Origin of the sequence: Pseudomonas sp. FEN, from assembly GCF_904067045.1 — a bacterium.
Lineage (GTDB): Bacteria > Pseudomonadota > Gammaproteobacteria > Pseudomonadales > Pseudomonadaceae > Aquipseudomonas.
The window spans coordinates 1-57,433 of sequence record NZ_CAJFDC010000013.1; the positions used below are offsets into that span (position 1 = coordinate 1).

At 62.4% G+C, this 57,433-nt stretch carries 50 protein-coding genes (1 of these 50 cut by a window edge); 32 read left to right on the forward strand and 18 right to left on the reverse strand.

Annotated elements, in window-relative coordinates; translation table 11 throughout:
* The 5 genes from PFEN_RS14420 to PFEN_RS14440 all read left to right on the forward strand — a co-directional run.
* Nucleotides 1-849 (forward strand): UbiA family prenyltransferase (locus tag PFEN_RS14420; RefSeq protein ID WP_191487499.1); only part of this gene is annotated, 849 nt, incomplete at its 5' end.
* 268 nt (nt 850-1,117) lie between these two features.
* Nucleotides 1,118-2,053, forward strand: a complete 936-nt coding sequence (locus PFEN_RS14425; protein ID WP_191487500.1) for a hypothetical protein — start codon at nt 1,118-1,120, stop codon at nt 2,051-2,053.
* Nucleotides 2,054-2,066: 13 nt separating this feature from the next.
* The gene (locus tag PFEN_RS14430; RefSeq protein WP_191487501.1) at nt 2,067-3,353 is read left to right on the forward strand and encodes a hypothetical protein; all 1,287 of its coding nucleotides are present in this window, start codon (nt 2,067-2,069) and stop codon (nt 3,351-3,353) included.
* Nucleotides 3,354-3,356: 3 nt separating this feature from the next.
* A complete protein-coding gene (locus tag PFEN_RS14435) occupies nt 3,357-5,183 on the forward strand; it encodes a hypothetical protein (RefSeq protein ID WP_191487502.1) in 1,827 nt (608 codons plus the stop codon).
* A 256-nt stretch (nt 5,184-5,439) separates the two neighbouring features.
* Nucleotides 5,440-6,885, forward strand: coding sequence for a DHA2 family efflux MFS transporter permease subunit (locus PFEN_RS14440; protein ID WP_191487503.1), 1,446 nt, complete (start codon nt 5,440-5,442; stop codon nt 6,883-6,885).
* Here the strand turns inward: PFEN_RS14440 and PFEN_RS14445 are convergent.
* Nucleotides 6,882-8,963: a putative bifunctional diguanylate cyclase/phosphodiesterase gene (locus tag PFEN_RS14445; RefSeq protein WP_191487504.1), complete on the reverse strand. Its 2,082-nt coding sequence runs from the start codon at nt 8,961-8,963 to the stop codon at nt 6,882-6,884. The two genes, PFEN_RS14440 and PFEN_RS14445, sit on opposite strands and share 4 nt — an antisense overlap.
* Before the next feature lie 292 nt (nt 8,964-9,255).
* Nucleotides 9,256-9,681, reverse strand: coding sequence for a MerR family transcriptional regulator (locus PFEN_RS14450; RefSeq protein WP_191487505.1), 426 nt, complete (start codon nt 9,679-9,681; stop codon nt 9,256-9,258).
* Between the two features lie 78 nt (nt 9,682-9,759).
* On the opposite strand from PFEN_RS14450, the gene PFEN_RS14455 reads away from it, so the two are divergent.
* Complete coding sequence (locus PFEN_RS14455; RefSeq protein WP_191487506.1) at nt 9,760-10,992, forward strand: NADH:flavin oxidoreductase/NADH oxidase family protein; 1,233 nt, start codon at nt 9,760-9,762, stop codon at nt 10,990-10,992.
* A gap of 183 nt (nt 10,993-11,175) precedes the next feature.
* Here the strand turns inward: PFEN_RS14455 and PFEN_RS14460 are convergent, their stop codons facing one another.
* The gene (locus PFEN_RS14460; protein ID WP_191487507.1) at nt 11,176-12,822 is read right to left on the reverse strand and encodes a phospholipase D-like domain-containing protein; all 1,647 of its coding nucleotides are present in this window, start codon (nt 12,820-12,822) and stop codon (nt 11,176-11,178) included.
* A gap of 200 nt (nt 12,823-13,022) precedes the next feature.
* On the opposite strand from PFEN_RS14460, the gene PFEN_RS14465 reads away from it, so the two are divergent.
* From PFEN_RS14465 to PFEN_RS14475, 3 genes are read left to right on the forward strand one after another with little or no spacing between them, the layout of a single operon-like run.
* Nucleotides 13,023-14,780: a flavin monoamine oxidase family protein gene (locus PFEN_RS14465; protein WP_191487508.1), complete on the forward strand. Its 1,758-nt coding sequence runs from the start codon at nt 13,023-13,025 to the stop codon at nt 14,778-14,780.
* Nucleotides 14,767-16,446, forward strand: coding sequence for an alpha-keto acid decarboxylase family protein (locus PFEN_RS14470; RefSeq protein ID WP_191487509.1), 1,680 nt, complete (start codon nt 14,767-14,769; stop codon nt 16,444-16,446). Before PFEN_RS14465 ends, PFEN_RS14470 begins: the two co-directional genes overlap by 14 nt.
* A gap of 16 nt (nt 16,447-16,462) precedes the next feature.
* A complete protein-coding gene (locus tag PFEN_RS14475) occupies nt 16,463-18,475 on the forward strand; it encodes a hypothetical protein (protein ID WP_191487510.1) in 2,013 nt (670 codons plus the stop codon).
* A 220-nt stretch (nt 18,476-18,695) separates the two neighbouring features.
* Here PFEN_RS14475 and PFEN_RS14480 read toward each other — a convergent pair whose 3' ends face one another.
* Both PFEN_RS14480 and PFEN_RS14485 read right to left on the reverse strand, forming a co-directional pair.
* Nucleotides 18,696-19,106, reverse strand: a complete 411-nt coding sequence (locus PFEN_RS14480) for a hypothetical protein (protein ID WP_191487511.1) — start codon at nt 19,104-19,106, stop codon at nt 18,696-18,698.
* Nucleotides 19,107-19,136: 30 nt separating this feature from the next.
* Nucleotides 19,137-19,541: a hypothetical protein gene (locus PFEN_RS14485; protein WP_191487512.1), complete on the reverse strand. Its 405-nt coding sequence runs from the start codon at nt 19,539-19,541 to the stop codon at nt 19,137-19,139.
* A gap of 219 nt (nt 19,542-19,760) precedes the next feature.
* Here PFEN_RS14485 and PFEN_RS14490 point away from each other — a divergent pair, with 219 nt between their 5' ends.
* From PFEN_RS14490 to PFEN_RS14525, 8 genes are all read left to right on the forward strand, one after another.
* On the forward strand, nt 19,761-22,979 hold the full coding sequence (locus PFEN_RS14490) for an efflux RND transporter permease subunit (protein ID WP_191487513.1): 3,219 nt from the start codon (nt 19,761-19,763) through the stop codon (nt 22,977-22,979).
* A complete protein-coding gene (locus PFEN_RS14495) occupies nt 22,972-24,135 on the forward strand; it encodes an efflux RND transporter periplasmic adaptor subunit (protein WP_191487514.1) in 1,164 nt (387 codons plus the stop codon). Before PFEN_RS14490 ends, PFEN_RS14495 begins: the two co-directional genes overlap by 8 nt.
* A complete protein-coding gene (locus PFEN_RS14500) occupies nt 24,119-25,537 on the forward strand; it encodes an efflux transporter outer membrane subunit (protein WP_191487515.1) in 1,419 nt (472 codons plus the stop codon). The genes PFEN_RS14495 and PFEN_RS14500 overlap by 17 nt, the downstream gene beginning before the upstream one ends.
* Nucleotides 25,538-25,968: 431 nt before the next feature.
* Nucleotides 25,969-26,484, forward strand: coding sequence for an Hcp family type VI secretion system effector (locus PFEN_RS14505; RefSeq protein WP_191487516.1), 516 nt, complete (start codon nt 25,969-25,971; stop codon nt 26,482-26,484).
* Between the two features lie 143 nt (nt 26,485-26,627).
* Entirely contained in the window at nt 26,628-28,658 is a 2,031-nt protein-coding gene (tssI, locus tag PFEN_RS14510) for a type VI secretion system tip protein TssI/VgrG (RefSeq protein ID WP_191487517.1), read from the forward strand.
* A complete protein-coding gene (locus tag PFEN_RS14515) occupies nt 28,648-29,418 on the forward strand; it encodes a DUF4123 domain-containing protein (protein ID WP_191487518.1) in 771 nt (256 codons plus the stop codon). The genes tssI and PFEN_RS14515 overlap by 11 nt, the downstream gene beginning before the upstream one ends.
* Entirely contained in the window at nt 29,415-34,010 is a 4,596-nt protein-coding gene (locus PFEN_RS14520) for an RHS repeat-associated core domain-containing protein (RefSeq protein WP_191487519.1), read from the forward strand. The genes PFEN_RS14515 and PFEN_RS14520 overlap by 4 nt, the downstream gene beginning before the upstream one ends.
* On the forward strand, nt 34,007-34,441 hold the full coding sequence (locus PFEN_RS14525) for a hypothetical protein (RefSeq protein ID WP_191487520.1): 435 nt from the start codon (nt 34,007-34,009) through the stop codon (nt 34,439-34,441). Before PFEN_RS14520 ends, PFEN_RS14525 begins: the two co-directional genes overlap by 4 nt.
* A 166-nt stretch (nt 34,442-34,607) precedes the next feature.
* Here the strand turns inward: PFEN_RS14525 and PFEN_RS14530 are convergent, their stop codons facing one another.
* The gene (locus PFEN_RS14530; RefSeq protein WP_191487521.1) at nt 34,608-35,207 is read right to left on the reverse strand and encodes a flavin reductase family protein; all 600 of its coding nucleotides are present in this window, start codon (nt 35,205-35,207) and stop codon (nt 34,608-34,610) included.
* A gap of 196 nt (nt 35,208-35,403) precedes the next feature.
* Here PFEN_RS14530 and PFEN_RS14535 point away from each other — a divergent pair, with 196 nt between their 5' ends.
* Nucleotides 35,404-36,105, forward strand: coding sequence for a 2OG-Fe(II) oxygenase (locus PFEN_RS14535; protein WP_191487522.1), 702 nt, complete (start codon nt 35,404-35,406; stop codon nt 36,103-36,105).
* A gap of 105 nt (nt 36,106-36,210) precedes the next feature.
* Entirely contained in the window at nt 36,211-37,275 is a 1,065-nt protein-coding gene (gene ada / locus PFEN_RS14540) for a bifunctional DNA-binding transcriptional regulator/O6-methylguanine-DNA methyltransferase Ada (protein WP_191487523.1), read from the forward strand.
* A gap of 9 nt (nt 37,276-37,284) precedes the next feature.
* On the opposite strand, the gene PFEN_RS14545 is transcribed toward ada, so the two are convergent.
* Nucleotides 37,285-37,854 (reverse strand): TetR/AcrR family transcriptional regulator, encoded by a 570-nt coding sequence (locus PFEN_RS14545; RefSeq protein ID WP_191487524.1) that lies wholly within the window; start codon nt 37,852-37,854, stop codon nt 37,285-37,287.
* A gap of 102 nt (nt 37,855-37,956) precedes the next feature.
* On the opposite strand from PFEN_RS14545, the gene PFEN_RS14550 reads away from it, so the two are divergent.
* On the forward strand, nt 37,957-38,745 hold the full coding sequence (locus tag PFEN_RS14550) for an SDR family NAD(P)-dependent oxidoreductase (RefSeq protein WP_191487525.1): 789 nt from the start codon (nt 37,957-37,959) through the stop codon (nt 38,743-38,745).
* Nucleotides 38,746-38,899: 154 nt separating this feature from the next.
* On the opposite strand, the gene PFEN_RS14555 is transcribed toward PFEN_RS14550, so the two are convergent.
* Entirely contained in the window at nt 38,900-39,793 is an 894-nt protein-coding gene (locus tag PFEN_RS14555) for a DMT family transporter (protein ID WP_191487526.1), read from the reverse strand.
* A 145-nt stretch (nt 39,794-39,938) separates the two neighbouring features.
* On the opposite strand from PFEN_RS14555, the gene PFEN_RS14560 reads away from it, so the two are divergent.
* Nucleotides 39,939-40,376, forward strand: coding sequence for an Lrp/AsnC family transcriptional regulator (locus PFEN_RS14560; RefSeq protein ID WP_191487527.1), 438 nt, complete (start codon nt 39,939-39,941; stop codon nt 40,374-40,376).
* Nucleotides 40,377-40,610: 234 nt separating this feature from the next.
* Nucleotides 40,611-41,666, forward strand: a complete 1,056-nt coding sequence (locus PFEN_RS14565; RefSeq protein WP_191487528.1) for a permease — start codon at nt 40,611-40,613, stop codon at nt 41,664-41,666.
* A gap of 155 nt (nt 41,667-41,821) precedes the next feature.
* Here the strand turns inward: PFEN_RS14565 and mnmH are convergent, their stop codons facing one another.
* Nucleotides 41,822-42,922, reverse strand: a complete 1,101-nt coding sequence (gene mnmH, locus PFEN_RS14570; protein ID WP_191487529.1) for a tRNA 2-selenouridine(34) synthase MnmH — start codon at nt 42,920-42,922, stop codon at nt 41,822-41,824.
* Entirely contained in the window at nt 42,922-43,956 is a 1,035-nt protein-coding gene (gene selD, locus PFEN_RS14575; protein ID WP_191487530.1) for a selenide, water dikinase SelD, read from the reverse strand. The genes mnmH and selD overlap by 1 nt, the downstream gene beginning before the upstream one ends.
* A 201-nt stretch (nt 43,957-44,157) precedes the next feature.
* Between selD and PFEN_RS14580 the strand changes: the two genes are divergently transcribed.
* On the forward strand, nt 44,158-44,535 hold the full coding sequence (locus tag PFEN_RS14580) for a cupin domain-containing protein (RefSeq protein WP_191487531.1): 378 nt from the start codon (nt 44,158-44,160) through the stop codon (nt 44,533-44,535).
* Nucleotides 44,536-44,602: 67 nt separating this feature from the next.
* Here the strand turns inward: PFEN_RS14580 and PFEN_RS14585 are convergent, their stop codons facing one another.
* Nucleotides 44,603-45,880: a serine/threonine transporter gene (locus PFEN_RS14585; protein ID WP_191487532.1), complete on the reverse strand. Its 1,278-nt coding sequence runs from the start codon at nt 45,878-45,880 to the stop codon at nt 44,603-44,605.
* Nucleotides 45,881-46,108: 228 nt separating this feature from the next.
* On the opposite strand from PFEN_RS14585, the gene PFEN_RS14590 reads away from it, so the two are divergent.
* A complete protein-coding gene (locus PFEN_RS14590) occupies nt 46,109-46,654 on the forward strand; it encodes a DUF4946 domain-containing protein (RefSeq protein ID WP_191487533.1) in 546 nt (181 codons plus the stop codon).
* 66 nt (nt 46,655-46,720) lie between these two features.
* On the opposite strand, the gene PFEN_RS14595 is transcribed toward PFEN_RS14590, so the two are convergent.
* The 6 genes from PFEN_RS14595 to galU form a co-directional block, all read right to left on the reverse strand.
* Nucleotides 46,721-47,179 (reverse strand): DUF2214 family protein, encoded by a 459-nt coding sequence (locus PFEN_RS14595; protein ID WP_191487534.1) that lies wholly within the window; start codon nt 47,177-47,179, stop codon nt 46,721-46,723.
* A gap of 220 nt (nt 47,180-47,399) precedes the next feature.
* Nucleotides 47,400-48,359, reverse strand: coding sequence for a quinone oxidoreductase family protein (locus PFEN_RS14600; RefSeq protein ID WP_191487535.1), 960 nt, complete (start codon nt 48,357-48,359; stop codon nt 47,400-47,402).
* A 36-nt stretch (nt 48,360-48,395) separates the two neighbouring features.
* The gene (locus PFEN_RS14605; protein ID WP_084615061.1) at nt 48,396-48,569 is read right to left on the reverse strand and encodes a DUF1427 family protein; all 174 of its coding nucleotides are present in this window, start codon (nt 48,567-48,569) and stop codon (nt 48,396-48,398) included.
* 152 nt (nt 48,570-48,721) lie between these two features.
* A complete protein-coding gene (locus PFEN_RS14610) occupies nt 48,722-49,489 on the reverse strand; it encodes an AraC family transcriptional regulator (RefSeq protein WP_191487536.1) in 768 nt (255 codons plus the stop codon).
* A 3-nt stretch (nt 49,490-49,492) separates the two neighbouring features.
* The gene (gene gorA / locus PFEN_RS14615) at nt 49,493-50,851 is read right to left on the reverse strand and encodes a glutathione-disulfide reductase (protein ID WP_191487537.1); all 1,359 of its coding nucleotides are present in this window, start codon (nt 50,849-50,851) and stop codon (nt 49,493-49,495) included.
* Nucleotides 50,852-51,204: 353 nt separating this feature from the next.
* Entirely contained in the window at nt 51,205-52,044 is an 840-nt protein-coding gene (galU, locus tag PFEN_RS14620; RefSeq protein ID WP_100943795.1) for a UTP--glucose-1-phosphate uridylyltransferase GalU, read from the reverse strand.
* 273 nt (nt 52,045-52,317) lie between these two features.
* Between galU and PFEN_RS14625 the strand changes: the two genes are divergently transcribed.
* On the forward strand, nt 52,318-52,506 hold the full coding sequence (locus tag PFEN_RS14625; RefSeq protein ID WP_191487538.1) for a hypothetical protein: 189 nt from the start codon (nt 52,318-52,320) through the stop codon (nt 52,504-52,506).
* An 8-nt stretch (nt 52,507-52,514) separates the two neighbouring features.
* The gene (locus PFEN_RS14630) at nt 52,515-52,796 is read left to right on the forward strand and encodes a hypothetical protein (RefSeq protein ID WP_191487539.1); all 282 of its coding nucleotides are present in this window, start codon (nt 52,515-52,517) and stop codon (nt 52,794-52,796) included.
* Between the two features lie 17 nt (nt 52,797-52,813).
* Here the strand turns inward: PFEN_RS14630 and PFEN_RS14635 are convergent, their stop codons facing one another.
* On the reverse strand, nt 52,814-53,170 hold the full coding sequence (locus PFEN_RS14635) for a hypothetical protein (RefSeq protein ID WP_191487540.1): 357 nt from the start codon (nt 53,168-53,170) through the stop codon (nt 52,814-52,816).
* A gap of 210 nt (nt 53,171-53,380) precedes the next feature.
* Here PFEN_RS14635 and PFEN_RS14640 point away from each other — a divergent pair, with 210 nt between their 5' ends.
* From PFEN_RS14640 to modB, 6 genes are all read left to right on the forward strand, one after another.
* Nucleotides 53,381-53,686 carry a DUF1883 domain-containing protein gene (locus PFEN_RS14640; RefSeq protein WP_100943791.1) on the forward strand — a complete coding sequence of 102 codons (306 nt, stop codon included), beginning with the start codon at nt 53,381-53,383 and terminating at the stop codon, nt 53,684-53,686.
* A gap of 39 nt (nt 53,687-53,725) precedes the next feature.
* Nucleotides 53,726-53,905: a hypothetical protein gene (locus PFEN_RS14645; RefSeq protein WP_191487541.1), complete on the forward strand. Its 180-nt coding sequence runs from the start codon at nt 53,726-53,728 to the stop codon at nt 53,903-53,905.
* Between the two features lie 23 nt (nt 53,906-53,928).
* Nucleotides 53,929-54,585 carry a DNA oxidative demethylase AlkB gene (gene alkB / locus PFEN_RS14650; RefSeq protein WP_191487542.1) on the forward strand — a complete coding sequence of 219 codons (657 nt, stop codon included), beginning with the start codon at nt 53,929-53,931 and terminating at the stop codon, nt 54,583-54,585.
* 147 nt (nt 54,586-54,732) lie between these two features.
* Complete coding sequence (locus PFEN_RS14655; protein ID WP_191487543.1) at nt 54,733-55,797, forward strand: NAD(P)H-dependent flavin oxidoreductase; 1,065 nt, start codon at nt 54,733-54,735, stop codon at nt 55,795-55,797.
* Nucleotides 55,798-56,049: 252 nt separating this feature from the next.
* On the forward strand, nt 56,050-56,817 hold the full coding sequence (gene modA / locus PFEN_RS14660; protein ID WP_191487544.1) for a molybdate ABC transporter substrate-binding protein: 768 nt from the start codon (nt 56,050-56,052) through the stop codon (nt 56,815-56,817).
* On the forward strand, nt 56,818-57,433 hold the 5' portion of the coding sequence (modB, locus tag PFEN_RS14665) for a molybdate ABC transporter permease subunit (RefSeq protein ID WP_191487545.1). 65 nt of this gene lie beyond the right edge of the window; the window shows 616 of its 681 coding nt (coding positions 1-616); it begins with the start codon at nt 56,818-56,820; its stop codon lies beyond the right edge, outside the window.

Sequence of the window (57,433 nt, forward strand, 5' to 3'; positions counted from 1 at the left end):
GGACGGGTGTCCAACCTGCCCACCGTGTGGACCAACGCCCTGGCCGCCGCCCTGCTGGCCAGCAGCGCCACCACCCTGGCGCCGCCCTCGCCGCTGGTCTGGACCCTGCTGCTGGTGGCGCTCTCGGCACTGTACCTGGCGGGCATGCTGCTCAATGACCTGCTGGATGCCGACTGGGACCAGCAGCATCACAACCCGCGGCCGATCGTCCTCGGACTGGTCAGCCGCACCCAGGTCAGCCTGGCCACCGCCGCCCTGCTGCTGCTGGCGGCACTGGCGATCCTCGGCCTGAGCCGGTTGATCGCCCAGCCCCACTGGCTGCTGGCCAGTGCCGGATTGTTGCTGCTGTTTATCCTTGGCTACAACCTTTTGCATAAGAAGTACCCACACAGCGTCTGGCTGATGGGCGGCTGCCGCTCAGCCCTGTACCTGACCGCCGCCGCCTGCCTGGCCATGCCCCCCGAACCGTTGTGGCTGTGCGCCGCGCTGCTGGGCATCTACATCGCCGGGCTGACCTACCTGGCCCGGCTGGAGCATCGCAACCAGTTGCTCAGCCGCCTGCCGCTGCTGCTCATGCTCAGCCCCCTACTCCTGGCCGCCTACGCCGACAGCAGCGTGTTCTGGCTGGTCCTGCTGCTGTGGCTGGGCTGGCTGGGCTGGCATTACCAGCGACATCTGGCCAACCCGCGGCAACGGCAGATCCGTGCCTTTATTGGTGCCGGGCTAGCCGCCCTGCCGCTGTTCGATGCCCTGGTGCTGGCCGTGGCCAACCAGCCCCTTGGCAGCCTGCTGTGTGTGCTGGTGTTCTTTCTGCTTCCCCACCTTCAACGCTGGATCAAGCCGACATGAGCATCCACGCCCTCTCTTGCGCGCAGCCTGCGCTCGCCATTCGTCATGCAGCCTTGACCGCGCCAGGCACTGCTGGACCGGCAACTGGACGACGAAAGCCGCCGCTGGTGGCAAGAAGCCCGGGAGCAACTGACCCGGGTGCCCTGGTGAAAATGAGCTATCCACCGAAGCCGCTGGATCCGGCCGACTACCCGCAGGCCTGATCCCTGACGGCCGCACAAAGGAGCACCGAGTGACCCCGTCACCCGGTTTCTAAAAGGAGTGCCAAATGAACAACCCAATCCTCAATCGACTGTTACTGGCCGTTGCCCTGTTGTTCGGCAGTCAGGCGCTATTGGCCCAGCAGGATGATGTCTATTTCACCATGGGCGTGCACAACACCCAAGGCTGCAATGCCGCCAACAACAACTGCATCGCCAAGCGCAAGGTCGGGGAACCGAGCGATCCGTACTTTCCTGCCATCTGGGTCAGCGACTGGACCATGTATCGGGTCACAAGCAACTACCAGACGAACCCGCCGCCCTACAGCAGCCCGCCCAGCACCCTGAAACCTGCGGACTACAGCGTGTCCCAGGGTACCAGCTACTACGACACCGGCTATATCCCGGCCGACGGCGACGGTTTCGGCGCGATGATGGAGCACTACGAGAAGTACTGCCTACCGATCTTCCCGATCAAGAACAACAACTACACCTGCTCGTTCGTGTCGCTGGGCAACAAGGCCTACTTCCTCACCTACCCCGAGGACCGGCCCAAGGACATGCCGGCCTGTTGCATGTTCTCGCCAATGAACCATCCGCCGCGCCAGGACTTTATCCAGCACCTGCCTTACAGCGCCGTGCGCAGTCAGAATCTGGACGGCCGCGTCCAGGCCTATGCCCTGGAGATTGCGGTCAAGCCGAGCCCGATCCTGTTTGGTTACGCCTTCAACAAGCAGGCCACCAGCGACGGACCGGGGCAACCGAGTTATCGACACCCGCAGTCGTTCTATTTCTCCGGTGATGCCAGCGTCGCCAACGCGCCCATCGTCAGCCAGAACTACCGCAACTGGCGTATCGAGAAACCGGATCCGGCGAAGACCTGGGACCAGGTGGCGAAAATGTGCCCGAGCAACCCACCGCCCTGCCAACTGTTCAATCCGCCACCCTCGCTGAGCAACGGCAAGCGCGCTCAGTGGAACCAACTCATGCCCGCAGCACAGTGACAGGAGTCACCTCATGAACAACTGGAGTCGTTTCACCGCCCTGATGCTGCTGGGGTTGGCCAGCCTACCGGCCAGCGCCCTGCAACCCGCCGCCTCCGACGCACAGACCACCTGCCCACCCAGCGCCGTGGTGCCTGCGGCCGGGGCATCGCAGGCGGCCTTCGATCAATACAGCTGGCAGCTGTTCATCAACCTGAACTGGCCGGCCAAGCCCGACCAGCGCGGAGTGGCCGATTGCAGCAAGCCCCTGGGCAGCAGCGGCAGTACGGTCTGGCAGACCTACAAGAGCGTCAACGAGACCTTTCTTCCCGGAGCCAAGGATCCCGGTCCATGGAACTCGAGACAGCAGCGCAAGAACCTCGACCTGATCAACATCGCCGCAATCAAGAACACCCAGGTGGTGCAGTCCGACAACCAGGCCGTGGGCGGCTGGCTGATCGATCAGCGCGGCAACCCGACCTACTATGACATCGCCGCCAACGAGGTGTCCTACAACTACATCGTCGCCAACACTTTCTATAACGCCGCGATCGTCGATGCCGCGAAGAACATCGACTTTCCCAAAAACGCCAGCGAGATCAAGGCCAGCTGGCGCATCCTCACCAGCGCCGACGACAGCCGCCGCTACCTGACGATGAAAGCCCTGGTCACCCGGTTCGACGCCCAGGGGCGGCCCAACGGCACCCAAGAAGCCAACCTGGGGTTGGTGGGGCTGCACATCATCAGCAAGGTCGAGGGCTTCCCGCAGTGGATCTGGTCGACCTTCGAGCAGATCGACAACGTGCCACCCAAGGCCAAGCTGGGGGGCAAGTGGGTGGATCAACCGGTCTCGGGGATTTTCTACTCCTACTTCAATGCCAAGGCGCCCGCCGAAAGCCTCAACCAGTCCCCCTGCCAGTGGCAGCAGCAGGGCGCACAGATGGTCTGTACGCCTAAACCCGGCACCAGCTTCAGCACCCCGGACCCGCTGAACCGGGTCACCCCGATCACGGATGCCACCCAGCAGATCAATACTCAGTACCAGAGCAGTCCGCAGGTGCAGCAGAGCGTCTTCAAGTACTACCAACTGATCACTACCCAGCGCCCACAGTCGCCGGACAACCCCGGCAACCCGCTAGGACAGCCAACGCCGTCGCTGTCGGCCAACGTCACCATGGAAAGCTATATCCAGCCCAGCAGCAGCTGCATGAACTGCCACTCCATGGCGACACCGCTCAACAGCCAATACAAGAGCGACTTCTCCTTCTTGTTCAGATTCGCCCACGCCCCGGTCAACAGCGCCACCAAGGATAAGGAATAGATCATGAGCATATTGAATGGACCCCGACTGAACTTTTGGGGTGGCATCGCCACCGACGTCAGCGTGTCGAACAACTCGCCGACCTTGCCCAATGGCATCGCCACGTCCCTTGATCTGTTCGACCTGACCACCTCGACCGTGTCGGAACCGGCCCGGACCTATAGCGATGACCGTCTATATGAATTGATCAACGCCCCGGACCCCAGAATCGGCCCCAATAGCCGATACACGGCCGGCGGCTGGAACCACTACGGAGACCACGTGGTGACGATGCACAACGCGCTGATCAGTTCCCAAGGCACACCGGGCAACATCTCGCTGGAAGGGGACATGGTCGGCCAGCCGGTTTACCTGCTCGGCTCCGTTACCCCCGGCACCGGACAAGGCCCCTACTCCGGCCCGATGATGGTCGACCTGGACCCCACGGCGAGCACCACGACGCAGATCTTTGTCGGCGGCCTGCAGATCGGCAGCAGCACAGCGCCCGAGCTCTTGATTCGCTGGGATACCGTGTGCAGCAGTTTCGACCTGAATACCCGGGTGCTTGAGCCTGGAAGCATGGATTCGCCCGGCTCCTTCCATGCGAGCGGCACCTTTCAACTGACCTTTCCACTGACCAGCATCGTCAGCTACAACAAGGACAGTGCCGGGCTCAAGGCCCTGATCGAAGCCCCCAAAGCCACCGGGATCGTGCTGCGTTTCGTGATGTTCGAAATGTGCCCCACTCTGACCACCGAGCAACTGAATGCGGACTACGCCGCCAACCAGTTCAACCCTAACCCGAGCATCGGCCGGGTCATTGGCACCCTGGCCACGGCGTATGCCGATGAGCCGCTGATCTGCCCGCCGGGCCGTCAGCTCATCAATGCCGACAAGGACCTGAACATCAGCAGCGTTGCCTATGCCGAGGTCGCCAATGGGCAACTGAGCATCGATATGGTCAACCTGATCCCCAAGCAGACCTTCAGGGCCCTGCGCGACGACATCACCAGCCCCATTGGTCCGAACGCCGACTACGGGACCGTCACCATCGCGGCCGGGACGGCGTCCCTGGCGAGCTTTGAACCCAGCGACCCGCTGCTGCAGGACTACTACCGGTACGGTGGCATCATCGACGTACCGCTCAACAGCTCCCAGACCCAACTGGTGCAGAGCACGCCCTTGTGCATCAGCGCCCCAGGGACCGCCCGTAACCCAGCGCTATCGGCGCCCGAATGCCCGTATCGAGTCTACAGCGATCAGCGCAACACCTACCTCGCGCCGGACAGCACAGGCGTGCAGATCACCTTGCAAGCCCGTTACCTGGGAGCTGTGGTGCAAGAAGATACGCCAATCGACATCGCTGCCTCGGCGACCGCCGTCTATCAGGCCAACCGCTACTGGGACTTCCTGGAGTTTCCGAACTCGCTAACGGTACCGGCCGGTCAGCCCTCCGTGAGTTTCAATGTCGTCCCCGTCGCCGGCTCCAAAGCCCAGGCTGGCTTCACCACGCTGACCTACACCCTCGACAACAACCCTCTGACCCAGAGCTTCAGCAACTTTCGCAAATACGCCTGGAGCGACTTCGGCATTCCCACAGGCAACATCGTGACCTGGGAGCAGGCGTATCAGAACGTGCTGCGCTTCCATTACCTGGCCTTCCCCGCCATGTCGCGCTACATCCAGCTCAACCAGCCTGACGCGGTGATGGGCTACAAGCAGGCGATCCTCGCCCGGATCTCTCCCGAGTACCAGAACACTACCTTGTACATGTCGGTGGTACGCTCGATGTCGCCGAGCCAAAGATCCCTGCTGACATCCTATCTCAACGGCACACCCTGGCAGCCTTGACTAAGGAGAAGACCCTGCCCGTTGTTTTACACATACCCGCCCAGCCGGAACAGACGCCGCGCCCAAGCGACATCATCGCCGAGGGCCTCTCAACCCTCGCGGCGTCTGCGTGGAAGACGATGGCAGCCGGCTACCGGTACTGGCTCAGGCGACAGACGCCCCCAATCCCTTCACAACCTCCCTACAATCTCTCTGTTGAGCCACCTTCGGCCCGCGGCCTAAACTCACCGGTCATCACACGAGAACCGCCAGCCTCATGACAGTACCTGTCTCCCCCGCCGCCAAGTCGGATCACCGCTGGCTCGCCTTGATCGTCCTGTGCCTCGGGGAGTTGATGATCGTGCTCGACACCACCATCGTTAACGTCGCGCTACCTTCGATCCAGACCGACCTGCACTTCACGCAGACCTCCCTCGCCTGGGTGGTGAACGCCTATATGCTGACCTTCGGCGGCTTCCTGCTGCTGGGTGGCCGCCTGGGGGATCTCTACGGGCATCGACGCCTGTTCCTGCTAGGCATCGGCTGCTTCACCCTCGCCTCACTGGCCTGTGGCCTGGCCCACAACCAGGAGACGCTGATCTGGGCCCGGGCCTTTCAAGGCCTGGCCGCCGCCGTGGTGAGCGCCGTGGCGCTGTCGCTGATCATGGACCTGTTCAGTGAACCGGCCGATCGGGCCAAGGCCGTGGGTGTCTACGGTTTCGTCTGCGCCGGCGGCGGCAGCCTCGGCGCCCTGCTCGGCGGCGTGCTCACCAGCACCTTGAGCTGGCACTGGATCTTCCTGGTCAACCTGCCGATCGGGGCAGTGGTGATCGCGCTGAGCCTGCGCCTGCTCTCGAAAACCCTCAACCAGCACCCGTCCCGTGACCTGGACGTCGCCGGCGCACTCACCGTGACCGCCTCGTTGATGCTGGCGGTCTATGCCATCGTCAATGGCAACGAGATGGGCTGGGGCTCGCTGCGCACCCTCGCGCAACTAGTGGTTGCCGTCGGCCTGCTGCTGGCCTTCCTGGTCATCGAGACCCGCGTCAAAACCCCGCTGATGCCCTTGCGCCTGTTCCGCCTGCGCAACCTGGCGATTGCCAATATCGTCGGGGTGCTCTGGGCCGTCGCGATGTTCGCCTGGTTCTTCCTGTCGGCGCTGTACATGCAGTTGGTGCTGGGCTACACGCCCTTTGAAGTGGGGCTCGCATTCCTTCCCGCCAACCTGATCATGGCGCTGTTTTCACTGGGAATCTCGGCCAAGCTGGTGATGCGTTTCGGCATTCGCCTGCCACTGGCCGTCGGTCTGGCCCTGGCGACCCTCGGCCTGCTGTTGTTCGCCCAGGCGCCGGTCGCAGGCCACTTCCTGCGCGACGTCCTCCCGGGCATGGTGCTGCTGGGCCTGGGCGCGGGCATTGCGTTCAACCCACTGCTGCTGGCGGCAATGAACGATGTCGCGCCATCCGAGTCGGGACTGGCCTCCGGGATGGTCAATACCGCCTTCATGATGGGCGGCGCACTGGGGCTGGCGGCACTGGCCAGCCTGGCCGCGGCGCGCACCGAGCAGCACCTGGCGGCGGGCGGGCCGGCACTCTCGGCCCTCAACGACGGGTATCAGATCGCCTTCCTGGTAGGTGCGGTGTTTTGCGCGCTGGGCGCCGGCCTGGCCGCGATAATGATGCGCGACAAGACCGGTGAAGACCCGGACAGTGTCGAAGCCTAGCTCGCCGCCTGGCGTTCGAGCCGGCTGATATCGGCCATGAACTTTTCCGCCGGCAAGGGGTGTCCGAGCAAGTAGCCTTGCAGGGAGTCACACCCCAGGCGGGTGAGAAAGGTCTGTTGCATGTCGGTTTCCACCCCTTCGGCGACGATCCGCAACCCCAGCGCCTGCCCCAGGGCGACAATCGCCGAGACGATCGCGGCATCGTCGGTGTCATGCTCCAGGTCGCGGACAAACCCACGGTCGATCTTCAACTCGTTGGCCGGAAGGCGCTTGAGGTACATCAGGCTCGAATAACCGGTACCGAAATCGTCGATGGACAGGTCCACGCCCATGTCCGAGAGTTTCTGCAGCACCTCCATGCTCGCATCGGCGTCGCTCATGGCAGTGGTTTCGGTGATTTCCAGGGTCAGGCTGTTGGCCGGCAACTGGTGCCGGGCCAAGGCACCGGCGACGCTGTCGACCAGGCCCACATGGCAAAATTGCAGGGCCGAGAGATTCACCGCGATGCGCCAATCCTGGTACCCCTGTTCACACCACAGGTGCATTTGACGGCAGGCCTCGTTCAGCACCCAGTCGCCGATGGGAATGATCAGGCCGGTCTTTTCCGCCAAGGCGATAAATCTGTCCGGCAACAACAACCCTTCCTCGGGGTGCTCCCAGCGCAACAGGGCCTCGGCACCGACCGGCGTGCCCTTGAGCGCATCGAACTTGGGTTGGTAATAGAGACGGAACTGCTGCTGCTCCAGGGCCTGGCGCAGGTCCTGCAACAGTTGCAACTGCTTGCGCGCGTTGCTGTTCATCGAGGCATCGAAGAAACTGTGGCCGTTCTTGCCGGCGCCCTTGGCGTGGTACATCGCCGCGTCGGCATTCATCAGCAATTCCTCGGCGGTCTGGCCGTTACCCGGGTACAGCACGATGCCGAGGCTCGCGGAAATCTGCAGGTCGTGCTCGGCCACGCGGAACCGCCGGGAAATCAGGCTGACCTGACGCGACGCCACCTGCAGCGCGTCGTCTGGCTCGGCCAGTTGCACCAGCAACACAAACTCGTCACCGCCAATGCGCGCCAGGGTGTCCTGGCTGCGCAGGTCTTCACGCAGGCGCAGGGCCACCTCGCGCAGCAATTGATCGCCCATATGGTGACCGAACGCATCATTGACCGGTTTGAAACCATCCAGATCGATGAACATCAGCGCGAAGCAGCCACCTTCGTCCGCCACCTTGTGCATTGCCTGGTCGATCCGGTCCGCCAGCAGGACACGGTTCGGCAAGCCAGTCAGGGTGTCATGCAGCGCCAACTGGATGAGCTCCTGGTTGGCCTGGCTCAACGAGTTGGCCAGGATGGCGGTCCGGTCTTCGAGCCGGGCGTCGAGCAGCGAGGTCAACAAGGCGATGGACAGCACCGCCAGGCTGGTCACCAGCACCAGGTTGTCCAGCCCATTGCCGGACAGGCCGGTACTTACCGCCCCACAGAAACTGCCCTGGGCAAAATTGGCCGCGGCCATGCCGGTGTAGTGCATACCGACGATCGCCAGGCCCATGATCACCGCCGCCGCGCCACGGGCCAGGCGTATATAGGGGGTATTGCGGCGCAGGCGAAAAGCGATCCACAAGGCCGCCGCCGAGGCGACCACGGCAATCACCAGCGAGGCGCCGAACAGGGTCGGGTCGTAATCGATGCCCGGCTGCATCTTCAGCGCTGCCATGCCGCAGTAATGCATGGCACTGATGCCGGCGCCCATGACCAGCGCACCGCATACCCATTGCGCCGTTGGCAGGCGGGGCTGGGTGACCAGCCAGAGGGCAAAGCCACTGGAAAGAATCGCGATCAGCAGTGACAACAGCGTGAGGGGGCCGTCGTAGCCCAGGGCGATGGGCAGCTTGAACGCCAGCATGCCGATAAAATGCATGGACCATATGCCCACCCCCATGGCCAGGGCACCGCCGGCGGTCCACAGATAAACCGCTCGGCCGGTAGACGTGGCAATGCGTCCGGTCAGATCCAGGGTGGTATAGGAGGCGAGGATCGCCACACAAAAGGAAATGAAGACCAGCGCGGGGGAATAACTACCAATGAGCATGGCGAATCTCTGAAACATCGAACCGGGCAATACCCGAACTCGGTGAAAAAACGACGGATTGTACCTGCTTCCCTGCGGAGTGCCTGGTGAGCATTGGCTACTTGCCATTATTCAGGAGGCCCCGTCCGCCGTATAGCTCAGCGCCCCGGGAAGGCCGACCAACGGCAGGTATTATTCATCATGCGCAAAGCCTGACCAGGCGGACAGTCGAGAAAGCCGACCATTGGAGAGTAGCTCTTGTCTTGAGAATCGATCAGGAATCATCTCCGGCATAAACGAGAATTGCGAGTCCCTACAATGGCAACCGTGGTTGCGGGGACTGGAGCGAGGCCAATACCCGCTCGGTATTTTCCGTGCAACTGGCCCCTTCGGGTCGGTTGCGGATGCTGTTGACGATCCCCAGCAACTGCAACTTGCTATGGGCCAGGCGCGCCTGCATGGCTTCGATCTGATCGATCTTGCGCTCCAGGCTGTCGACCATGGCCTCATGATCCAGGGGCTCCGCCTCGGCACCGGGCACCAACGCCCGCAGCTCCTCGAGGCTGAAACCCGCCTGCTGTGCACACTGGATGATCGCCAATGTCTGCAACACCTCGGCCGGGTACTCTCGGTAACCGTTGGCCTGGCGCTGGACCTTGCGAATCAACCCCTGGGCTTCATAGAACCTGATCTTCGACGCCGCCAGGCCACTGCGCAGGGCCAGTTCACCGATCTTCATAAGAGGCCTCGAATGGATGCTTGACATTAAAGTTAGGTTTAAGCTTAGCCTGGACTCCCCACAGCCCCGGAGTCAAGCATGTCACCCTTTCAAGCGTTGCTTTTGCCCAATGGCGTACAGATCCCGAATCGCATCGCCAAGGCCGCCATGGAAGAGAACATGGCCGACCTGGACAACGCGCCCTCCGCTCAGTTGATCGAACTCTACCGCGCCTGGGCCGACGGCGAGCCCGGCTTGCTGCTGACCGGCAATGTGATGATCGACCGCCGCGCCATGACTGGCCCTGGTGGCGTGGTGCTGGAGGATGATCGTCACCTGGAGCAATTCCGCCAGTGGGCGGCCATCGGCCGGGCCAAGGGTGCGCAGTTCTGGATGCAGATCAATCACCCTGGGCGCCAGACCATGGCCAATCTGGGTCAGACCGCCTGGGCACCGTCCGCGGTAGCGCTGGACCTGGGCGGGTTCTCGAAGATGTTCGCCGAGCCGCGGCCGATGAGCGAAAGCGATATCGAGGAAGTGATCGGGCGCTTCGCCAACAGCGCCCGTCTGGCCGAACAAGCGGGTTTCAGCGGTGTGCAGATCCATGCCGCGCATGGTTACCTGCTCAGCCAGTTCCTCTCGCCGCTGAGCAACCGGCGCAGCGACCGCTGGGGCGGCCCGCTGGAAAATCGCGCACGCCTGCTGCTATCGGTGGTCAAGGCGGTCCGCGCGGTTGTCTCGCCGGACTTTTGCGTGGCGGTCAAACTCAACTCGGCGGACTTCCAGCGCGGCGGCTTCGACGCTGACGATGCCCGCCAGGTGATCGAATGGCTCAACACACTGCCGGTGGACCTGGTTGAACTCTCGGGCGGCAGCTACGAGGCGCCGGCCATGCAAGGCGAAGCACGGGACGGTCGGACCCTGGCGCGGGAAGCCTATTTCATGGAAATGGCCGGCGAGCTGGCGAAGGTCGCGAAGATGCCAATCATGGTCACTGGCGGTATTCGGCGCTTGCCCATCGTCGAGCAGGTGCTGGACAGCGGCATCGCCATGGCCGGCATCGGCACCGCGATGGCCGTGGAGCCGCACCTGCCCAGGCACTGGCGCGAAGGTCGGGCCAGCCATCCGCAGTTGCCGCCGATCCATTGGAAGAAAAAGCCGCTGGCGTCGCTGGCCAGCATGGCGGTGGTCAAGTTCCAGTTGAAACGCTTGAGCAAGGGCCAGCGCCCCTACCCCGAAGTCTCGGCGGTGTGGGCGCTGGTGCTGGATAGACTGTTTATCGGTCGGCGGACAAAGCAGTATCGCGCGGCAATGAAAAACCTCATCTCCTGACCCGGCGGCGGCCCTTGTAGGCGCCAGTTTGCTGGCGATGAGGCCCATGAGCATCGCATCGCCTGATCGGCCGCTATCGCCAGCAATTGGCCCAAACATCGCGCTTGCGCGATGAGGGTCAAGACGGTATCTACGGGTGACGCAGCACCCACAGGGCCCTATGCCCGCCTTGAAAATGGGGTTTCAGCGCCCGGAAAAACGCAACCGCGACAACATCCTCAAGTCCCCCACCTTGTAGTAGCCATCGCTCCAGCTGTTATTCGGCGACAGCGGCTGGACCTGCTTGAGTTCCAGCTTCTTCGCGTAATAGCGAAACCGGTAGTGCTCGTAGAAGCGCAGGATTTCCAGGCCATAACGATCGGCCAGATCGACGTCTCCACGGATCACCAGGTAGTTCTCGTCGTTACCGTCACTGGCGCCGACGCTGAGGTTGTGGCTACCGCTGATAATGGTCGGTGCGTCCGTGGTGAAGTCGGTGACGACGGCCTTGGTGTGCACCAGCAAATTGCCCTTCTGGCCCTTGAGCCCTTCCTTGATCCAGCCTTCCAGGCCGATATCGAGCAGTGCCGTGGCCACAAAATCATCAGTCCGATCGGCGTGAATCCCGGAGATGCTGCTGGCGGTATTCTGCAGGCCGAAACGCAGCACATCGTCATGTGGCTTGCCGAGCAAGGCATCGAGGATTTCCTGGGGCAAGGCGAAGGCCGTGGCAAACAGCACATCCTTCTGCGCCGCCGTGATGATCTGCACGAACTCCTTCAGGTCACCCTGGCCGGTACGCGGGGAAAACCCGGCAAACAGCGGCTGACTCGGCTCCATGGGGTTGTTCTGGGTAATCCACTTGCGCGTTGCCGCCACATCCGTCGGTGCCGCCCAGATTTCCTCGAAGACCTGGGTGTACTCGTTGGCCAGGCGGCTGTCATCGAGTACATGCACCACGTTGGCCTGGCGATACACGCCGTTGGCGGTGAAGTTGGTGCTGCCGCAGAGCACCGCTTCAGCTCGGTATTCGCCGCCGGCATCACGCTGGCTGAGAACAATGAACTTGTCGTGGAAGATGTTGCTGGTGACCCGCCCGCGCTTGCTCTCGGCCAGAATCGGCGCCAGGTTCTGCTCGTTCAGGGTCGTGTCCTCGTCACCGACCTTGGCGTGGTAGAGCACGCGAATCCGCACCCCGCGCTGCTGCGCCGCGTTTACCGCATCGACAATCGCCTTCAACTGATACTCGTAGATGGCGATATCCAACCCCCACTGCACATCCGTCGCCCGGGCAATGAACCCGAGCAGCTCTTCCAGCAGGCCATTTTCCAGCCACAGGCGCGCCGCATCGGGCCAGGCCTCGATAGGCAGGTTCTTCTGGGTGCTGATCAGTTTGTCCAGGTCGGGAAACTTGCGCTCGAAACCCTGGCTGGCCGCCACCGCACGATTGAAGATCACCCGCTGGCCCTTGGGCAGGCCATTGTCGGTGGTCACCGTCAATGCCAATGACTCACCCAACTGCGGGGCATCGGGCGTGCCGTAGGCCAGATGCACCCGATAGTTACAGGTGCTCCCGGGCTCGACGTTGTAATCGGCCCAGCGGAACTTCTGCAACGGCGCCAGGTTGCTCGGCGTCGCGTGGTACTGGGGAAAGGTGTGTTCCTTGCCGGGGAACGTCAGGCTATTGAACAGGAACGCCCAGGGCCCGGTGCCCTCCTGGCGTTCGATGGCGAAACCGAGCAGGCCGGCGCGCCGCGACTCGGCCAGGTCGATGGCCAGCAACACACCGCTGGTCCCGGCGTAGGCCTTGACCCGGAAATCATCCAGGGAATTGCTCTGAAGTACGCGCATACGTCACATCCTTGAGAGAGTTGCTGTGGAAGACGAGCGTAACGAATTTTTATGACACCAGGCACTCACCTTCATGAAACCTTCGCTCAACGACAAGCGGCGGTTTGCCGTAGTGGCAAACTCGCATTTCGCCAAAACTCAACAATACTTGGCGCGAAGGGATTTCGCAGTTCCTCTTTCTCCTCGAAATGGAGTTCGCCATGAAGTCGCAAGAACTGGAACTCGACGTGGCCGTGGTCGGTGGCGGTGTCTCAGGCACCTACAGCGCCTGGCGCCTGCAACACGCCCAAGGCGACAAGCAGAGCATTGCCCTTTTCGAATTCAGCGACCGCATTGGCGGCCGCCTCTTCAGCATCAACCTGCCAGGCCTGCCCAATGTGGTCGCCGAGGTCGGCGGCATGCGCTACATCCCGGGCCCCGACGGCCATGTGCTGGTGGACAACCTGGTCAAGCACCTCAAGCTGCCCAGCCAGGATTTTCCCATGGGCGCGCCCAAGCCGGTCTACTCGAAGAACAACCTGTTTTACCTGCGCGGCAAGCGCTTCCGTTATCGCGACTTCGTCGAAGCGCCGGAAAAGATCCCCTACGACCTGGCCTGGTCCGAGCGCGGCTTCTGCCCCGAGGACCTGCAAGTCAAGGTGATGAACTATGTGTACCCGGGGTTCGACAAGCTCAGCCTGTGCCAGCAGATGCAGGTCACGGTCTTCGGCAAGGAAATCTGGCGCTATGGTTTCTGGGACCTGCTCTACCGGGTCATGAGTAACGAGGGTTATCAGTTCATGAAGGACGCCGGTGGCTATGACGCCAACGTCGCCAATGCCAGCGCCGTGACCCAACTGCCCGCCACCGAGTACAAGGACACCACCGAGTTCCGGACCCTGGCCAAGGGTTTCCAGAGCCTGCCGTTGGCGCTCGTCGCCACCTTCGCCAAGTTGCCGGGACAATTGCCAGGCCAGCAACGGGTGCACATGAACCAGCGGCTGACCGCCATCCACTACGCCAGGGACGCCGATTTTCCTTATCGCCTGCACTTCCAGGCCACCACCACGGTGGATGGCGGCACCCACGACAGCGGCGGCCAAGCCGTGGTCAAGGCGCGGAAAATCATCCTCGCCATGCCGCGTCGCGCCCTGGAACTGATCGACTCACCGTTCTTCAGCGATCCCTGGCTCAAGGACAATCTCGGTTCGGTACTGATGCAATCGGCGTTCAAGCTCTTCCTTGCCTATGAACAGCCCTGGTGGCGCGCACTCGGGCTGGTGGCCGGGCGTTCGGTCACCGATCTGCCGGTGCGGCAGATCTACTACATGGGCACCGAATGCGAGCAGAAAGGCGGTGAGCCGACGCTCAACTCGTTGCTGATGGCCTCCTACAACGACATCGGCACTGTGCCGTTCTGGAAAGGCCTGGAAGGCGGCGCGCCGTTCGTTGGCCACACTCCCAGTAACCTGGCCGGGCTGCTCAAGACCGAGCCGGTGGTGCCCAGGACCCAGTTCACCGTCAGCGACGAAATGGTCCGGGTGGCACAGATGCAAGTCACCCAGGTCCACGACCAGGTCGAACTGCCGCGCCCCTACTCGGCGGTCTATCACGCCTGGGACGCCGACCCTTACGGCGGCGGCTGGCATGAATGGAAAGCCAATTACCGGATCGACCAGGTCATCTGCCGCATGCGTCATCCGCTGGAGAAACAGCAGATCTATATTGTCGGCGAAGCCTATTCCTATGCTCAGGGTTGGGTCGAAGGCGCGGTGACCGTGGCCGAGTCGACGCTCCAGGATTTTTTCGCGCTCAAACGCCCCAACTGGCTGCCCAAGGACTATGCGCTGCTGCCGGTGCCGACACCCGCCGGCTGTGCGCTGGAGCCAGGACAGCGCCCAGCCTGCAAGGACTGTGCAGACACCCTGAATGAAGTCACCGAGTTTGCCTACAAGGGGATCGACCATGGCCACGAATAAGGACTACACCGTCGCCGACTACCTGCTGACACGGCTCCATCAACTGGGGGTGCACAAGGTGTTCCAGGTACCCGGCGACTACGTATCGGGGTTCATGGACGCCCTGGAACAATCCACCGATATCCAGCCGGTTGGCGAAGTCAATGAAATGAGTGCCGCCTACGCCGCCGACGGTTACGCCCGCTATGCCGGGATCGGCGCGGTGTCGCTGCAATACGGCGTGGGAACCTTCAGCGCGGTGAATGCGATTGCCGGTGCCTATGTCGAGCGCAACCCGGTGGTGGTCATCAGCGCCAGCCCGTCGGCGAAGAACCGCCATATCATCTGGTCCGCGGACGTCCTGTTCCACCACTCCACCGGTGACCTGGAGGTTGGACGCAAGGTGTTCGAGAACATCACCGTCGCCTGCGAACTGCTGGACGACAGCCGCACCGCGCCGGCGTTGATCGACCGGGCGCTGGTCGCCGCCATCAGCCAGCGCCGACCGATCTACCTGGAAGCCTGGCAGAACGTCTGGGGCGAACCCTGCGAGGCGCCGACAGGCGAGTTGTCGCCAGTGCCGGCCGCCTGCGATCTGCTGTCGTTGGATGCGGCAGTCGCAACTTCGGTGCAACGCCTGCGCGAGGCGAAAAAGCCGTTGATCATGCTCGGCATCGAGATCGCCCGTTTCGGCCTGCAAAAGCAGGCACTGCACCTGATCGAAGCCAGCGGCCTGTCCTTCACCACCTCACTGGAAGCCAAGACCGTTCTCGACGAGAACCACCCGCAATTCATCGGCACCTATGCCGGTACCGCCTCGCGGCTGTGGACCCAGGATCTGCTGGACCAGACCGACTGCATCCTGGCCCTGGGGGTGATCTTCACCGACGACTACCTGCAACTGCTGAAGAAGGACTTCGGCCAGATCATCCTGGTCAACACCCAGCTGGCCCGCACCGGCTTGCAGTATTACCCCCATGTGCCCCTGCCGCAGTACCTCAGCGCACTGACCAGCGCACTCGGCCTGGACGAGAGTTTCCCTCTGCCCCTGCGGCCACGCGAGCCCCTCGCGCCACTGCTCAAGGCAACCGACCACGACACGCCCCTGAGTTACGAACGGTTCCTCGACACCCTCGCCGACTTCGCCCGGGAGCAACGCCTATGGGATAACAGTGCGTTGATCCTCGGTGAAAGCTCGGCGCTGTACGCTGCCAGCAATATCATGGGCATGCCGGAAAACAGCTTTGTCGCCGATGCCATCTGGGGTTCTCTCGGTCATGAGACCGGTTGCGCCCTGGGCGTGGCCATGGGCGGCCGGCGCCGGCCCCTGGTGGTCGCCGGCGACGGCGGCTTCATGATGATGTGCCAATCGCTCTCGACCCTGGTGCGCAATCGCGTGAATGCCGTGGTGTTCGTCATGAGCAATGAGGTCTACGCCATCGAGCAGGCCTTCGTGAACATCAACGCGTTCAAGGAACATGGAGAGTTCGCGCCATTCGACGTCCTGCCAGGCTGGGATTACCTGGCCCTGGCCAAGGGTTTCGGCGCCAGGGGCTACAAGGTCTCGACCCTGGGAGAACTGCGCGAACTGCTGCTGAAATTGCTGGTGATCGACGAGACCGTACTGGTCCAGGTGGTCATTCCACAAAAAGACCTCGCGCCGCAGATCGAACGACTCGCGTCCTGAAAGGAGCAATCACTACATGGCTGTATTGCGTCTTGCTGTCGCTGCCCTGCTGCTCACCGGCCTGTCCGTGGCCCAGGCCCATACCCATGGTGGCGAAACGGCCGAAGGTCCGAAGCGTTTTACCCCGGTCTCGCCCGACACCGCCTACCTCGAAGTCCTGCACCAATGCGTCAGCCCGCGGGACACCGACCAGGGTCAGCTGCTCTCGGGCCTGGGCGGTATGCATTACCCCCTGGTCAGCCTGAAGGACGCCGATCAGGTCGAAGCCTTCTATAGCCAGGGTATCGCCCTGCAATACGGTTTCAACTTCTCCGAGGCGATCCGCGCCTTCTACCAGGCCAGTCGTTTCGACGAGGGTGCGGCGATGCCCTATTGGGGGATTGCCTTGTCGGCCAACTCCAATATCAACAGCGACGCCACCCCCGGTTGCGACCAGTTGGCTTATCGCTCGGCGCAGATCGCCCTGGAACACGCCAATGCCCGGCTCAAGGACCCGGCCGCCAAGGCGCGCTTCAGCGAACGGCAATTGCAGCGTGAAGTCGATTACGCCAAGGCGTTCCTCAGCGCCTACACCCTGCGAGAGGGCAAGGTCAGTCTCGATGACGCGGGCAAACGGCACTACGCCGACGCCATGAAAGAACTGTCGCAGACCTATTTCGATGACCTCGATGCGGCCACCCTCTACGCCGATGCCCTGCTCAACCTCACCCCCTGGAAATGGTGGGACGGCGAGGAAGCGGTCTCCGATGAAGTCCAGCCGACACCGGCGGCCGATGAGGCGCTGCAAGTGCTCAACCGTGTGCTGGTGCAGGACAAACTGCACACCGGCGCCAATCACTTCTACATCCACGCCATCGAGGAGTCGCCCTTCCCCGACAGCGGGCTACCCATGGCCAATCGCTTCCGCGAGCAGAACCCGGCCATCGGTCATCTGGTGCACATGGCCTCGCACATCTACCAGCGCACCGGCAATAACGCCCTGGCCAGCATCGCCAACTACACGGCGGTCTCGGTGGACCGCGCCTACGCCCACCAGGTCGACCCGCAGAGCCCTTACCCGTTGCACTACCTGGGCCACAACATTCACTTCCTGATCTGGACCCTGTCCATTGAAGGCCGCCAGAACGAAGCCATGAACATGGCCGAGGAACTGGTGGAAAACACCACCCGCTATTCGGCGCTGGAGTTCCTCTGCAAGCAGTACCCCGACGAGATCCGCACCAAGACCGACTATTTCTATGCGGTGCCTTACTACTTCGCCGTACGCTTCCAGGATTGGAATGCGCTGGAGCGTATCGAGCCGAAGATTGAGCAAGGTCTGAAGACCATCAACGATAGCTGCGCCCAGGCCGACCAGGACTGGAAGCCACTGGCCGCGCCGTACACCCGGGTCATGGCCGCTTATGCCAAGGCTTATCGGCAACTGGCCCTGAATGGGCTGGATAATACCGCGGCCAATGAGGCCCTCAAGGGCTACTGGCAGGCGGTGACGGACACCTTGAAAGCCACGCCGGACCTCAATTACGGCAATAACAAGGCGACGGAATTGTTCCGCATCGCCAATCTGGTCCTGCTGAACAAGGCCCTGGACAGTAGTAGCGGCAAGCTCGACCTGGCCTCGCTGCGGGAAACCGCCGCGAAGGTATTCGGCAAGGACCCTTCGCAGGCTCTGGCCACTGACCTCAAGTCACTCCAGGGCGATCACCAGGAGCAGATCATCGGCGCCTGGCGCAAGGCGGTCGCGATCCAGGATGCCTTGAACTACAACGAGCCACCCGACTGGTATTACACCCTGCGCGAATCCCTGGGCTACGCGTTGTTGGCCCAGGGCAAAGCCGATGAAGCCGAAAAGGTCTTCCGGCAAGACCTGGCGGGCAATCGCCTCAGCGGTCGCTCGCTCAACGGGCTGAAGCTCAGTCTGCGGCAGCAGCCGGGCAAGACGGTGCCGGCGCTGCTTGACGAACAACTACAGAATGCCTGGCGCAACGCGACCATCAGCGCCGCGCCATCAGGCTTCAGCACACAATAATTGCTCACACCGTTCTGTAGGAGCAGGGCTTGCCCGCGAAGCTTTTGGCGCCATCAAGGGCCTCTTCGCTGCGATGCGGCGTCCCGACAAGCCAGGCTCCACAAGGGACCGGGCTCGACGATAGTTCGCGGCGAAACACGGACCTATTGCAGGAGCTGGCTTGCCGGCAATGGCGGCGGTGAATCCAGTATCGCCATCGCTACCAAGCCTGGAACCCGGGTCAGCCCGGCATGCACTGGAAGTCACCGGTCTGGGCGACCTGCTTGCCATGGGAGTCCATCAGGCGGGCACTGACTTCCTGACCCAGGCTCGACTCCACCAACTTGTAGTGCTCGCCGGCCTTGAACTGGTTGTAGCTGACTTCGCCCGAGCAGTCCTGCTGGTTGCCATCGCCCCAGGGAACCTCCACCAGCATCACGTCCAGCTTGTGGGCGCCGGGAGGCACTTCGAAGAAACGCCCGTCATCGATTTTCTTGCCATCGACCTTCTCGGCGAGCAGGTCGTTCGGCGCTTCATCCTGCAGACCGATCCAGGCCTGGCTCGGGTCCGCCTTCGGCATGGGGCCGGCACACGCGGACAGCAGAAAGGCCAGGCCCAGGGTTGGAAGCAGCATCAGGGGTTTGAATGTCATGGTGGTCTACCTCAAAAATGAAAAAGTCGGTCAGATGCAGGAAAACTTCTTGGACTGGGCCACGGTCGCGCCTTGCTCATTCACCAGTTCGGCGCCCACATTGGCGCCCGCCCCCGACTCCACCAGGTGATAGTGCTTGCCCGCCTTGAACTGGTCGTACTCCACCTGGCCGGTGCACTCGGGCTGCGCCGAATTACCATTGGCGCCCTGGACCAGGATCATTTGCAGATCGTGTTTACCCGGCGCCACCTCGAAGTAGCGGCCATCGTCGACGCGCTTGCCATCCACGCGCTCGGCCAGCAGGCTGTCGCTGGAACCCTGGCCGAGGCCGATCCAGGCTTCGCTCGGATCAGCCTTGGGTACCGGTGCCGCGCAAGCGGACAGCAGGCCAACCAGTCCAAGGGTCGAAATCAGCATCAGCGGCTTAAGTGTCATCGAATGAATTCCTCTCATATTCAAGGGCTGTATCGCTGGACGGAAAGTCCGTCTAATCGAGGCCAAGAGTGGTGAAATAGAGGCGTTTGTACAAATGAACACACATGAAGGGTTTTTCAGTCGCTATCTAAAAGATCCTTCATGTTGGTGAAAGCCAAACGTTAAGTTCCAAGGACAAGACTGCCGGGGTTCGCAATTCCACTCCCCGGAGGTTCAGGCATGCTCGGGCTGGTAAAGACCGCACTGCTCAAGCCCTACACGTTTATCGTGTTGGCGATATTCATCTGCATCATCGGGCCGTTGGCGGCCCTGCGTACCCCCACCGACGTGTTTCCCGATATCGGTATTCCAGTGGTCGCGGTGGTCTGGCAATACACCGGCCTGTCTCCCGAAGACATGGCCGGCCGGGTGATCTATACCTACGAACGCTCCTTGAGCTCGACGGTCAACGACATCGAACACCTCGAGTCGCAATCGCTGCCGGGCATGGGTATCGTCAAGATCTTCTTCCAGCCGGGCGTCGATATCCGCACCGCCAACGCCCAGGTGACCGCGGTCTCGCAGACCGTGCTCAAGCAAATGCCACCGGGCATCACCCCGCCGCTGATCCTCAACTACAGCGCCTCGACGGTGCCGATCCTGCAGATGGCGTTCTCCAGCCCGACGCTGTCGGAAGCGAAGATCCGCGACCTGGTGCAGAACAATATCCGCCTGCCACTGACCGCCGTGCCGGGCCTCGCGCTCCCTACCCCGATGGGCGGCAAGCAGCGCCAGATCACCCTTGACCTCGACCCGCAAGCGCTGGCCGCCAAGGGCCTCTCGGCGCAGGACGTGGGCAACGCCCTGGCCGCGCAGAACCAGATCATTCCGGTGGGTACCGCGAAACTCGGCCCCTACGAATACACCGTACTGCTGAACAACAGCCCGAAAGTCATCGAGGAACTCAACGACCTGCCGATCAAGACCGTCGACGGAGCCCTGATCACCATCGGCCAGGTGGCCCACGTGCGCGACGGCTCGCCGCCGCAGACCAATATCGTGCGGGTCGACGGTCGTCGCGCGGTGCTGATGCCGGCGATGAAGAACGGCAATATCTCCACCCTGTCGATCGTCGACGGCATCCGCAACATGCTGCCGCTGATCAACGAAACCCTGCCGCCGGCGCTCAAGACTTCCTTGCTGGGTGACGCCTCGGTGTTCGTCAAGCAGTCGGTGGGCAGCGTGGCCCGCGAGGGCATCATCGCCGCATTGCTGACCAGTGCGATGATCCTGCTGTTCCTCGGCAGCTGGCGCTCGACCCTGATCATCGCCGCCTCGATTCCGCTGGCGGTGCTCTCGGCCATCGCCCTGCTGGCCGCCACCGGCCAGACCCTCAACGTCATGACCCTCGGCGGGTTGGCGCTGGCGGTGGGGATCCTGGTGGACGATGCGACGGTGACCATCGAGAACATCAACTGGCACCTGGAACAGGGCAAGGCGGTCAAGGACGCGATCCTCGACGGCGCGAAGCAGATCGTCGGCCCGGCCTTCGTCTCGCTGCTGTGTATCTGCATCGTGTTCGTGCCGATGTTCATGCTCCAAGGTATCGCCGGTTTCCTGTTCCGGCCGATGGCCCTGGCGGTGATCTTCGCCATGGCCAGCTCCTTCATTCTGTCGCGGACCCTGGTGCCGACCCTGGCGATGTTCCTGCTCAAGCCGCATGTGGTCGAGGGCGGCAGCGGCCACCATCCTGAAGATGAATTCATCAACCATCACGAAGGTGAACAGCACCGCAAGCCACGCAATCGCCTGCTGCAAGCCGTGTTGAACTTCCAGCAGAGCTTCGAACGCGGTTTCTCCACGGTGCGCGACGTCTATCACGGCCTGCTGCAACTCGCGCTGGGTTGCCGCAAGCGTTTCCTGCTGGGTTTCCTGGCCTGCGTGCTGGCGTCCTTCAGCCTGCTGCCGAGTCTGGGCGAGGACTTCTTCCCGGCCACCGACGCCGGCGCCCTGGCCCTGCACGTGCGTCTGCCGCTGGGCACGCGGATCGAGGAAAGCGCCGCGACGTTCGACCGTATCGAAGCGCGGATCCGCGAAGTGATTCCCGCCGAAGAGCTGGACAATATCGTCGACAACATCGGTATTCCATTGAGCGGTATCGACATGGCCTATAGCAGCAGCGGCACCATCGGTCCGCAGGACGGCGATATCCAGGTCACCCTCAAGGCCGATCACCAGCCCACCGCCGACTATGTGAAAAAGCTGCGCACGGCCTTGCCGGAAAGCTTCCCCGGCAGCCACTTCGCCTTCCTTCCGGCGGATATCAGCAGCCAGATCCTCAACTTCGGCGCGCCGGCCCCGCTGGACGTGAAAATCTCCGGACGCAGTGCCGAGGAAAACCGCGTCTTCGCCCTCGAACTGCAACGACGCCTGCAACACGTACCGGGGATCGCCGACCTGCGGATCCAGCAATCGGTCGGCTACCCGTCGCTGCAGGTGAAGGTCGACCGTCTGCGCGCCAAGGGCCTGGGCATCACCGAGCGGGACGTCACCAACAGCATGGTCGCCTCGCTGGCGGGCAGCTCCCAGGTGGCGCCGACCTTCTGGCTCAACCCGGCCAACGGCGTATCCTATGGCGTGGTCGCGGCCACTCCGCAATACCGCCTGGACAGCCTGCCATCACTGGAAGCGTTGCCGGTCACTGGCAGCAATGGCCAGTCGCAGATCCTCGGCGGCCTGGCGACCATCAATCGGGTGCAGAGCCCGGCGGTGGTCACCCACTACAACATCCAGCCAACCCTGGACATCTACGCCAGCGTGCAAGGTCGAGACCTCGGCGCGGTGGCCCATGACATCCAGAAGATCCTCGACGATGCCTCCTCCTTGCGCCCCAAGGGCGCGATTGTCAGCCTGCACGGGCAGATCGACGCCTTGCATGAAGCCTTCAGCGGCCTGAGCTTCGGCCTGCTCGGCGCCGTGGTGCTGATCTACCTGCTGATCGTGGTCAACTTCCAATCCTGGGTCGACCCGTTCGTGATCATCACCGCCCTGCCCGCCGCCCTGGCCGGGATCGTCTGGATGCTGTTCCTCAGCGGCACCTCGCTATCGGTGCCGGCCCTGACCGGAGCCATCCTGTGCATGGGCGTGGCCACCGCCAACTCGATCCTGGTGGTGAGCTTCTGCCGCGAACGCCTGGCCGAACACGGCGATGCCCTCAAGGCTGCGCTGGAAGCCGGCTACACCCGCTTCCGCCCAGTGTGCATGACCGCCCTGGCGATGATCATCGGCATGTTGCCGCTGGCCCTTTCCGAAGAACAGAACGCCCCTCTCGGACGCGCCGTGATCGGCGGTCTGATCCTCGCGACCACCGCCACCCTGCTGTTCGTCCCCGTGGTGTTCAGCCTGGTACATGGTCGTCAACCTATTCGCGCCGTAGCTGGAGAAAACACCCATGACTGATCGCAAACCTTCAGGCAAACGCCTGCTTTACCTGGGCGTCGGCGGGCTGACCCTGGCCGCCTTGCTGGTCGCCAACGGGATTGCCGCGCGGACCCGCCATGAAAAGGCGGTGACCGCCTGGACCGAAACCGCCGCCGTGCCCATGGTCAGTGTCTTCAAGCCGGCACAGAACGCCGCCGGCGATACCCTGCGTCTGCCGGCCCACCTGGAAGCCTGGAGCAAGGCGCCGATCCATGCGCGGGTCAGCGGTTATCTGAAAGACTGGAAAACCGACATCGGCAGCCAGGTCAAGGCCGGCCAGATATTGGCCGAAATCGACAGCCCGGACCTCGACCAGCAGGTCGCCCAGGCCCACGCCCACCTGCTGCAGGAACAGGCCAACGCACGCCTGGCCCAGACCACCGCCACGCGCTGGCAGAACCTGGTACAGACCCACTCGGTATCGCGCCAGGAAGCCGATGAAAAGAGCTCCAACGCCGCCGCGGCCAAGGCCAATGCCGAAGCCGCGACGGCCGACTATGCGCGGCTGTCGGCCCTGGAAGCGTACAAGACCATCCGCGCGCCTTTCGCCGGCACCATCACCGCGCGCAATACCGATATCGGCCAATTGATCAAAGCCGACAACGACAGTGATCCGGAGCTCTTCGACATCGCCGATACCCATCAACTGCGGCTCTACGTGCCCATCCCACAGAACTACGCCAGCGTGATCCATCCTGGCCTCGAAGTGAAATTGAGCGTGCCGGAACATCCGGGCCGACAGTTCAACGCCAAACTGGTGGGCAATTCCACCGCCGTCGACTCGCGCTCCGGGACCTTGCTGGCGCAGTTCGTCGCCGAGAACCCGGATAACGCGCTGATGCCGGGTGACTATGCCGAGGCGACCCTGCCGATCCCGGCGGACACCCACGGCGTCAGCATTCCCGCCAGCGCCTTGATCTTCCGCGCCCAGGGCACCCAGGTGGCCGTGCTGGACGCCCAGTCCCATGTGCACCTGCGCGACATCCATATCGGCCTGGACCTGGGCGAACGCCTGGTCATCGACCAGGGCCTGAAACCCGCCGACACCGTGATCGACAACCCGCCGGATGCCCTGCGCGAAGGCGACCCGGTGAAACTCGCCGACGCCGGAGGCCCACATGTCCCCAAGGCTTAAGCACAGCGCCTGGCTATTGATCGCGACTTTGCAGGGCTGTTCCCTGGCCCCCACTTACAAGCCGCCTCAGCTCGACTTGCCAGAGCACTATCACGAGCAAACCAGCGCCGGTCCCTGGCACCCGGCACAACCGGGCGACACGTTGTCACAACAATGGTGGTCGCTATTCCGCGACGCGCACCTCAACGACCTGCAACAGCGCCTGCTCAAGGCCAATCCTGACCTGGCCGCGGCCCTGGCGCACTACGACGGCGCCCAGGCCTATGCAAGCCAGCTGCATGCCGGGCTGTTCCCGCAAATCAGCGCCAGCGCACAACCCCTGCGCCAGCGTCAATCGGACAATCGGCCGTTGCGCGGCAGTACTCAGCCAGCGGTGTACAACAGCAACACTGCGGGCTTTGCGCTGAACTTCGACCTCGACCTGTGGGGACGGATTCGCAACCAGGTGGCTGCCGGCGATGCCCAGGCGCAGGCCTCGGGCGACGACCTGGCGGTGGCGCGCCTGAGCCTGCAACAGCAGTTGGCGGCCTTGTATGTCCAGCTCAACGGCCTGGATGCCCAGAGCCGGATTCTCGCCAGTTCCCTGGATGACTATGGCCAGGCCTTGCAATTAACCCGTGATCGCTACCAGGGCCAGATCGCCTCGGAACTCGACCTGACCCGCGCCCAGAGCCAACTGGCCGAAGCCCAGGCACAGCTGGATGAAGTGCGTGGCCAACGCAACCTGGCCGAACATGCGATCGCCGAGCTGGTCGGCGAACCGGCCAGCGACTTCCAATTGCCACCGACCCAGGCGATCCTGAGCATCCCCAAGGTGCCCGGCGCCCTGCCCAGCGGCTTACTGCAACGCCGCCCGGATATCGCCGCGGCGGAACGGCGGGTGTTTGCCGCCAATGCCGCGATCGGCGTGGCCAAGGCCGCCTGGTACCCGGACTTCAGCCTGACCGGCCTGCTCGGCGGCCAGACCCAGGGCAGCGGTAGCCTGTTGTCGGCGGGTAATCGCTACTGGGCCCTGGGGCCACTGGTCAACCTGCCGATTTTCGACGGTGGCCGCCTCAGTGCCCAGGAGCATCAAGCCAAGGCCGAATTCGACGAGGCCTCGGCCCATTACCGTAGCCAGGTCCTGCGCGCGGTGCGCGAAGTCGAGGACAATCTGGCGCAACTGCGTGACTTGCAGCGCGAGGCCGAGGACGAGCAGGCGGCAGTGAGTGCCGCACAGCACACCCAGACCCTGGCAATGAACAGCTACCAGGCCGGGGCGGTGAACTACCTGGATGTGGTGACGGCACAGACCGCGGCGTTGCAGGCACAGCGACAATTGCAGGCGTTGCAGACCCGGCAACTGCAAGCCAGCATCGGCCTGATGACCGCCTTGGGTGGTGGCTGGAGCGCCCAGGGCTGAGCCCCTTGTCCCCAGACTGAACGCGGTCCCTGTAGGAGCCAGCTTGCTGGCGATTGCGATGTCACATTCCCCACCGCCATCGCCAGCAAGCTGGCGCCTACAGGTTTCGCGGCGTGCCCGAAATCCAGTTTCCTATCTGCGCAACTTTTACCCCCCTCCCTGATGTGAAAAGCCCCCTCATCTTGCCCCGCAATACCCGCAATACATGGCCTCCAGCCCAACTGGCAACTTCCTGCCCGCCCATGCGCAATACCTTGCGCACTTTTTCTGGATCAACGCTAGACAACCTTATAGATTTTCGAGAAAACAAAAATAACTATATGTTTTTAAACAACAAATAAAAACAGGCACAACTCTTGATCTGTAGACCTGCGAATCCATCGAGCTTCCCTTGATGGCACACAGCACCTCTTCGGACAAGGAATTCATCCATGCCAACACCTGCCTACCTGACCCTGCAAGGCACCAAGCAAGGTCTGATCACCGCGGGCACCTTTACCCAGGACTCGGTCGGAAACATCTACCAGGAAGGTCATGAAGACCAGATCCTGGTCCAGGGTTTCGCCCACGACGTCAGCATCCCCCGCGACCCTCAGTCCGGGCAACCCACCGGCCAGCGCATGCACAAGCCGCTGATGATCAGCAAGGTCTTCGACAAGTCCTCGCCGCTGATCTTCAGTGCTCTCACCAGCGGGGAAAATCTGACCAAATGCCGCCTGGAGTGGTACCGCACCTCGTCCTCCGGCACCCAGGAGCACTATTTCACCATCGAACTGGAGGACGCCATCATCGTCGACGTCCAGTCGCGCATGCCCAACTGCCAGGATCCGAACCAGGCGCACTTCACCCATCTGGAAGACGTGTACTTCAGCTACCGCAAGATCACCTGGACCCACGAAGTGGCGGGCACCTCCGCGTCCGATGACTGGCGCTCCCCCGTGTCCTGATCCATCCCCCCTCGGGCGTCGTCGGCCTCGCCGGCGACACCTTGCACTGCTCCCCCAAACCTTTTGGCGCGCCGCGGCTTCGGCATTGGCGAGGTTTCGTGCGGCCCTGATTTCACGCCAACGCATTTTCAAAGGACGAAAGCATGCTCGCGCCGACCCAACAACCTCGCTTCACCCTGACACTCGAAGACTTCGAAGCGCCACTGCAGGTGGCCGCCTTCACCGGCCACGAAGCCCTCAACCAGCCCTTCAGTTTCGATCTGGAATTGGTCGGCGATCACGACCTCGACCTGCAAGACCTGCTGCACAAACAGGCTTTTCTCCGGCTCTGCACCTCGGGCGCGGGTATCCACGGGCAGCTCTATCGTGTCGCCCAGGGTCCGCGCGGCAGGCGCCTGACACATTATCGGGTAGGCCTGCGCCCACGCCTTGCCGACCTCGAACACCGCATCAACCAGCGCATCTTCCAGCACCTCAGTACTCCGCAAATCATCGCGCGGGTGCTGCATGACCACGCCCTGTTCAGCAATCACTACCGTTTCCACCTCAGTGGCCATTACCCGGCGCGGGAATATTGCGTGCAGTACCGGGAATCCGACCTGCAGTTCATCCAGCGTTTGTGCGAAGAGGAAGGCCTGCATTTCCACTTCCAACATGACCCCGACGGTCACACCCTGGTGTTCGGCGACGACCAGACGGTTTTCCCCGGGCAACCACCCCGGCGTTATCGAAAAGACACCGGCCTGGCCGCCACCAGTGCGGCAATCAAGCGCTTCAGCGTGCGTCTGGAAACCCGCGGCACCGGCGTGGCTCGGCGGGATTACGATTTCGAAAACCCCACCCGCCCCCAGGAGCAGGTCAGCCGGAGCGAACAGCAGCCAGACCTTGAGGACTATGCCTTCCCTGCGCTCGGCATCGACCCGCAGCACCGGAAACAACAGACGCACCGCGCCCTCGAACGACATCGCGGCACCTTCCGCCAAGCCCTGGGCCAAAGCGATATCCTGGCCCTGTCGAGCGGCCACCTGCTGACGCTCACCGAGCATCCGCACACAGCCTGGAATGCCCTCTGGCTACTGACCGAGGTCAACCACGAAGGCCGACAACCGCAAGTCCTCGAAGAACTCGCCGCCACCGCCAGTACCGCGGAAGATTTCCGGCAAGGCTATCGAAACAGCTTCCGCGCCCGGCCCGGCGACACGCCGTTTCGCCCCGCGCCGAGCCACCCGAAACCGCGCATCGAAGGCAGCCAGACCGCCGTGGTCAGCGGCCCCGCGGGCGAGGAAATCCATTGCGATGCCCATGGCCGGGTCAAAGTGCGATTCCACTGGGATCGAGCAGCGACTCACGACGACGCCAGCAGCGGCTGGTTGAGGGTCGCCTCGACCTGGGCCGGGAATGGCCACGCTGCCGTAAGCATCCCCCGCGTCGGCACGGAAGTGCTGGTGAGCTTTCTCGAAGGCGACCCGGACCAGCCGCTGATTACCGGTTGTCTGCACCACGCAGTCAATCGGCCGCCCTACGAGCTGCCCGCCCACAAGACCCGCAGTGTTTTCAAAAGCCGCAGCTCGCCCGGTGGTGGCGGCTTCAACGAGTTGCGCATCGAGGACCGCAAGGGCCAGGAGCAGATCTACCTGCACGCCCAGCGTGACTGGCAACAGGTGGTCGAGCACGACCAAGTCATCCAGGTCGGTCACGAGCGTCACGACGCGGTGAGCGCCAACAGCTATCGCGAATTCAAGGCCGACGAGCATCGCACCACCCGGGCCGACCGCAAGACCGACATACGCGCCAACGATCACCTGAACATCGGCCAGAGCCGGCATGTACGGCTCGGCAACCGCTATCTGCTCCAGGCCGATGAGGAAATCCACCTCAAAAGCGGCGCCCGGATGGTGATCGACGCCGGCAGCGAACTGACCTTCAAGGTCGCTGGCAGCTTTATCAGAATCGATGGCGGCGGCATCACCCTGAGCCCGGAGCCGGATACTGACGCCAAGGTCGAGCCGGGGGTCGGCAGCCGGGTCGCCGCCCTGCTGCCCGGTCTGTTCCAGGCCATTGACCGCCCTCTCCCCAGGGCGCCGTTGTCCATGGCGCAACTGACCACGCTGCTGCGTGGCGCGGCCTTCTGCGAAGAGTGCGAACAGTGCAAGGCAGGTGTCTGTGAGCGCTGAAGCCTTGCCCCCCGAATGCTGGCTGGCCCAGGCCCCGCTGGCGCCGCATGAACGCCTCTACCTGATACTCAGCGACGCCAGCGCAGCCAGACCGCTGTCCGCCTTGCGCAGGATCGGCCACCCGCTGGCGCCCCTGCCGGCCTGGAGAGAAACACCTTACGCCGATTGGTTCGAGGTGATGCCCCATGTCGTCGAACTCACGGCGCGGAGCCCGTTTCTGTCCTGGATCGCCGAGACCGAATGCCGGGACTGGGGCTGGCTGGCGGTGTCGTCAAACACCCCGGAACAACTCGTGGCGCACCTGCGCGGACTGACCCAGGTGAAGCTGCCCACGGGCAAGCCGGTGTTCTTTCGTTGCTGGGACGGCCGCCAATGGTTGCCGACCCTCGACTTTCTCGGCACCGAGGCCGGCGAGCTGCTGCCGGGCGTGAGTCGTTATCTCATCAACGGCCAGGCACGGACCCTTGCTCAACCGGTCAAGCGCGAAGCCAGGACCTATCCCTGGTGGGAAGTTCCGTCGGCGCTGCTGGAACACCTGTCCGTGGCCTGCCCGCAAACGCTGATCGAGAACAGCCTGCAGTGGCTGAACGAAGACCACCCGGCGCTGTATGACGCCCTGCCCGTCCCCCACCTGCGGCACAAGATCGCCCGCTTCCTCGAACGCGCGGCGCCCGGCCCAGCCCGCCAGGATGCCCTGCTCGTCTATCTCCGTGGGGAACTGGCGGTCGCGGCGCCGTTTGCCAGGGAGGCGAACCGATGAAGCGCATCGACTACATCGAAGCACAACTCGACGACTTCAAGGACAGCCTGAACCTCTATCGCGAGCAGACCCGCAGTTGGTACGCCCAAGCGCTGGATCAGCTCAGCCATGCCGCGGACCTGCCGTCATTGCTGGGGATGGACCGGGTCATCCGGTTCGGCGACGACCGCAAGGCCGTCGACTCGCAGGACCGTGACTTCCTGTCCAACGTGGCGCAGTGCCCCGCCAACGGCGTGCTGGCCATCGAGAGCCGGTTCGAGTCGGTCCATGAGATTCCATTGGGCGACCTGCTGGTCGACGTCATCCCCGTCGCTGGCGGTCCAGCAACCCCGATCCTGCTCGACGCCCAGGGCAAGGGCCGTTTCCAGGGCCAGCCAGGCCAGTTCTATCGTGTGCGGGTACAGGGCGGCGTAACGCCCGAGCAGGTCGACGCGCTGTTCGCCGCCTACGCGGAGCTGACCCGGGACCTGGAAGCCTGGTTGCGCCACGAGTGGAACGGCTTCAAGCCGCACTGGTCGGCACAGACCGCCTCGACAGCGCTACTGGCCGTCGGCGAGGGCCTGGCCAGCGGCAGTTGGGAAGCGATCAAGGGGGTCTGGGAAGGCATCGAGCTGTTACTCGACATCCTCAAGGATCCCCTGGCCTATGTCGACCGGCTGGGCAACGGCGCCCAGGAACTGGCCGACCTCGCGCGCCGGGCCCCGGCCGTGATGGAAAAGGCCATGTTGCTGGCCAGCGACGAAGCCGCGCTCTTTCTGCTGTTGCGTAGCGCCGCCCTCTGGTTGGCGGCGCTGCCACCGAGCCAGCTTGCTGGGGACACCGCGCATGTCGTGGCGGGCACCCTGGTTTCCGTGCTGCTCGACCTGCTGCTGGGGTTGGTGCTTAGCGTCGCGGCGGCGGGAGCCGGTGTCGCCTATCTGGCCCTGCGTCTGAAGAAGTACGGCAGCCAGATGGTGGAAGCCGGCACCCGCTTTATCCAGGGCCTGTTCAGCCTGCTCGACGGTTTCATGGGTTATGTCGGTCGCTACAAGGCCGTCGCGGCCCGGGGTGTGGCGGGCGCGCAGAAACAGGGTGTCCTGCAAATGCGTTGGGACGGGCGCAAGAACGCCACCCTGCGGCAGACCGAGCACCGCGACGACGTACCCCGGCAAGCCGCCAATCCCAACGGCCAGAGCGCCGAACGCACGGACCAGACCCAGACCCAGGGTTGCCCGGTGTCGATGGTCACCGGCGAAGAGCTGCTGACCCTGGTCGATGGAGAACTGGACGGCCCGCTGCCGTTCGCCTGGAGCCGACTGTATCGCACCAGCGCCGTGGAAGTCCGCCAAGGCCTCGGTCCCGGCTGGAGTCATGCGCTGGCCCACAGCCTGAGGTTCGAGGGTGACGAGGTCATCTGGACCGACCAGGAAAACCGCGCCATCCACTTTCCTCGCCCCAGTACCCAGCGGCCGGTCATCCACAACAGCCTGAGCGAAGCGGCGATCTACCTGGGCGATAGGCCCGACGAACTGATCCTGACCCAGGCGGGTGACACGCCCTGGTTCTATCACTTCAGGTACGACCGCCACGGTGCCCGGCTGTTGTCCCTGAGTGACCGCCATGGCAATCGGCTGAGCATCAGCCATGACCTCGAGGGCCGGATCCAGCGCCTGGACAACGGCCTCGGGCGTGCCCTGCTGTTGCGCTACGAGCGTGCCCGCATCGTCGCGGTCGAGTACCAGCAGGAACAGGCCGCCACTCACCTCGTCGATCGCTGGCGGACCTTGCGCACGCTGGTGCGCTATCGCTACGACGACCGGGGCCGCCTGATCGAAGCCGCCAACGCCGTCGACGAGTGCGAGCGCTATGCCTATGACGAACACCACGTCATTCGTGAACGCCACTTGGCCGGCGGTGCCGCGTTCTATTGGGAATGGCAAGGCGTGGGCAAGCAGGTCCGCTGCGTACGCCACTGGGCCAGCTTTGCGCAGATGGACAGCCGCTACACCTGGGGCGATGACGGCAGCGTCAGCGCGCACCACATCGACGGCAGCGAAGAAGTCTTTGTCCACGATGAACGGGCGCGCCTGATCCGCAAGGTCGATGCCGATGGTGCCGAGCAACACAAGAGCTATGACACCCAGGGCCGCCTGATTGCCGAAAAGGACGCCCTGGGTGCCATCACCGAGTATCGCTACAACGAAGCCGGCCGGCTGCTGGCGATTGTTCCGCCCGAAGACGAACCGACCTTCTACGAGTATCACAACGGCCATCTGTGCAGCGTGCAACGTGGCCGGGCACGCTGGAAATATGCGCGCAACTCCCAGGGCGATGTCACCCGCACGACCGACCCCGCGGGCCAGCTCACCGAGTATGAATACGACCGCCGGGGCTTGCTGAACGAGATCCGTCACCCGGATGGCAGCCGGCACGACTTCACCTGGGACCGACTCGGCCATCTGTTGGAAGAACGCCTGCCCGATGGCAGCCGGCTGAGATATGGCTACGACGAACAAGGCCGACAAACCAGCCGCCAGGCGGCGGATGGCGCCATCACCCGCTACACACGGGACGCCATCGGCCGCCTGACCCAGGTTGAAATGCCTGGCGGGGCCAAACGTCGCTTCAGCTACAACGCCTACGACAAGATCACCGCCGAAACCGACGAACTGGGACGGGTAACCCGCTATGAATACGCGGACAACCTGCATCAGGTCAGTCGTCGCCTCAACCCTGACGGCAGCCAGCTGCGCTATCGCTATGAGAATGCCCGGCGGTTGCTCAGCGAAATCGAGAACGAGCGTGGCGAGCACTACCGCCTTGATTACTACCCCAATGGCCTGATCCGCGAAGAAACCGACTTCGACGGGCGGCGCACGGCCTACGCCTATGACCTCAACGGTCAGTTGCTGGAGAAAAAGGAGTTCGGCGACGACGGCAGTGAGCTTGTCACCGCCTACCAGCGCGACAGTGTCGGACGCCTGCGGCTCAAGCGCCTCGCCGATGGCCAGCAGATCCACTATCACTATGACGAACTCGGCCGCCTGACCAGCGTCGACGACGGACACTGGCCGCTGACCTACGGCTATGACCACCAGGATCGCCTCATCAGCGAACACCAGGGCTGGGCCACCCAGCGCTATCGCTACGATAGCGTGGGGCAACTGATTCACTGCCGCTTGCCGGACGGCAACCTGATCGACTATCGCTACCTGCCGGGCGGTCGATTGATCGGCGTCGATGTCAATGGCCGGCACCTGACCCGGCACCGCTTCGAGGCCGGACGCGAGCGCCTGCGCCAACAGGGTCAACTGCTCAGCCACTACCATTACGATGAACAGGGCCGGCTGCTCAAGCACAGTCTCAGCCAGGACAATAGCGGGCATTACCAGCGTTTCTACGCCTATGAAGCCAACGGCAACCTGGCGAGCATCGACGACAGCCGCCACGGCCTGCGTCGCTACCAGTACGACCCACTGGATCGACTGAGCGAAGTCCGCGGCGATCCTTGCGAGCGTTTCGCTCACGACCCTGCTGGCAACCTCCTGGGCGACAGCCCGCGCATGGCGCGCACCCAGGGCAATCGCCTGCTGTTGCGCGGCCACAGCGATTTCGACTACGACGCCTTCGGCAACCTGATCCGCGAGCGCAACGGGAGCGAACCACAGCTCGTCACCGAGTACCGCTATGACTGCCAGCACCGGCTGATCGGTGTCAGCCTGCCGGATGGCGGCACGCTCAGCTACCGTTACGACGCTTTTGGCCGGCGGATTGCCAAGACCCGCGCGGGCCGGACCACCGAATACCTCTGGCAGGGCGACCGGCTGATTGCCGAAAGCAGCCCGGTGCATTACCGCAGCTACCTGTACGAACCGGACAGCTTCCGGCCCCTGGCCTTGCTCAATGGCGAGGGACCGGAGCAGGTCGAGGCATTCCATTACCAGCTCGACCACCTGGGCACACCGCAGGAACTGACGGACGAAGCCGGCAATATCCGCTGGGCGGCGCGTTACTACGCCTATGGCCGGATAGCCCACCTCGACCGCGCGGATATCGACAACCCGCTGCGTTTCCAGGGCCAGTATTTCGATACAGAAACCGGCTTACACTACAACCGGCATCGCTACTACAATCCCGAAACCGGCCGCTACCTCACCCCCGACCCGATCAAACTGGCGGGCGGGCTGAACAGCTACCAGTACGTGCCCAACCCTACGGGGTGGGTGGATCCGTTGGGGTTGGTTTGCGTTAAAGGTGAGTGCCCGGGTGGTAAGAAAACCGCGACACCTCCCGACAAACGCAATACCTCTGACGACATAACACCCCATCCGCCACGCCCATATTATGAGCAGGCACGTAACGATGCTCTGACATGGTTAGATGAAAGGGGATTTAAGGCGGAAAAGCCTACTCTCGGGAAATTCGGCGACCGTATTGGAGTGCCGACTGGAATGCAAACACATAATGAAAAAACAGGGTTTCGCGTTGAATACGATGAGCGAAGTGGCGCACACATAAACGTTTGGCATCGCAAGGAAAAAGGCCCTCACTACCTGTTCGAGGCCTCCGAAGCCACAGTAAGAAAAATAACCAGGAGTTTTAAAAAACAATGAACTACTACGACGAAGAATTTATCACGTGGTTGGATAGAGAAAAAATCACATACAAAATAATAAACCCAAAAGAACATGACGAACTCATATTCTCAATAAAGAGAAATTTTCCATTTTCGGGTTCTAAAATCGAATGGTCAAAAATCGAAAACCCATTAAATTTCAACGAAAAAAACAAAGACAATGCTTTTTCAAAAATAGCACAAAAATCAATTGAATCGGCGAGAGAAATTATATTCATAGGAGACTCGCTCACTCACTTCGGATATAAAATAAAAAATACCGACATATCATTAGCACTCGCAGAAATTTTCGAAATACCTCAGCACAGCTATATATTCCCGCAAGACCTAAGCTGGATAGCTTGCTTTTCCATGGAGGGAGACATTAATATTGGCGAATCACCATCCAACACGGACAAAAAACCATAACTACAGAAAGCCTTTAAACGATCCGAGTTCAACTTATTACTAATCCCTGAAGGACCTTCAGTAAAAATCCAACTCCCTTTCAGCTCTAATTAACAAAGTTTTTATGAAGGGAATATACCCCCATAAAACAAATGACAAATCGAACAATTGCTGGCGAATCGCTGAGTCAAGGACGCAGGATTTCGCCGTCCACCGCATCGCCGATTTTCAGGAAATGTCCGCCGGCGACGTGATGCAAGGTACGCAGTTCATCGTGCCCCTCAAAATGCCAGCGCCCCTCGCTGAACACCCGCGAATCGGCCTGGGCTGAAATAACTTCGGCCAAAAACAGGTCGTACTGTTCATGATTATGCGGCTCCGGCAGCAAGCGACACTCCAGCCAGGCGACGCAGCCCTCCAGCAGCGGTGCCTCGATCTTCTCACCCTGGAAGGTTTCCAGGCCGTAGGCATCGAACTTGTCTCGACCATGACTCTGGACCAGCGCCAGACCGGAAGTAGTACCGACGGTTTGCACGACATCGGCCTGCGCCACGCAAGGCACGTTGAGCACGAAGGTACCCGAGGCCTCCAGCAGACGCCGTGTCCAGGTGGACTTGTCGATCACCACCGCGACCTTCGGCGGATCGAAATCCAACGGCATGGCCCAGGCCGCCGCCATGATATTGCGCTGGCCGTCATGGGCGGCGCTGACCAGTACCGTGGGACCGTGATTGAGCAGGCGATAGGCTTTGGACAACGGCACGGCGAGACGGTGATCGGCGGACATAAACGATGTTTCCTGACAAAGGCATAGGGGCAACATCCTAGGTGAGCCCGCAAGGGAAACACAGCCCCTCCGCGGCCAAAGAAACAGCATCGTCGGCTTCAAAATTTGTGCCTGGGTAATTCAACCGCAAGAGTCGGAGTGTTTCCCCCGGCGGCCTTTCTAGACTGGAAGCCCGAATACGCCTCAAGGCAGTCTCATGCGCGACCGAATACACTCACTGGATTGGCCGGCGATCCGCCGCGACCTGGATCAGCAAGGCAATGCCTTGTTGCCTCACCTGCTCACCCCTGAAGAATGCCTGGAACTGACCGCCCTGTACCCACGCAAGGAACCGTTCCGCGCCCGGGTCATCATGGCCCGCCATGGTTTCGGCCAAGGCGAATACCAATACTTCGCCTACCCGCTGCCAACGCTGCTCCAGCAGCTTCGCACCGAGCTCTATCCGCCCCTGGCAGCGATTGCCAATGACTGGAACGAGTGCCTGCAAATCGCCGGTTCCTTCCCCGCGACACACCAGGCCCTGCTCCAGCGCTGCCATGACGCCGGCCAGCAACGCCCCACGCCATTGCTGTTGCAGTACACAGCCGGCGACTACAACTGCCTGCATCAGGACCTGTACGGCGAACAGGTGTTCCCGCTGCAAGTCGCCATTCTGCTGTCGCGCCCGGGAGAGGACTTCAGCGGCGGCGAGTTCGTCCTTACCGAACAACGACCGCGCATGCAGAGCCGTCCCCAGGTGGTTCCGCTGAAACAGGGCGACGCGGTGATCCTTGCCGTATCCCAACGTCCGGCGCACGGCTCGCGCGGGTTCTATCGCGTGAACATGCGCCACGGCGTCAGCCGGGTGAATGCGGGACAGCGCCATACCTTGGGCATCATCTTCCATGACGCCAGCTGACATCCCGCTCACAAACAGTAGAATTCAACCGCAAGACTCGGAGTTTTCCCGTCTCGCCGCCCCGATACGCTGAGCGAGAACTGAATCTTCCGACAGGAGAACAGCATGAAAACCTCGACCCAGGCAAACCCGGTGGAAAGCGATCCACGCTGGCAAGCGGTACTGGCGCGTGACACCAGCGCCGATGGGCAATTCGTCTACGGTGTCAGGACCACGGGCGTGTATTGCCGCCCCAGCAGCGGCGCGCGGCGCCCCCGGCCGGAAAATGTCGAGTTCTTCGACAGCCCCGAGCAGGCCGAAGCCGCCGGCTACCGGCCAAGCCGGCACGTGGCAGCCGACCAGAGCGCCATCAATGAGCAACACGTGGCCCTGGTGACCCGGGCCTGCCAGCTCATTGAAACGTCGGACAGCTTGCCCTCGCTCAATCCCCTGGCCGAACAGCTGGGCTTGAGCCCCTTTCACTTCCATCGGGTGTTCAAGGCACTCACCGGCCTTACTCCCAAGGCCTACGCCACGGCCCACCGCGCCGGTAAACTGCGGGCGCAACTGGCACGGGGCGGCTCGGTCACCGAGGCGTTGTACGAGGCCGGCTTCAATGCCAGCAGCCGCTTCTACGAATCATCCGATGCCGTGCTGGGCATGAAACCCAGCGACTATCGTGCCGGGGGCACCAACAGCGATATTCACTTTGCCATCGGCCAGTGCTCGTTGGGCGCGATTCTGGTGGCACAGAGTGATCGGGGGGTCTGCGCAATCCTGCTCGGTGACGACCCGGAGGCGCTGGTCAAGGATCTGCAGGACAAGTTCCCACAGGCCCATTTCATTGGCGGCGACTCAGCCTTCGAGCAACTGATCGCCAAGGTGGTGGGCTTTATCGAAGCGCCCGCCATTGGCCTGGATCTGCCACTGGACCTGCGCGGCACGGCCTTCCAGGAACGGGTCTGGCAGGCACTGCGCAACATTCCGCCGGGCAGCACGGCGAGCTATGCCGAGATTGCGCAAATGATCGGCGCGCCGAAATCCTTCCGCGCCGTGGCCCAGGCCTGTGGCGCCAACAGCCTGGCCGTGGCGATTCCCTGCCATCGGGTAGTGCGCAGCGATGGCAACCTCTCAGGCTATCGCTGGGGCGTCGAGCGCAAGCGACAGTTGCTGGATCGGGAAGCGCAATAGACCAGCCGGTTATCCTGCCGGCGGTACAGACGCCACCTCCCGCGCCAACAGCCACTCGCGCGTGTCACTGAGTAGCTGATCGGCCAACTGCGGGTCATCGCAAACTCGCGCCAACACCAGGGCGCCGACCATCGCGGCCCAGCTGCCGGTGGCGGCGCGGCGCTTTTCCTCGGCCGTGGCAGCGGGCATGTCCTGGCTCAATCGCTCGATCTGCAGTCGAATGCTCGTGGTCATCCGCGCCCGCGCCTCGGGGGCCTGGCGGCTGGTTTCCGAGGCCAGCCCGGCCATCGGACAGCCACCGGCACAGTCCGCCAGGTGCGCGGCACTCAGATACTGCGTGACATAACCCGCCAAGTCGTCCCCCAGCGGCGCTGACGTCGAAAACACGTGGGCCAGGGACTGGGCCACCAGATCGTCCTTCGAGGCGAAATAGCCGTAGAAACCGCCATGGGTCAACCCAGCGGCCTTCATCACCTCCGACACGGTGACCGCCTCATAGCCCTTGGCCCGAAACAGTCGACCGGCGGCTTCGAGGATATTGCGCCGGTTCTCCGCTACCTGCTCGCGACTGACCTTCATTCAAAACCTCCGCTAATAGGCTTGACAGTATACATGACAGCCATCATATTTTATAAACATGACAGTCGTCATGAATAAATCAACCTGCCGAGGATTACCGTCATGACAACCAAATCCGCCGTTCTGATCACTGGCGCTTCCAGCGGTATCGGTGCCATTTACGCCGACCGTTTTGCCAAGCGCGGTCACGATCTGGTGCTGGTGGCTCGGGATAAGACCCGCATGGACACGCTGGCTGAACGGCTGCGCCGGGAAACCGGGGTTTCGGTGGATGTGGTCCAGGCCGACCTGACCGATGCTGGCGACCTGGCACGTATCGAGTCACGGGTTCGCGACGATGCGAGCATCGGTATTCTGGTCAATAACGCCGGGATGAGCGGAGTCGGGACTTTCCTGGAACAGACGCCCGATCAGGTCAGCCAGGTCATCAACCTCAACATCACCGCGCTGGCCCGCCTGACCAGTGCCATTACCCCACGCCTGATCCAGGCCGGCGGCGGCTCGATCATCAATGTCGCGTCGGTGGTGGGCCTGGCGCCGGAAATCCAGATGACGGTCTATGGGGCGACCAAGGCCTTCGTACTGTTTCTCAGCCAGGGCCTGAATATCGAACTTGGTGCCAAGGGTTTGTATGTGCAGGCAGTCTTGCCATCCGCCACCCGCACCGAGATCTGGGAGCGTTCGGGCAAGCGGGTCGAGGACCTGCCGGCGGTCATGGAGGTCGAGGACCTGGTGGACGCCGCGCTGGTGGGTTTCGATCGTCGTGAAACCGTGACCATTCCACCGCTGCCCGACGAGGGCCAGTGGCAGGCGCTGGAAGCCGCGCGCCTGGCGATGCTGCCGAACTATATGCAGGTCCTGCCGGCGGCGCGTTATCGCAACGCAGTCTGAAGCCAGAGCCAGGAGCCTGGGCTTACCAGCGAAGAGTCCTTCAAGCTCGCCAAAAGCTTCGTCGGAACGTCGCCCGGACCAAGCCCTGCTCCTGCAGATCGCGATGAGGCCAGCGAGTCTTGCAGCGAACTTGCGGACGTCATCGCCGGCACCGTCAGCGCACGAGTACGCGCTTGAACCCAAGCGTCCATCCCTGTTGCATCCCCGCCGCCGCCAGCAGGATGGCAATCACCCCGACCCACTGCACCAGCACCAACTGATGACCGAAGGCGAACCAGTCGACGAAGATCGCCGCAATCGGGTAGATAAACGACAGCGCTCCGGTCATGGCCGTCGGCAATTTCTGGATGGCGCCGTACAACAGCACATACATCACGCCGGTATGCACCATCCCCAGGGTCAGCAGGCTGCCCCAGGCACTCGGCTGTTGGGGAAACGCCGAGATATGTGCCCAGGGCGCCAACAGCAGCACCCCGGTGCAGACCTGGATCAGGGCAATCAGGTGCGGTGGCGTGCCGGTCAGGCGCTTGATGATCAGCGCGGCGATGGCATACAGCAGCGCCGCCCCCAACGCCAGGCCGACCCCCAGCAGATACTCGCCAGCGCTTTCTCCCGACTGCCCATGGGCACTGACAATCGCCAGCATCCCGACAAAGGCCAGCCCCAGCCAGAACAACTTCCACGCGGTGATTTTCTCGCCGAGAAACAGCGCCGCCAGGCCCACCAACATGAAAGGCTGGACGTTGTAGACCGCCGTGCCGATGGCAATCGAGGCCCGCGAGTAAGAGGCGAACAGCAATACCCAGTTACCGACGATGGCCACGCCGCTGAGCACCGCCAGCAGGAAAGTGGCGCGGGTCAGGAGGCCCGGACGCAGGAAACCCATCACCGCGCAGATCAGCAACAGCGTCAGCGCGCCGAACAGGCAGCGCCAGAACACTACGTCCAGCACCGGCTGGCCGGACACCAGTACAAACCAGCCGATGGTCCCCGAAATCAACATGGCCGCAATCATTTCCAGCGAACCGCGATGCAGTGATGTGTTCATGAATCAATTCCTGTGAGTAGGCCCTTGGCAGATGGCAAAAGTATGCCAAGTCCCCGCCCCATCACTCCAGCACATGAAATAGGCTATAATTTGCTTTTACCTTTCTTATCAAGGTGATTTTCATAATCTACCTAACGAGGCAGCCATGACTGACGAAATCGACCACCTGTTGATCGGCGCCCTGATGAATGACTCGCGGCGTTCGCTCAAGGCTCTGGCGCAGGTCAGCGGCCTCTCCTCGCCCAGCGTCGCGGAGCGTTTGCGCCGGCTGGAAGAGCGTGGCGTGATCAAGGCTTACACCGTCGATGTGGAACCCAAATCCTTCGGCTACCTGTTGCAAGCCATCGTGCGCATTCGCCCCCTGCCCGGCCAGTTGCAGGAAGTAGAGCGCCAGATCCAGGCGATTCCCCAGTTCACCGAGTGCGACAAGGTCACCGGCGACGACTGTTTTATCGCCCGCCTGCATGTGCGCGACATGGAGCAACTCGATACACTGCTGGACCGGCTCAACCACCATGCCGAAACCAACACCGCCATCGTCAAGAAGACGCCGATCAAGCGCCGCTTGCCGCCGATGACGTGAAACCATCCGCTCGGCGCCGCCACGGAAAAGAACACTCAAGTGCCGGAAAACACTCCCCTGTCAGGTCGCCATGCGAGCTTGAACCGGCGACGCCACGGGGTCGACCGGCTATAAGAAATCGCCCACGCGCCGATAGGCTGAAACCTGCAACACACGTGGGGCCCAGTGGCTGGCGAAGACTCGCGGCTGGGTTATCATTCACCCATCACCTTTCATCCACCGGATACCCTCCCCATGCCCACTCTCACCCAAGTCGCCCCCGCCCGGGGCTGGTCACTCTGGTGGAAACCACTGCTGTTTCTCGCGGTGGCCGCCATCGGTCTGTACTACGTCAAATGGTCGCCCTACTACGCCAAGGCCTTCGTCGCCGCCGACAGCCACAGCATCGGCGCCTCGATCATCAACGACAATCCGGCCTCACCGCTCGCCGCCGCGCTGGCCTATGCCCAGGTGTACTTCCTGGCGATCTGGAAAGCCGCGGTGCTGGCGGTGATTCTCGGCTCGCTGCTGCAAGTGCTGATTCCCCGCGACTGGCTGCTGCGCCTGTTCGGACGCGCCGGCTTCGGCTCAACCCTGCGCGGCGGCTTGTTCGCCCTGCCGGGCATGATGTGCTCGTGCTGCGCGGCACCGGTGGCGGCCGGGATGCGCCGACAGAATGTCTCGGTGGGCGCGGCGCTGGCGTTCTGGATCGCCAACCCGGTGCTCAACCCGGCGACCCTGGTGTTCATGGGCTTCGTCCTGGGCTGGGGCTTCACCGCGATCCGTCTGGTGGCGGGCCTGGTGTTGGTACTGGGGGTTTCGCTGGTCGCACAACGGGTCTCCCGCCCGGAAACCTTGCCGGAAGCGGCCGTGGAAGCCGTGGCCGATGCCAGCAACCCGGACCAGCGCAGCTTCATGGCGCGCTGGGGCAAGACCCTCTGGCAACTGTTCTGGACCACTATCCCGATCTACATCCTCGCGGTGCTGGTGCTGGGCGCGGCGCGGGTCTGGCTGTTTCCCCACATTGACGGGGCCATGGGCAACAGCCTGCTGTGGCTGGTGCCACTGGCGATTATCGGCACCTTGTTCGTGATTCCGACGGCGGCCGAGATTCCCATCGTACAGACCATGATGACCCTGGGCCTGGGCACCGCGCCGGCGGTGGCGCTGCTGATGACCCTGCCGAGCGTCAGCCTGCCGTCGCTGTTGATGCTGCGCAAGGAATTCGACGCCAAGGTACTGGTGACCGTGGCCGTGCTGACGATGTTGGTGGGTGTGGTCAGCGGCCTGGTGGCCATGCTGGTCCTGTGAACGCGGCCCTGTAGGAGCCAGCTTGCTGGCGATGAACGTCGGCACACCTCGATCACGCTGATACCCCGCGTTATCGTTGACGACCATCGCCAGCAAGCTGGCTCCTACAGACTCCGTGCTTCCAGGCATTCGCGGGCGTGCCATGGAACAGGCGTTCAGCCGCGCTGCCGGCGGCTCTTGAGATACTCCAGCACCGCCGCCCGCTCCCCGGCAAACTCGATCCGCTCACCTTTGCTTTCACGCTGGAAGGCATACATCGGGTCGTAATATTCGCTCAGCAAGCCTTCAATCCAGCCTCGGTGCAGATCCACCGCGCCACTGCGCTCCTGCACCTCCAGCGCCTCCCGCATCAGGGCCGTCATCCGCTGGTGCCGCTCGCCGCCCAGGCGCTTGTGAATGTTGTCCAGGCTACCCAGCAGGCGCTCGGCAAACAGCTGGAAACCCTGTTCGGCATGCACGGCGACGAACTCCGCGCAGAGTTCGATCACATAGTCGCGCAAGATCCGCTCGACCCGACTCTCCAGGCTGTCCTCGAGCCAGACCACGGGAAACCGCTGCATCCCCTGGTACAGCGCCAACGGCAAGGCGCAACGCCCGACCATGCGGCTCTCATCTTCCAACACGAAGGACTCGAAGCCCCGCGCCTGTTTCTTCAACAGGTCCACGGCCAGGCGGTTTTCAAAGTCGATATTCGATGGCTGGCCGGTGGCGCGCTTGCCGAAGCTGGAACCGCGATGGTTGGCGTGCCCTTCCAGGTCCAGGCTGTTTTCCAGTTGGATGATCACATCGGTCTTGCCGGTGCCGGTCATGCCCCCCAGCAGCACGAAATCCGCCTGCACCACGGCCTGTTCGACGGTCTGCAGCAGAAAGCCGCGCATCGCCTTGTAGCCACCCCCGACCCGCGGGTAGTCGATCCCGGCTTCGTCCTTGAGCCACTGCTGGACGATCTGCGAGCGCAACCCGCCCCGAAAGCAATACAGCACGCCGTCGGGATGGGCGCGGGTGAAATCGGCCCAGGCCTGGAGCCGGGCCGCCTTGACCTCGCCACAGACCAACTGGTGCCCAAGGACAATAGCGGCCTGCTGACCGTGCTGTTTGTAGCAAGTACCCACCCGTTGCCGTTCGAGGTCGGTCATCAGCGGCAGGTTGATCACCCCGGGAAATGAACCCTTGTCGAACTCGACGGGCGCCCGGGTATCCATCATCGGTGTGTCATTGAGAAACAGACTGCGGTAGTCGGTGATATCAAAGGACATCAATACACCTCTACCGCGTGGCTCTGTCGTTCCACCAGTTGGCCGATGGGCTCAAGCTTCAGACCCAGTTCGGCGGCCACGGCAAGGAACTCGGCCTGGCCTTCGGCGGTGACTGCCACCAGCAGTCCGCCACTGGTCTGCGGGTCGCACAGTACGCGCTTGTGCAGCTCGCGCAAGGGGCCAACCTTGCTGGCGTAACTGTCGTAATTGCGCAGGGTGCCGCCGGGCACACAGCCCTGGTCCAGGTAATACTCGACCGTCGGCAGGCGCGGCACCTGCTCATAGACGATACGCGCGGTCAGGCCACTGCCATCGGCCATCTCCACCAGGTGGCCAAGCAGGCCGAAACCGGTGACATCGGTCATCGCGGTGACACCCGCCAGCTTGCCGAAGCGGCTACCGGGCTTGTTCAGGGTACACATCCAATCCCGGGCCACGCCGACGTCTTCGCTGCGTAACTTGCCTTTCTTTTCCGCGGTGGTCAGTACGCCGATACCCAGGGGTTTGGTCAGGTACAGCGTGCAGCCGGCGGTCGCGGTGTCGTTGCGCTTCATATGGCGCTTTTCCACCAGGCCGGTCACCGCCAGGCCGAAAATCGGCTCGGGCGCGTCAATGGAGTGGCCACCGGCCAACGGGATACCCGCCTCATCGCATACCGCGCGACCGCCGCGAATCACTTCCCGGGCGATTTCCGGGGCCAGCAGGTTCACCGGCCAGCCGAGAATCGCGATAGCCATCAGCGGGTCGCCCCCCATCGCGTAGATGTCACTGATGGCGTTGGTCGCGGCAATCCGGCCGAAGTCGAAGGGATCGTCGACGATCGGCATGAAAAAGTCGGTGGTGGAAACCACACCGCGCTCCGCATCGATGGCATACACCGCGGCATCGTCACGCGAGGCATTGCCAACCCAGAGTTTCGGGTCGAGATTCTGCGCGCCACTGCCGGCCAGGATCACTTCCAGCACCTGTGGCGAAATCTTGCAGCCGCAGCCGGCGCCGTGGCTGTACTGGGTCAGACGAATCGGTCCGCTCATTGGTAAACCTCAGTCCGTTCAAATTCTTCCGAGTTTAACAGACCCACCGACGCGGAGCCCGGATCAGAATGGCTCGTGGATCGACGCACACCGGCAACCGGGACACTGGCTGAACATGCAGGCTTTGCACAATCGTCCACGCGCGCGACGCCGAAACGCGGCTACGCTGGGTCTTGAGTTATCCCCGCAGAGATCTGGCCCATGAATACTCCGCACAACCTCTCACCCATCAACTTCGCACAGAAACTCGCCCTGTTCGATGACCGCTGGAAACCCCGGGTCATTGCTGAAATGAACGATTATCAGTTCAAGATAGTGAAGTTCGAAGGCGATTTCATCTGGCACTCCCACGTCGATACCGATGAGACGTTCATCATCCTTGAAGGTGTATTGCGCATCGACTTTCGCGACCGCCAAGTGTATCTGGCCGCCGGTGAAATGCTGGTGGTGCCCAAGGGTGTCGAACACAAGCCGTTTGCCGAGCGGGAGGTCAAGCTGCTGTTGATCGAGCCGCGCGGGGTGATCAATACCGGGGAAGAAAGCGGGGATTTGACGGCCAGTAACGACGTCTGGGTTTGAGCAGCCTGACAGACCCCCTTCGCGGCGGTGCCGCGAAGGGGGCCTCCCTGCAAAACCGCGTTTCAGGTCACGCCGACAACGAATAGATCAATGCCGAAATCGCCACCAAACCCACCAGCGTCACGAACACGTTGGACATCTGTCCCGAGTACCGGCGCATCGCTGGCACCCGACGGATCGCGTACATCGGCATCAGGAACAGCAACGCCGCGATGATCGGCCCGCCGAGGGTTTCGATCATGCCGAGAATGCTCGGGTTCAAGGTTGCCACCAGCCAGCACACCAGCAGCATGAACGCCGCCGTCATGCGATCCAAGGCCTTGGCCCCCGGCTTGCGACCGCTCTTGGCGATCAGGCCCTTGAGGCCTTCGCTGGCACCGATGTAGTGCCCCAGGAACGACTTGGAAATGGCCACGAAGGCAATCAGCGGCGCCGCGAAAGCGATGGTCGGATTGCTGAAGTGGTTGGCCAGGTACGACAGGATCGACAGGTTCTGCGCCTTGGCTTCGGCCAATTGCGCCGGCGACAGGGTCAGTACGCAACTGAAGACGAAGAACAGCACCATCACCACCATCAACAGATGGGCCCGCGACAGGATCTGCGAACTGCGCTCCTCGGCGTGGACGCCATGACGACGCTTCTGGTCAACCGCGAAGGCCGAGATGATCGGCGAATGGTTGAAAGAGAACACCATCACCGGAATCGCCAGCCACAAGGTATGCAGCAACGCCGAGGACTCGGGTGGGCTGCCGGCCGTGGCGAGAATGCCGCCGTTCCAGTGCGGGACCAGGTACACCGCCAGGAACAGCAAGGCGACGATAAACGGATAGACCATCAGGCTCATGGCCTTGACGATCACCTGCTCGCCACAACGGACCACCACCAGCAGGCCGAGGATCAGCATCAGCGACAGCAGCACCCGGGGCGGCGGCACGAGATGCAACTGGTGTTCGAGGAAACTGCCGACGGTATTGGTCAGCGCCACGCTATAGATCAGCAGGATCGGGAAGATCGCAAAGAAATACAGCAAGGTGATCAGCGCCCCGGCCTTGATCCCGAAGTGTTCTTCCACCACCTCGGTGATGTCCGCGCCAGCACGCCCGGAGAGCACGAAGCGGGTCAGGCCTCGGTGGGCGTAGAACGTCATGGGAAACGCCAGCACCGCCAGGATCAGCAACGGCCAGAAGCCGCCCAGTCCCGCGTTGATCGGCAGGAACAAGGTGCCCGCGCCGATGGCCGTGCCGAACAGGCCCAGCATCCAGGTGGTGTCTTGGCGGCTCCAGCTGCTCAGCGCAGCGGGTGCCGATTCATAGCGTTCGTCGACGCTGTTGGCCTGGTCATTCATCCGGTCGAATCTCCGTTAGCCGGTCATTACCACGCGGCCGGAGCGGAAAAAAACAGGTCACTGGCAGCGCCCCGGCCATAAGAGGGGCGCGATTGTCCGGGATTAAGCAGGAGAAGCAAAGGGTTAGCTGAGTAACGGTCGAGGGCGCGGGTAGTTTTATCAGTCATCGCACGCAGAGTATTGATACACTGTAACAATCAACTCCAGCCTCTCGATCAGTGCCCTCCCATGACCTTTGTACAATGTCGTGCCTGCTTCACCACCCTTCTCCTGCTGCTGGGCGGCCCGTTGGCCCTGGCTGACGACCTGATCGTCACCTGGCCCGGCGACTGGGAGGTACAGACCCTGCCACCGGCCCAAAGCGCGGCGGGCGAAGTGATCAGCGGCCTGCGCCAGCGCGCGGTGAAGAACGATGCCAACGGCGACCCGCTGATGGTCATGGAACTGACCGAGTCGGCGCTCAATCCCGGCCACGAGGTCAACCTTCCCGGAGTGTTGCTGGAAATGCGCAAGGCGGTGCAGAAGAACTTTGTCGAGCGCGGCTTCATGAGTGTCTGCAACCGCATACACGACAGCACGCTGGGCGGCATGCCCGCGGTGGAAACCACCTGCACCATCACCCAGAACGGCGGTCATGTAATGACCCAGACCCTGGTGGCCGCTGCTCGAGAGGGCAAAGCCTATTCCTTGCTGTATGCCGGTTCGGCGGACGGTTACAAGAGTGTCGAGCCGGTGGTCAACGGGATCAGGGCGAGCCTGCGCCTACAGCCCTGATACCGCCTCCTGTAGGAGCCAGCTTGCTGGCGATGCTGGTCGACCAGTCACGCCGAACCTCGGGGGTTACCCGGCCAGGAATCCCCGGGCCATGCCGCTGGCGGCAATCACGATCAACATGATCAACAGTGCTTCGATATGGCTGATCCGGGCAAATAGCCGGGCCCGGCCGATATCGACTGGCGTGCCCTTCTTCGCCGCGATACGCCATTTGATCAGACTGATCATCGGTGCCAGTTCCAGCAACAGGACAATCACGAACAGGCTCAACTTGAGATGGAACAGTGGCTGGTGCAGGTAGTAATCCGTGCCTTTCTCGAAACCGCCGAAAGCCCGCAGGCCACCGGTTATCAGCAGGACGCCGGCGCTGATACCCCAGAGGTTGTCCCAGATAAACACCTGCCGTAGCTCCACCGGGCTGGTGCCGGCAAGGCGGCGCAACGCCCCGCCACGCCCAAAGACCGCCGCCAGGGCGATACCGAAAGCCAGAAGGTGCAGGGCTGCCAGGGACCAGTGAGCAAGCATCGGATCGTCTCCTTGAGTAAGCAGACAGTTGTAGCTCAAGCCACCGATATTTGCGCAGCTCCTTTGTGGCGAGCGGGCTTGCCCGCGCTGGGGCGCGAAGCGGCCCTGAAATCAGCGACTTCACTGTGTCAGGTGGAACGCAGTCACAGGTTTTACGACTGCTGCGCAGTCGAGCGCGGGCAAGCCCGCTCGCCACAAGACTCAGGTACCACTCAGGGTTTCAAGGCAGCAGGATCACCTTGTCGCTACCGCCCTGGTTGACCTCGGCATAACGCGCCAGGCCCTCGGCCAGCGGCGACTCCAGCAGCCCCGTCGGCAATTCCAGCAAGCCCTCGTCAAAGAAACGCCCAAACTGATCGAGCATCCGTGCACAGGCCTCGGTGCCGTAGAGCAACGAGTTGATCCCGACCACCGAACCACCCTTGCGATACAAGGCCAGGGCTGGCAACTGCACATGGCCGTCCACCGGTGCGGCGATGATCGCGATCCGCCCGAAAGGCGCCAGGGCCGTCACCGCCGCTGGCAGCCAGAAGCCGGTGGTGTCGAAGATCACATCGGCGCCACCCGGGAATACACCATAGACCGACGCCGCCAGGTCTTCCGGCTTGTCCAGTTGAATGGCATCAAAGCCCTTGTCCCGCAACGTCTTGACCTGCTCCGCGCGTCGCACCGCACCCAGTACCCGCGCCCCGCGAATCTTCGCCAGGGCCAGCGCGGCGCTGCCGACGGCGCCATTGGCACCGATCACCAGCAAGCGCGTGCCGTCCTTCACCAGGCTGCGTTCCAGGGCATCCCAGGCGGTGGTGAACGGCACACCGAGGCTGGCGGCCTGGGCGAAGCTCAAGTGCGTTGGTTTGATCGCCACGCCGCTGGCGGGCAAGGTCAGGTACTGGGCATGGGAACCGTCACCGGTAAACCCCAACTCCTTGCCGGTCCCCCAGACTTCCCGGCCAAGCAGCGATTGTGGCCCTTCGATAACCACACCGGCGAAGTCGCGACCGGGAATCCGTGGCAGCGTGGTATAGGCGAAACGGCCGAGCACGTTTTTCACATCGCTGGGGTTCAGGCCGGCCGCCTTGATCTGCACCAGGACTTCGCCGGCAGCCGGCACGGGCGTGGGAACGTCGACCAGTTGCAGGGCCGAGAGGTCACCGGTTTTCGAAAATTGCAGGGCTTTCATAAAGTACGCATCCAGTCAGAGGAGAAACAGGGGGATTCAGGACAGCCAGCCGGCGACCAGTTGTTTACCCAGGGGCCAGGCTTTTTCGCCCAATTGCATGCCCAGAAGGCCGACCAGGGCCACGGCGGGCGGTGCCGGGGAACGGAAGTCGAGCCCGCCGTAAAGCAGGCCGACAGCGATGCCGATGGCGAGGGAGATAAGGTAGCTCATGATGAACTCCGGGCTCGGTGAGGGAATACCCAGAGTCTATGGCCGATAAAACGGGGGCATCGGTCAAAGGCTTCTGAATTTCGGCCAACTCGCCCCCCCCTGTAGGAGCGTGAGCATCAGACCTTACGCGTTATCGTTGAGGACGACGGGCACTAGCCCGCCGGGTAGTGCGATGGCGCAATCCCCAGGGTGCGGCGGAACATGTCGCTGAAGCTGCTGGGCGAATAGCCCAGGGCCCGGGCGATACGATTCACCGGCACGCCCTGGATCAGTTCCGCCACGGCGGTGGCCAATTGCACCTGACGCCGCCATTCGGCAAAGCCCATGCCCAACTCGCTCTGGAACAGGCGTGCCAGGGTCCGCACGCTGGCCCCGGCCGATTGCGCGTGCTGCTCAAAGGAAATATCCAGCGACGGCGCGCTCATGACCGCCCGGCAGAGGTTCATCAGTCGACGGTCACTGGCCGACGGCATGGGAATCTTCAGGAACGCCCGCCGTGCCCGCTTGAGCTCCAGCAGCGCCAGGTTGACCAATGCTTCGTAGTAGTCGCCCTGAGGCCCCTCGGCCAACTCCACCAGGTGCACGATCAGCTCACGCAACAGCCCGCCGACCTCGATCACCTGGACCGTGCTTTCCAGGGTATCGGCCAGCGCCGGACGCAGATAGATATTGCGCATCTGCAGGTCCGACACCACCCGGATCCCATGGCGAACGCCGGGCGGCAGCCATACCGCGCGCTGCGGTGGCACCGCCAGGGCTTCGTGGGGAGTCTCGACCCACATCACGCCCGACAGCGCATACAGCAACTGCCCCCAGACATGCGCGTGGGGCTCGATGAACAAGCCCCGCGGGTAGGTCCGGGCCAGGGGTTGTATGGGCCGGTCGGTGTCGCTCAGGTCCGGTGGCGCGGCCAGGGCCATGGTTCAGCCGGCGACAGGGGTGCGCATGGTGACGAACTCTTCGGCCGCCGTCGGGTGCACACCAATGGTTTCGTCGAAATGCTGCTTGGTGGCGCCGGCCTTCAGGGCAATGGCCAGCCCCTGGACGATTTCCCCGGCCTCCGGTCCGACCATGTGGCAACCCAGCACCTTGTCGGTCTTGGCATCCACCACCAGCTTCATCAGGGTCCGTTCCTGGCACTCGGTCAGGGTCAGCTTCATCGGTCGGAAGCGACTTTCGAAGATCTGCACTTCATGGCCCTGCTCCCGCGCCTGTTCTTCGCTCAAGCCCACGGTACCGATATTCGGCAGGCTGAACACCGCCGTCGGAATCATCGCGTAGTCCACCGGACGATACTGCTCGGGCTTGAACAGCCGCCGGGCCACCGCCATGCCTTCGGCCAGGGCTACCGGGGTCAGTTGCACACGCCCAATGACATCGCCGAGGGCGAGAATCGACGGCTCGCTGGTCTGATACAGCTCGTCAACCTGGATAAAGCCATGCTTGTCCAGTTGCACCGCAGTGTTTTCCAGGCCCAGATTGTCCAGCATCGGCCGCCGACCAGTGGCGTAGAAGATGCAATCGGCCTCCAGCTCGCGACCGTCCTTGAGGGTGGCCTTGAGGCTGCCATCGGCCTGCTTGTCGATCCGCTCGATATCGGCGTTGAAGTTCAGGACCAGGCCGCGCTTGGTCAGCTCTTCCTGCAGGTGACGGCGAACCGAACCGTCGAAACCGCGCAGGAACAGCTCACCGCGATACAGCAATTGGGTATCGGCGCCCAGGCCATGGAAGATCCCGGCGAATTCGACGGCGATATACCCGCCGCCGACCACCAGGATGCGTTTGGGCAATGCCTTGAGGAAAAACGCTTCATTGGAGCTGATGGCGTGTTCGCTGCCGGGAATATCTGGAATCTGCGGCCAGCCTCCCGTGGCGATCAGGATATGTTTGGCGCTGTAGCGTTGACCATTGACTTCAACCTGATGCGGATCCACCAGCTTGCCGTGACCTTCGAGCAGGGTCACGCCGCTGTTGACCAACAAGCTGCGATAGATCCCGTTCAGACGCTGGATTTCGCGGTCCTTGTTGGCGATCAGGGTCGCCCAGTCGAAGTCCGCTTCGCCCAGCGACCAGCCGAAACCCTGGGCCTGTTCGAAGTCCTCGGCGAAATGCGCGCCATAGACCAGCAGCTTTTTCGGCACACAGCCGACGTTGACGCAGGTGCCGCCCAGGTAGCGGCTCTCGACTACCGCCACCTTGGCGCCAAACCCCGCGGCAAACCGCGCCGCACGCACACCGCCGGAGCCGGCGCCAATCACAAACAGGTCAAAATCGTAGGCCATTTCAATCTCCTCGGCAGGCGCACAGCATACCCGCTGTAGCCTTTCGGGTCAGCGCCTGGAACGCTCGGGGGAATTCAGATGCAATATAAAACTGTAGGAGCGAGCTTGCTCGCGAAAAAAGGCCAGTGCCAACGCGGGGCACCTGAAGGGTAGCGGTGTGGCGACTACCTTTCGCGAGCAAGCTCGCGCCTACAGCCCGCCTGGAGTCGACGCCCGCCTGAAGGGTAGCGGTGTGGCGGCTATCTTTCGCGAGCAAGCTCGCGCCTACAGTCTCCAGGAGTCGACGCCCACAAAAAAGCCACCGGTCAGGTGGCTTTTTTTCTACGAAACACTCGCTACAAAACCCGGCCTGATCAGTAAGCCTTGCCAGTCTTGTAGAAGTGTTCAAAGCAGAAGTTGGTCGCTTCGATGTAGCCTTCGGCGCCACCGCAGTCGAAACGCTTGCCTTTGAACTTGTAGGCAATCACACAACCGTCCTGGGCCTGTTTCATCAGGGCGTCGGTGATCTGGATCTCGCCACCCTTGCCCGGCTCGGTCTGCTCGATCAGGGCGAAGATGTCCGGGGTCAGGATGTAACGACCGATGATCGCCAGGTTCGACGGCGCGTCTTCCGGCTTCGGCTTCTCAACCATGTTGCGTACGCGGTACAGGTCGTCACCGATCAGATCGCCGGCAATCACCCCGTACTTGTTGGTTTCCTGCGGATCGACTTCCTGGATCGCGACAATGGTGCAGCGATACTGTTTGTACAGCTTGACCATCTGGGTCAGGACGCCGTCGCCTTCGAGGTTGACGCACAGGTCATCCGCCAGAACCACGGCGAAGGGTTCGTCACCGATCAATGGACGGCCGGTCAGGATCGCGTGACCCAGGCCTTTCATTTCGGTCTGACGGGTGTAGGAGAACGAGCATTCGTCCAGCAGCTTGCGGATACCGACCAGGTACTTCTCCTTGTCGGTGCCTTTGATCTGGTTTTCCAACTCGTAGCTGATGTCGAAGTGGTCTTCCAGCGCGCGCTTGCCGCGACCGGTCACGATGGAGATCTCGGTCAACCCGGCGTCCAGCGCTTCCTCGACGCCGTACTGGATCAGTGGCTTGTTCACCACCGGCAGCATTTCTTTGGGCATGGCTTTAGTCGCTGGGAGGAAGCGAGTACCGTAACCGGCTGCTGGGAACAAGCATTTCTTGATCATATAAGTCCTTGAAAGGGCGGTGTGTACGAGTTTCGGCGCAGTCTAATCAGGCAGCGGTCACCTTACAATGCCCCACTGATAGCAGACTGACGCCAACATAGAGAAACCTGACGGCGGATAGTTCCGGGAATCTTGCAAATATTGCGACATCCGGTACTCACCCTCCCAGCCAAACACATTTTCACTCAGGGCATCAACTCTAGCGGCTATTGAGGGTTTGTGCCTTGATCTGAGCTATCATCAACACCTTTCATCAGCCCATGAGACAGATCGATGTCGGCAGCAAAGAACGTGAACGGTTACCTGATCAATCAAGCAAAAGACGGCCAATGGTGGCTGACCGGTAGCGATGGCGAATCGGTCGCTGGCCCATTCCCGAGCGAAGCACTGGCCATTGAAGTGGCCTCGGTGTTCGAAGATACCCCCGCCCCCGCCGCACGGCGCCGTGGCAACAAGGATTGAATACGGGCATGAACAAGCTTCTGGCATTGATTGTGTTGCTGGCCCTGGGTGGCTGCGCCACGGCGTCGAAAACCTACATAAACAACGGCCAGCAGGGCCTGGCCATCGACTGTTCAGGTGAGGCGATGTCCTGGGCCAAGTGCTACGAGAAGGCCGACGACTCCTGTGCCGGTACCGGCTACACCATCGTCGGCACCAATGGCACGCCCTCGCCCAAGGAAAGCGACAAGACCCTCGGCGTCGACGTGGGCAATTTCAAAAGCCGCACGGTCACCGTGGTGTGCAAATAAGCCCGATGCCAGGCGGTTCAACCTGAAATACAGTGCTCGGCGGCATTGAGCACGGCTTTGTTGCGCAAGGGGAAATTCGACATGCTCTCGAAAACCTTGATGCTACTGCCGCTGGAGCGCTCTTCGATAAACAGTACCGCCGATGGACTGGTGGAAAACCGGTCACGCACGATAACCTTGACCCCATCCTTCTGATAGGGCTCGATCAATGAAGGGCCGCGGTCCTTGGTCAGCCGGGTATCGAAACACTGGGCATAGACCATTGGCTTCTTGCCGGAGATCACGCTCATCGTCGGCGGTGACTGCTCGATATCCGATACGCTCGCACAGCCACTCATGGCCAAGGCAACCAATGCCCACACACCCCACTTCATAAGCAAATCTCCGATAAAGACGATAAGACAGCATCCGGACGATTTTTCTCCATCGCACCGGCGATTTAATCCAACTTTTATGGCGACAAGGCTACGCAATCCGTCAGACTGGAAGCTCTGTCGGTCGAATAAATCCGACAGTCCCCTGAAAACACCCTGCACCACATGCTATCTTTTTGATTTTGTAGAAAAAGCCTTCTGGAGACGCCCTTGAAATTCATCCACCAGCGCGAGCACCTGAACGAAGACGACATTGTCGTGATCGAATGCTCCCAGACGTGCAACATCCGCCTGATGAACGACGCCAACTTTCGCAGCTTCAAGAATGGCGGTCGTCACACCTACCACGGCGGCGCATTTGATACGTTTCCGGCAAAAATCACCATCCCCAGCACCGGTTTCTGGAACATTACCATTGATACCGTGGTGACCAAACGCGCCATCAGCGTCACCCGCAAACCGAATCTGACCCACTCGATTCGGATCATCCGTCGCTCCAGCTCGAAACTGCGTTGAATCGCGCCAGCCGCCCCTCTTCCCGTTACTGGAATCGCCGTGAACACCACCACCCCCACCACCAAGTACGTCATCAAATACAAGCTCAACGGTGAGCGTCGCTTCGAATTCGCCCAGCTGGAAAACGGCAGCGACGAGCAAGCCCTGGCCGCGCTGAAAGCCATTCACGGCGAAAGTGGCGATGTCATCAGCGACGTGAAAGCCAGCAAGGCACTGTAAGCGCGCACCGCACACGGTTTGCCATGACCCTAGACCTGTTTGCCGACGCCGACCTGCAGCAACCCGAGCGCTTCGAGTCCATCGGCGCACAATCCTGCGTGCTGCGTGGTTTCGCCCTGCCCTGGGTGGAACGCCTGCTGCCCGCCCTGGCCAAGGTGCTGGCACAGGCGCCATTTCGGCAGATGGTCACGCCTGGCGGCTTCACCATGTCCGCCGGCCTGAGCAGTTGCGGCGCGCTGGGCTGGACCAGCGACCGCGACGGCTACCGCTACACCCGGGTCGACCCGCAGAGCGGTCGGCCCTGGCCAGAAATGCCCGAAGTGTTCCGGCAACTGGCGGAGGATGCCGCCCGGGTCGCCGGCTTTGCCCACTTCGCCGCGGATGCCTGCCTGATCAATCGCTATGTGCCGGGAGCGAAGATGTCCCTGCACCAGGACCGCAACGAGCGCGATTTCAGCGCTCCCGTGGTTTCGGTATCACTGGGCCTGCCGGCGATCTTTCTGTTTGGCGGCCATGAGCGCGGCGACAAGACGCAACGCATCCCACTGTTTCACGGCGATATCGTGGTATGGGGCGGCGTCGACCGGCTGCGCTTTCATGGCGTGCTGCCGATCAAGGACGGCCATCATCCGCGATTGGGGGCCGAGCGCCTCAACTTCACCTTGCGCACCGCCGGCTAGCGCCGATTCAATCAATGCCCCGCCAGCACCAACGGCGTTTCATAGCCGGGCGCATAAGACGGCGACTGGCCTTACAGACCTGATTCCTGATACAAACCAGCCCTGTTCTCGTCGTTATCCTTTTATCTGCCCCGGAGAAAAGTTGTCATGAGCACCTGGCCCGACACCCGTATTCTTGACCTGTTCGGCATTGAACTACCGATCATCCAGGCCCCGATGGCGGGTGCGACCACGTCCGCCATGATGATTGGCGTGGCCCGGGCCGGCGGCCTCGCGGCCCTGCCCTGCGCGATGCTGACCCCGGAGCAGATTCGCCAGGACGTGCAGGCGTTTCGCAGCGCGACCCAGGCGCCGCTGAACGTCAACTTCTTCTGCCATCAACCGCCAGCAGCGGACCCGGAGCGGGAAAAACGCTGGAAAGAACGCCTGGCACCCTACTACCGCGAGCTGGGCGTGGATTTCAATGCGCCGACACCGGTTTCCAGCCGTGCGCCTTTCGATGAAACCAGCTGCCAACTGGTGGAAGAACTACAACCGGAGATCGTCAGCTTCCACTTCGGCCTACCGCCCGAGGCCCTGCTCAACCGGGTGAAAGCCACCGGCGCGACGATCGTCGGTTGCGCCACCACCGTCGATGAAGCGCGCTGGCTGGAAGAGCGCGGCTGCCACGCAATCATCGCCATGGGCAATGAAGCCGGCGGCCATCGCGGCATCTTCCTGAGCACCGACCTCAATACCCAGGTCGGCACCATCGCCCTGGTGCCACAGATTGCCGATGCGGTGGATGTTCCGGTGATCGCCGCCGGCGGTATCGGCGACGGACGCGGTATCGCGGCGGCCTTCATGCTCGGGGCCGCGGCGGTGCAACTGGGGACGGCCTATCTGTTCACTCCGGAAGCCAAGGTCTCGGCGTCCCATCACCAGGCACTGCGCAGCGCGAAGGAAAGCCAGACGGCCCTGACCAACCTGTTCACCGGCCGGCCGGCGCGGGGGATCATGAACCGGGTGATGCGCGAACTGGGGCCGATCAGTGACATGGCCCCGGCGTTTCCCCTGGCCGGCGGCGCGCTGCTGCCACTGCGGGCCAAGGGCGAAGCGGATTTCAGCAACCTGTGGTCGGGCCAGGCGTTACGGTTGGGCGTGGAGTTGCCGGCCGAGGCATTGACCCGGCAGTTGGCGGAACAGGCCCTGGCGATATTGCAAAGACACTGATCAGCGGCTTGGAAGCCAGCTTGCCGGCGATGAGGCCCGCATCGCCTGAGCGGCCGCGATCATCGGAACGCCGCCCACGGCAAGCTGGGGCCGACAGGGAGATGCGTCGTTACAACACGGCGGGCGCTCTCGCCAGCGCCATCAATTCGCTATATATTTATCTATATAGCGAATTCATCCTCTCCCGGCACCGCCCTCTCCAACAACACGCGGCGCCGTTGCCTGTCCCTCACGCTTGAACGGAGCCGCTTCATGATCATTCGTGCCTCACGCTTTGCCCCGACTTGCCTGGCCACCCTGCTCGGCGTGCTTGCTTTCAGCACGGCCCAGGCCGCTGAAGTCCAGGTGGCCGTCGCGGCCAACTTCAGCGCTCCGATCCAGGCCATTGCCGCCGACTTCGAGAAAGATACCGGCCACAAGCTGGTCGCAGCCTATGGCGCCACCGGCCAGTTCTACACCCAGATCAAGAACGGCGCACCGTTCGAGGTGTTCCTCGCCGCCGATGACAGCACCCCGGCCAAGCTGGAAAAAGAAGGCGATATCGTCGCCGGTTCACGCTTCACCTATGCGGTCGGGACCCTGGCCCTGTGGTCGGCCAAGGACGGTTATGTCGATGCCAAGGGCCAGGTGCTCAAGGACAACCAGTACCAACACCTGTCCATCGCCGACCCGAAAGCCGCGCCCTATGGCCTGGCCGCCACCCAGGTACTGGACAAGCTGGGCCTGCACGACAAGGTCAAGGACAAGTTGGTGACCGGCCAGAACATCACCCAGGCCTACCAGTTCATCTCCACCGGCAATGCCGAGCTGGGTTTTGTCGCCTTGTCGCAGATCTACAAGGATGGCAAGGTCACCAGCGGTTCGGCGTGGATCGTCCCGGCCAACCTGCATGACTCGATCAGACAGGACGCGGTGATCCTCAACAAAGGCAAGGACAACATCGCCGCCAAGGCCCTGGTGGACTACCTCAAGGGTCCGAAAGCCGCCGCCATCATCAAGTCCTACGGTTACCAGCTCTAAATGCCGCTCTCGAGTGCCGACCTCGCCGCCATCTGGCTGACCCTGAAACTGGCGTCCCTGGTCACTGTCATCCTGCTGCTGATCGGCACTCCGATAGCCCTCTGGCTGGCCCGCACCCGCTCGTGGCTGCGCGGCCCGGTCGGCGCGGTGGTGGCGCTGCCGCTGGTGCTGCCGCCGACGGTGATCGGTTTCTACCTGCTGGTCGCCTTCGGCCCGCATGGTTTTATCGGCCAGTTTACCCAGTCCATCGGGCTGGGCACCCTCACCTTCAGCTTCACCGGATTGGTGATTGGCTCGGTCATCTACTCGATGCCCTTTGTGGTGCAGCCGTTGCAAAACGCCTTCGGGGCCATCGGCACGCGCCCGCTGGAGGTGGCCGCGACCTTGCGCGCCAATCCCTGGGACACCTTCTTCAGCGTGGTCCTGCCCCTGGCCAGACCGGGCTTTATCACCGCCGCCATCCTCGGCTTTGCCCACACCGTCGGCGAATTCGGCGTGGTGCTGATGATCGGCGGCAACATTCCGGAAAAGACCCGGGTGGTCTCGGTGCAGATCTACGACCATGTCGAGGCCATGGAATACCTCCAGGCCCATTGGCTGGCCGGCGCGATGCTGG

What these genes read in the sequence shown, in the direction of transcription:
- PFEN_RS14585 (WP_191487532.1), bottom strand. Translation starts at nt 45,880, where the DNA reads ATGAATGACCAGGCCAACAGCGTCGACGAACGCTATGAATCGGCACCC.
- PFEN_RS14495 (WP_191487514.1), top strand. Translation starts at nt 22,972, where the DNA reads ATGACTGATCGCAAACCTTCAGGCAAACGCCTGCTTTACCTGGGCGTC.
- galU (WP_100943795.1), bottom strand. Translation starts at nt 52,044, where the DNA reads ATGATCAAGAAATGCTTGTTCCCAGCAGCCGGTTACGGTACTCGCTTC.
- PFEN_RS14440 (WP_191487503.1), top strand. Translation starts at nt 5,440, where the DNA reads ATGACAGTACCTGTCTCCCCCGCCGCCAAGTCGGATCACCGCTGGCTC.
- PFEN_RS14460 (WP_191487507.1), bottom strand. Translation starts at nt 12,822, where the DNA reads ATGCGCGTACTTCAGAGCAATTCCCTGGATGATTTCCGGGTCAAGGCC.
- gorA (WP_191487537.1), bottom strand. Translation starts at nt 50,851, where the DNA reads ATGGCCTACGATTTTGACCTGTTTGTGATTGGCGCCGGCTCCGGCGGT.
- PFEN_RS14505 (WP_191487516.1), top strand. Translation starts at nt 25,969, where the DNA reads ATGCCAACACCTGCCTACCTGACCCTGCAAGGCACCAAGCAAGGTCTG.
- PFEN_RS14555 (WP_191487526.1), bottom strand. Translation starts at nt 39,793, where the DNA reads ATGAACACATCACTGCATCGCGGTTCGCTGGAAATGATTGCGGCCATG.
- PFEN_RS14455 (WP_191487506.1), top strand. Translation starts at nt 9,760, where the DNA reads ATGTCACCCTTTCAAGCGTTGCTTTTGCCCAATGGCGTACAGATCCCG.
- PFEN_RS14605 (WP_084615061.1), bottom strand. Translation starts at nt 48,569, where the DNA reads ATGAGCTACCTTATCTCCCTCGCCATCGGCATCGCTGTCGGCCTGCTT.
- PFEN_RS14635 (WP_191487540.1), bottom strand. Translation starts at nt 53,170, where the DNA reads ATGAAGTGGGGTGTGTGGGCATTGGTTGCCTTGGCCATGAGTGGCTGT.
- PFEN_RS14550 (WP_191487525.1), top strand. Translation starts at nt 37,957, where the DNA reads ATGACAACCAAATCCGCCGTTCTGATCACTGGCGCTTCCAGCGGTATC.
- PFEN_RS14450 (WP_191487505.1), bottom strand. Translation starts at nt 9,681, where the DNA reads ATGAAGATCGGTGAACTGGCCCTGCGCAGTGGCCTGGCGGCGTCGAAG.
- PFEN_RS14600 (WP_191487535.1), bottom strand. Translation starts at nt 48,359, where the DNA reads ATGAAAGCCCTGCAATTTTCGAAAACCGGTGACCTCTCGGCCCTGCAA.
- PFEN_RS14425 (WP_191487500.1), top strand. Translation starts at nt 1,118, where the DNA reads ATGAACAACCCAATCCTCAATCGACTGTTACTGGCCGTTGCCCTGTTG.
- PFEN_RS14565 (WP_191487528.1), top strand. Translation starts at nt 40,611, where the DNA reads ATGCCCACTCTCACCCAAGTCGCCCCCGCCCGGGGCTGGTCACTCTGG.
- PFEN_RS14480 (WP_191487511.1), bottom strand. Translation starts at nt 19,106, where the DNA reads ATGACATTCAAACCCCTGATGCTGCTTCCAACCCTGGGCCTGGCCTTT.
- PFEN_RS14655 (WP_191487543.1), top strand. Translation starts at nt 54,733, where the DNA reads ATGAGCACCTGGCCCGACACCCGTATTCTTGACCTGTTCGGCATTGAA.
- PFEN_RS14530 (WP_191487521.1), bottom strand. Translation starts at nt 35,207, where the DNA reads ATGTCCGCCGATCACCGTCTCGCCGTGCCGTTGTCCAAAGCCTATCGC.
- PFEN_RS14590 (WP_191487533.1), top strand. Translation starts at nt 46,109, where the DNA reads ATGACCTTTGTACAATGTCGTGCCTGCTTCACCACCCTTCTCCTGCTG.
- modA (WP_191487544.1), top strand. Translation starts at nt 56,050, where the DNA reads ATGATCATTCGTGCCTCACGCTTTGCCCCGACTTGCCTGGCCACCCTG.
- PFEN_RS14630 (WP_191487539.1), top strand. Translation starts at nt 52,515, where the DNA reads ATGAACAAGCTTCTGGCATTGATTGTGTTGCTGGCCCTGGGTGGCTGC.
- PFEN_RS14520 (WP_191487519.1), top strand. Translation starts at nt 29,415, where the DNA reads ATGAAGCGCATCGACTACATCGAAGCACAACTCGACGACTTCAAGGAC.
- PFEN_RS14430 (WP_191487501.1), top strand. Translation starts at nt 2,067, where the DNA reads ATGAACAACTGGAGTCGTTTCACCGCCCTGATGCTGCTGGGGTTGGCC.
- PFEN_RS14445 (WP_191487504.1), bottom strand. Translation starts at nt 8,963, where the DNA reads ATGCTCATTGGTAGTTATTCCCCCGCGCTGGTCTTCATTTCCTTTTGT.
- mnmH (WP_191487529.1), bottom strand. Translation starts at nt 42,922, where the DNA reads ATGTCCTTTGATATCACCGACTACCGCAGTCTGTTTCTCAATGACACA.
- selD (WP_191487530.1), bottom strand. Translation starts at nt 43,956, where the DNA reads ATGAGCGGACCGATTCGTCTGACCCAGTACAGCCACGGCGCCGGCTGC.
- PFEN_RS14545 (WP_191487524.1), bottom strand. Translation starts at nt 37,854, where the DNA reads ATGAAGGTCAGTCGCGAGCAGGTAGCGGAGAACCGGCGCAATATCCTC.
- PFEN_RS14465 (WP_191487508.1), top strand. Translation starts at nt 13,023, where the DNA reads ATGAAGTCGCAAGAACTGGAACTCGACGTGGCCGTGGTCGGTGGCGGT.
- PFEN_RS14580 (WP_191487531.1), top strand. Translation starts at nt 44,158, where the DNA reads ATGAATACTCCGCACAACCTCTCACCCATCAACTTCGCACAGAAACTC.
- PFEN_RS14490 (WP_191487513.1), top strand. Translation starts at nt 19,761, where the DNA reads ATGCTCGGGCTGGTAAAGACCGCACTGCTCAAGCCCTACACGTTTATC.
- PFEN_RS14525 (WP_191487520.1), top strand. Translation starts at nt 34,007, where the DNA reads ATGAACTACTACGACGAAGAATTTATCACGTGGTTGGATAGAGAAAAA.
- ada (WP_191487523.1), top strand. Translation starts at nt 36,211, where the DNA reads ATGAAAACCTCGACCCAGGCAAACCCGGTGGAAAGCGATCCACGCTGG.
- PFEN_RS14435 (WP_191487502.1), top strand. Translation starts at nt 3,357, where the DNA reads ATGAGCATATTGAATGGACCCCGACTGAACTTTTGGGGTGGCATCGCC.
- PFEN_RS14470 (WP_191487509.1), top strand. Translation starts at nt 14,767, where the DNA reads ATGGCCACGAATAAGGACTACACCGTCGCCGACTACCTGCTGACACGG.
- PFEN_RS14560 (WP_191487527.1), top strand. Translation starts at nt 39,939, where the DNA reads ATGACTGACGAAATCGACCACCTGTTGATCGGCGCCCTGATGAATGAC.
- PFEN_RS14535 (WP_191487522.1), top strand. Translation starts at nt 35,404, where the DNA reads ATGCGCGACCGAATACACTCACTGGATTGGCCGGCGATCCGCCGCGAC.
- PFEN_RS14595 (WP_191487534.1), bottom strand. Translation starts at nt 47,179, where the DNA reads ATGCTTGCTCACTGGTCCCTGGCAGCCCTGCACCTTCTGGCTTTCGGT.
- PFEN_RS14610 (WP_191487536.1), bottom strand. Translation starts at nt 49,489, where the DNA reads ATGGCCCTGGCCGCGCCACCGGACCTGAGCGACACCGACCGGCCCATA.
- PFEN_RS14625 (WP_191487538.1), top strand. Translation starts at nt 52,318, where the DNA reads ATGTCGGCAGCAAAGAACGTGAACGGTTACCTGATCAATCAAGCAAAA.
- alkB (WP_191487542.1), top strand. Translation starts at nt 53,929, where the DNA reads ATGACCCTAGACCTGTTTGCCGACGCCGACCTGCAGCAACCCGAGCGC.
- PFEN_RS14500 (WP_191487515.1), top strand. Translation starts at nt 24,119, where the DNA reads ATGTCCCCAAGGCTTAAGCACAGCGCCTGGCTATTGATCGCGACTTTG.
- PFEN_RS14485 (WP_191487512.1), bottom strand. Translation starts at nt 19,541, where the DNA reads ATGACACTTAAGCCGCTGATGCTGATTTCGACCCTTGGACTGGTTGGC.
- PFEN_RS14475 (WP_191487510.1), top strand. Translation starts at nt 16,463, where the DNA reads ATGGCTGTATTGCGTCTTGCTGTCGCTGCCCTGCTGCTCACCGGCCTG.
- tssI (WP_191487517.1), top strand. Translation starts at nt 26,628, where the DNA reads ATGCTCGCGCCGACCCAACAACCTCGCTTCACCCTGACACTCGAAGAC.